We start from the raw sequence: 56,507 nt of genomic DNA on the forward strand, positions 1-56,507 counted from the left end.
GCCACCGGCGCCAGCTGCGCGGGGTCGCCGATGCGCACCAGCTCGTTGCGCAGGGAGTACATGGCGTAGTGTCCCAGCGCCTTGTGTCCGGCCGCGTAGAGGAGCTGGTCCGCATCCATCCGCTCCGGGCGCGGGAAGTCATAGTCCAGGCCTTCATAAAGCAGGCCCGAGACGATGCGTCCTGAGGAGATGCTCCCTCCCGGATGCCCGGACGTCGGCACGAAATTGAACAGGATGGCGCACAAGGTCCGGTAGCAGAGGTCCACATCTTCGAAGAAGGCCTTGTCGGCGACCGGCTGGGCCGGGGCTTCGAGGAAGACGCCGCGTCGGGGACGCAGCCGGAAGGCCTTGCTCATGGCGCCATTCTGGGGAATGCGCGACAGCAGGTGCGTATACCCGCCCGGGCAGCTAGCGCTGTCCGGGCGGGCGTCGCAAAGGATGTCTGGAGGGTGCCTACTCTACGTCGCAGACACGCTCGGTCTTGGCCCACTTGCCGTTGACGCGGGCGCGGACCGAGATCGTGTGGGTGCCGGTCGTTTCCGGGAACCAATCGAACCAGCAGAAGCCGGCGTCGCCGCGGCAGCTCTGCCAATCCGAGCCGTCCACGGCGGCCTGGCACTCCGCCTCTCCTGCGGAGATCCGGACGGCGTAGTGTCCGCGCTGGACCCGCTCGCCTTGCTGCGGATAGTCGATGCTGACCTTGGCTCGGGCGGCCGGCTTCTCTTCCACGGTCCTGCTCAGACCGGGAATCCTGACGGATAACAACCCTTTCTTTCTCACTCTTTGACCCCCATGCGGCTTGACAACGAGCATACTAGTAAACCAAATTCCGGATTGCGCTGTCTAGGCTTAGACTCGAGCCTCGGCCAGGGGATTGCGGCTCCGGCATCGGTGGCAGAGGCCGCTCGTGAGATTCGGGCAGTCCGGCCGGCACACAGGCAGCCGGAAGTGGAAACGGGAACCCTTTCCGGGCCGGCTTTCCACATCCAAAGAACTGCCATGGCTGGCCATGATCTGACGGCAGACCATCAGGCCCAGGCCGTAGCCTTTGGCCGCCTTCCTTCCCTCTCCGGTCCGGTAAAAACCCTGGAAGATCGCTTCTTGGTCCTCGGCCGCTATGCCGATGCCCGTGTCCTCGACCGAGACCTCCACTTCTTGCGGCGGGTCGCCGCCGGCGGGCCTGAGGCGCACGCTCACCCGGCCGTGGGCTGGGGTGTATTTGACCGCGTTGCCGATGAGGTTGCTCAGGACCAGGATCATCGCGTCCGGGTCCGCTGTGACCGGGAAGGTCGTTTCCGGGAACTCCAAGCGCAGATCGATGCCTTTCTGCTCGGCCAGGGGACGCATGAGCTCCAGGACTTCCCCGACCAGCCGGCGCAGCTCGATCTGCCTTATGTCGAGCTGGAAGCGGCCGGATTGCATGCGGGCCTGGTTGAGGAAGTTGCTGACCGTGGTCTTGAGGATCTGGTGGATGCGCTCCAAGGTCAGATAGGTCTTGTGGCGCTGATCCGGGACCTCGTCGTTCTCCCGCAGGAGGAACAAGGCCATGCCCATGGTGGTCAGGGAGTTGTTGAACTCGTGGCTGACCACCGAGAGCAGGTCGCTTTTCAGGCGCAGCATCTCCCGCTCGTGCTCCAAGGCGCGCTTGAGCTTGGCCAAGGCCACCGTGAAGGCGGTGAAGATGCCCAGGGCGATGGCCGCGTTCCAGATGGTGACATGGAACTGCGCCGGGCCCAGCCCCTGCAGCAGGCGCGGCAAGTAATCGGCCAAGGCCCAGCACAGAGAGGCCAGGCAGGAGATGAGCAGGCCGGGCCTCTGCCCGACATGCCAAGTCACCAGGACGACGGGGAAGAGATAGAAGAGGCCGAAACCGTATTCGATGCCCGTGGCGTAGTCAAAAGACCCGATGGCCGCCAGCAGGAGGAGGCTCACGAGCCAGGCGTTGCGTCTGTCACGGGCCAAGAAGCCGTTGAGTTTTTTCCACATAGCCTGACAATCTATTATCGCAAATTTGAGATAATGGATTCCTGAAGCATGAATCCTTTCCGGTGCTTGCGCATCCAAAGGCTGAAGGAGCGATCACATGACTCGCGCGGCGATATCCATCATGATGGGGCTGGCATTCTCTGCAGTGGTCCCGGCGCGGGCCCAGACCTACACTTTGGGCGCCGCGGTGGATGCGGTGCTGCAGCGGAACCCCGGCGTGGCGAGCGCGGGCTATCGGTTCCAGGAGGCGGACGCGGCCCTGCGCGAGACTCGGATGAGGCGCCTGCCCAGCCTGGGGGTCAACAGCTCTTTCACCCGGGGCGACAACCCGGTCTATGTCTTCGGGACCTTGATGAACCAGAGGTCCTTCACGCAAGCCGATTTCGCCATAGACCAGCTCAACAACCCCGGCCTGACCAGCAATTTTAGGAATTCCATCGAGGTGGGGGTGCCGCTCTTCACAGGCTTCGAGCTGCAGAGCTCCGAGCGGCTCGGCGGCCTGGGCCGGGATGCGGCGGCCAGCTCGCGGGACTCCGCGGCGCAGAACGCCCGCTACGCGGTCGTGGAGTCCTTCTTGGGGGTGCTCCTCGAGCAGGAACTGGCCAAGGCCTTGAGCGAGCGGATCGAGGCTTCGTCCGCCGAGATCGAGAACGCGCGCAAGCTCAAGGAGAAGGGGCTGGTCCTCGGCTCGGATTACTTCGCGGCGCAGGCCACCTTGGGAGGCCTGCGGGCCTGGCACAGCCGCGTCGGCGCGGGCCTGGACTCGGCCCGGTCCAAGCTCTCGACTTTGATGGGAGTCGCTCCTCAGGGCTTGGGCGTCGCGGGCTCCTTGGCCTACGGGGGCTGCTCCCTGCAGCCCGAGGGCGAACTGGTGGACCGGGCCCTGCGCCAGAGGCCCGAGCTGAGGCAGGCGGCGCTCCAGGAGGAGGCGGCGGGGGTGCTGCGGCGCCAGTCCGGCTTGAGCCTCCTGCCCAAGGTCGAGGCTTTCGGAGCCCTGGAGACCGACACCCGGGACTTCAACGGCAACCCCTGGAACAAGATCTTCGGAGTCCGCGCCAACCTCCCGCTGGGCGATCCGGCCTATCCATCCCGCAGGTCCAAGGCGCAGGCCGCCCTGGAAGTCAGCCGGGCCGAGGCCCGGCGCATGCAGGAGGGGGTGCGCATCGAGGTCGCACAGCTCTATGGGGGATACCGCGGCGCCTGCGAAAGCCTGCCCATCGCCCGGGATACCGTGGACAAAGCCAAGCAGTCTCTTGAGCTGTTCCGTCCCCTCTACCGGGAGGGCCGCCAGAGCATCCTGGAGGTCCTGCGTGCCGAGGAGGCGATGGCCAGGGCCCAGGCCGCGTATCTGGATAACCTCTACGGCCTGCACGCGGGGCGGGCGCGGCTCCTCCTGGCGGCGGGAGAGCTGGACGGCCCGGCCGTGGGCGAGCTCGAGCGGGGCTTGGGGGCGGGACGATGAGCCAGGGCACGCAGGGCGGGCGTCATCTCGGCGCGGCCGGGGTCCTGGCCCAGGCCTTCATCCGGTCCAAGCTGACGGTCCTCATCGCCTTGGGCGCGGTGCTGCTGGGGCTGTTCGGAGTCTGGAAGCTGCCGCGGGAAGAGGAGCCCCAGATCAACGTCCCCATGTTCGACATCTTCGTGGCCCTGCCGGGCGCGAGGTCGAGCAGCGCATCGTCAACCTGGGCGAGCGCAAGCTCTGGGAGATCCCGGGCGTCGAGTACATCTACTCGACTTCGGAGCCGGGTTCCGCGCTCTTCATCGTGCGCTTCAAGGTGGGCACCAGCCCCGACGAGGCGATGACCAGGATCTACACCAAGACCTTCGCCAACCTGGATTTCATGCCGGCGGGCGCCGGCCAGCCGCTCATCAAGCCGCGCTCCATCGATGACGTCCCCATCCTCGCGCTGACCCTCTCCGGGCAGGGGCTCGACGGCCTGGCCCTGCGCCGGGCCGCGGCCAGCCTGCGCCAGGAGATCAGCGCGGTCCCGGACGTCTCGGACACCGAGCTCATCGGCGGCCATAAGCGCCAATTCCTGGTGCATTTCGACCCGGCGGCATTGACGCGGCATCGGCTGACCCCGCTCGAGGTCGCGGCCATCATACAGTCCTCCAATCAGAAGCTCCCGGCCGGGCATTACAACAAGCCCGGGACTTCGGTCCAGGTCGAGACCGACGCTTTCATCCGGTCCATCGCCGACCTCAAGAACGTGGTGGTGGGCGTTTCCGGCGGCAGGCCCGTGCTCTTGAGCGATGTGGCCAAGGTGTCTGACGGCAGAGACGAGGATGAGCATGAGGTCTCCACCCAGGGGCAGGCCGCGGTGACCATCGCGGTCTCCAAACGGAAAGGCGCCAACGCCACCCATGTGGCCGAAGCCATCCTGTCCCGGATGGAGGAGGTCAAGAAGGGGCTGTTGCCGCCGGCTCTGGACATCGCCGTGACCCGCAACTACGGGGAGACGGCCAAGGAGAAGTCCGACGAACTCCTCTACCATATGTTGCTGGCCACGGTCTCCGTCACCATCCTCATCGCGCTGGCCTTGGGCTGGAGGGAAGCCATCGTCGTGGCGATCGCCATCCCGGTGACTTTGGCCCTGACCTTGCTCATCTATTACCTGGCGGGCTACACGCTCAACCGCATCACGCTCTTCGCGCTCATCTTCTCCATCGGCATCCTGGTCGACGACGCCATCGTGGTCGTGGAGAACATCCATCGCCACTTCATGATGAAGGACGGGCGGCCGCTCTGGCAGCTCTCCGTAGACGCCGTGGCGGAGGTGGGCAACCCCACGCTGCTGGCCACCTGGGCCGTCATCGCGGCCATACTCCCCATGGCTTTCGTGAGCGGCTTGATGGGCCCCTACATGCGGCCTATACCGGTGGGGGCCTCGGTGGCCATGCTCTTCTCCGTGGCCATCGCCTTCGTCATCTCGCCCTGGGCCTTCGCCCACATCCTGGAGCGGTTCCCTCCTCGGGAGATCAAGGGGCATGAGGAGTCGGGCCTCGACCGCATGTACCGGCGCTTCATGACCACGGTGCTGGAGAACGGGCGGGTGCGCTTCTGGTATTTCACGGTCATGCTCGCGCTCCTGGCCGGGGCCCTGAGCTTGGTGCTCTTCAGGGCCGTGACGGTCAAGATGCTGCCTTTCGACAACAAGAACGAGTTCCAGGTCGTCTTGAACATGCCCGAGGGGACCGCCCTGGACCGGACCCGGGAGGCTGCCGGGGGCATGGCCGACTATCTGCGCTCCGTGCCCGAGGTTAAGCGGGTCACGGTCTACGCCGGCACCGCCTCGCCCTATAACTTCAACGGGCTCGTGCGGCACTACTTCCTCAGGCAGCGGCCGGACCAAGCCGACATCCTGGTGAGCCTCTCGCGCCGGCAGGAGCGCAAGCGGCAGAGCCACGACATCGCTAAGGAGGTCCGGGCGCCCATCAAGGACATCGCCCGTCGGTTCGGCGCCCGGGTGCAGGTGGCCGAGATCCCGCCCGGACCTCCGGTCCTCTCCACCTTGGTCTTCGAGCTCTACGGCCCGGACGCGGCCAAACGCACCAAGTTGGCCCGCAAGCTCCGGGAGCTCCTGGAACGCACCGACGGCATAGTCGACGTGGACACCTATGTGCCCGACCCGCAGCCTTTGGAGCGCCTGGTCGTGGACCGCCAGAAAGCGACCCTCAACGCCATCCCGGCCTCCGCCGTGGCCCAGACCGTGAGCCTGGCCCTGGACGGCCGGACCGTGGACTTGGCGCATGTCGAAGATGAGAAAGAGCCGGTGTGCATCCGCATGCGCCTGCCCTCGGAGCGGCGGCGGGACCTCGGCGCGCTGAAGTCCGTCACGCTGATGTCGCGCAACGGCACGCCCATCCCGGTGGGGGGGCTCACCGCCGCGCAGTCCCGTGAGCAGGACCAGCCGATATACCACAAGAACCTCCAGCCCGTGACCTACGTGATCGCCGACGTCTCGGGCCGGCAGGAGAGCCCGGTCTACGCCATCATCAAGCTGCGCGGCCCCGTGCGGGACCTGGCCCGCTCCATGGGCCTGGACCTCAAGGAGTACTTCACACGCCAGCCGGACAGCTCACAGGAGTGGGCGCTCAAGTGGGACGGGGAATGGCACATCACCTACGAGGTCTTCCGGGACCTGGGCCTGGCTTTCGCCGTGGTCCTGCTGCTCATCTACATCCTGGTGGTGGGCTGGTTCAAGTCCTTCACCGTGCCCTTGGTCATCATGGCGCCCATCCCGCTGACCTTGGTGGGGATACTCCCCGCGCATTGGGCCTTGGGCGCCTTCTTCACCGCCACCTCCATGATCGGCTTCATCGCCGGGGCCGGCATCGTGGTGCGCAACTCCATCATCCTGGTGGACTTCATCCAGCTGCGCCTCAAGGAGGGGATGCCGCTGGAGCAGGCCGTAGTCGACGCGGGCGCGGTGCGGTTCCGGCCCATGCTGCTGACGGCCGCGGCCGTGGTGGTGGGCGCGGCGGTCATCCTCTTCGACCCGATCTTCCAGGGCTTGGCCGTCTCGCTCATGGCCGGGGAGGTGGCGTCGACGTTCTTGTCGCGCACCGCCGTGCCGGTCCTGTACTTCCTGCTGGCGCGGCGCCAGCGCCCGGAGGAGCCGTCTCATGGCGATTAGCTGGGTGGATGGCGCGGCCTTGGCCGCGGCCGCGGTGATCCTGGGGGCGCTGGCCTGCTCGCGCCTGGGGGGTGTCAAGCCGGCCCAGGCCGCGGAGATCGCCAAGCAGCCGGGGACTTTCGTCCTGGACGTGCGTACTCAAGCGGAATACGAGCAAGGGCATCTGGAGCGGGCCGTGCTGATCCCGGTCCAACTGCTGGCGGGAAGGCTCTCGCAGCTGCCGGCGGACAAGAAGAGTCCCATCCTGGTGTATTGCGCGGTGGGCGGCAGGTCCGCCGTGGCCGCGACCCTGCTCAGGGCCAAGGGCTACGGGCAGGTCCATGACCTGGCCGGGGGCATCTCGGCCTGGCAAGGCGCGGGATTTCCAGTCGTGAAATAGGAGGCGTCCATGACCATCGAGCAAAAGATCCGTCTCATCGCGGGGACCTTCATCCTCGTCAGCCTGGCCCTGGCGGTCTGGGTGAACCGGAACTTCCTGTGGTTCACCGCTTTCGTGGGCGCCAACCTCTTCCAGTCGGCGCTGACCAAGTGGTGCCTGATGGAGGACATACTCAGGAAGTTCGACAAGAAGGAGGCCGGGAGCTGCTGCTGCGGGGGGGAGCCGAAAGCCTGAACGGCAGGCCACCCCAACGGAACCAGCGCCCCCTCATAGGGGGCGCTGGTGGCGCGGCACCCTTCGGGTGCCGCGCCATTCTACGGCTCGTCACCAGTCCCAAGTCTCCACTTCTCCGGTCAGCTCGCCCAGCCGTTTCTTGACGATCTGGTCCTTGACCGAGCGCCGCTTGTCGATGCGGGTCTTGAGCTCGCCGATCTCCTCCTGCATGCGCTTGAGCTTGAACTCCATGCGCGCCAGGTTGGTGTCGAACTGCTCGGAGAGGGCCTTCTCCAGGTCCTTCTTGAGCTTCTCCTTATCGTCGCCTTTGGCTTGGCGCACGGCCTGGACCAGACGGCGCACCTCGAAGTCGGACTTGATGCCTTTGATGAATTCGTCCCGCAGCTTCGGGTCGCGGTAGGCGAACATGTACTGGCGGAACCTCTGGTGGAAGACCTCGGGCTTGTCCCTTTGCATCCGCTCGAGCTCCTCGTCGATCTCGGGGATCTGCTTCTTGAGGTATTCCATGGCCTCTTTCTCCACGGCCGGGTTGCGCTCCTCCAGCCCCGGCTTGCCGTGCTCCTCCCCGGCTCCGGGCTCCGGTCCCGGTCTTTGCGGCGGCTTCTGCGCGAAGGCTTGGCCGGCCAAGACCAGGCTTGCGAGCAACGACGCCAGCAGCATCCTCTTCTTCATGTTGTCCTCCCTGCGCCTTAGAGCGCCTGCCTCTTGAGTCCCTTCGCCATGTCCTCGATGCGGCCAATATCCGCGTCGAGTTCGATGGCGTCCGATGTCGAAGCGATGTCCTGAGAGATGTCCGCCAGCTCGGAGTCGAGGCGCGTGATATCCCGTTCGATCCCGTTGGTCCAATGCAGGTTGTTGGAACTTCTGCCGACCGGGAGGAACAAAAGGGCCAAGCCCGCTGCGATCGCGGCCAAGCCCAGGCTGATCCTGCGCCAGCGAGGGCGCACAACCAGCGGCGGGGCGGCTCGGCTGATGACTTCGGCGTCGAGCCAGGCTGGAGGGGTCAAGGCGGCGCGCTGAGCCGAGTCCGAGGCCGCATTCATCGCGGCCAAGAAGGCGCGGCACTCGGAGCACCCCTCGGCGCCGGAGTCCTCGAGCAGGCAGCGCTCTTCATGAGCGGCGTCATGCATGGAACTCCTCCAATCCCTTGCGGAGCTTCAAGACGGCGTAGCGCATGCGGGCCAGCGCCGTGCCCAAAGGGCAGCCCAAAGCCTTGGCTATCTCCGTGAAAGAAAGGCCCGAGTATTCCCGCATGAGGAAGACCTCGCGCTGCTCCTCGGGCAGTCCGGCCAGGGCCTTCTCGAAGCTCTCGCCGACCTCCCGGCTCTCCGCCTGCCGGTCCGGGCCGGCCTCGGGCGAGACGGCCCGGCTCTCCAACTCCTCGGTCAGGCCGACGGGCGCTTTCTTGCGCAGGCGGTCCAGGGCGGTCCGGTGCGCGATGGTGAAGAGCCAGGCCTTGAAGCGGCCGCTCTCTTCGTACCTTCCTGCGTTCTGCCAGATCTTGATCATGACTTCCGCGTAGGCGTCGTCGGCTTCGGTCCGGTCCCCCAGCCGGTACACGAGGAAGCTGTATAGGCCCGGGCCGTGGGCCGCCACCAGTTCCCGGAACGCCTCGCCGTCCTTGGCTCGGATGCCGGCCGCTATCTGCTGGTCGTCCACCGATGCGCCCTCAAGGGATATAACGGCCGGGGCCGGATCTTATTGTATGGGAGGCTAGTCGTATCGGGGCTCAAGGCGGGCCAGCTCGGTCTCGAAGCGCGTCTGGAACTTCTGGCTCAGGACATCCGCGCATACGGCGTAGCGGACCAGCGGTTCGGGACCGTCGTCCGCGCCGAACCCGGCGAAGTGCACGCCCACGATGCCGGTCTCCGATATGGCCAGCCGGTTGTAAGCCTCGTGCACGCTCAGGCCCTGCCGGCGCGCCAGAGCGGCCAAGTCCTGTCCGAGAGCCTTGCGGGGGACCTTCCAAAGGGTGAAGAAGCCCGCGTTGGTGGGGCAGGCTTGGCGCAGTCCCGCCTTCTTCAGCGCCGGGATGACATAGTCGAGGCGGCTGCGATAGAGACGATACAGGGATTCCAGGGATCTCCTCGCGGTCTCGCGGTCCTGGAAGAAGCGGCCGTAGGCCGCCATGAGCGCGGGGACGGGGCCGGAATCGGTGTTGCCCTTGATGGTGATGTAGTCCTCCACGAAGTCCTTGGAGCCGACCACGGCTCCGAGGCGGGCGCCGGGGTCCGAGAAGGACTTGCTGACGGAGTAGAGCTCGAGCCATTCGAGGTCGGGGTAGTCCTTGGCCACCGCGGCGAGGGGGACGTGGGTCTCGTCCGAGAGGCCGGAGTAGGCGGCGTCGTTGACGAGCCTGGTCTCGTGCGCGAGGCAGAACTGGATGAGGGCCTGCCATTCGCTCGCCGAGGCCCCGACCGACGCCGGGTTGCCGGGCCGGATGACGAAGATGAGGTCGGGCCGCTTGACCTTGGCTCTGCGCAGCGCGGTCTCCAGATGCGCCATGCACAGGTGCATGTCCTCGGCCGAGTAGAGGGGCCAGACCACGCGCTTGGCCCCGAGGTATGAGCCGCACCAAGTGCCGGACACGTCGTAGGCCGGGAGGTTGGAGGCCATGGCGAAGCCGGCCCGGCGGCGCCGGTCGGGCAGGTGGAGGCCGCAGGCCAGGGGGATGAGCGCGGTCGCGGTCTTGATGCCGGCGATGGGCGTGGCTCTGAGATGGGCATGCTCCTTGAACCTGATGCGGCCATGGAGCTCGACCATACCGTCGCAGAAATCCAAGAGGTCTTTGTCCTCGGCGTAGGTGTGGAAATCGTAGCCGGGGTCCGTGCAGAACCGGGCTTGGAGGTCGCGGATCTCCTGGGGGGGGATCCCGTCGGGGTTCCCCAGGGACAGGTTGAGGGCCGGCAGGCCGGAGCGGCGCTCGTACTCGGCGAGGAGGACGTAGATGAACTGGAAGAGGTTGATTCCGGCCGATGGGATCGCTCTGGCCATGGGGGTATCGTAGCATGGTATGATAGCGCGTGGCCACGGCACGCCCCGGCGAGGATCGCATCTGGTGGGCGGTGGCGCTCGTCAGCGCCGCGCCCGCCTTCTTCTTCCCGCTCTTCAACCCCGACCTCTTCTGGCATCTCAGCGCCGGGCGCTGGATCCTGGAGCATCGCTCCCTGCCGCGCGCGGATTTCCTCTCCTTCACCAAGGCCGGCCAGCCCTGGGTGGATTTCGAATGGCTCGCGCAGCTCATCTATCAGGCCGTCTACGCCTGCGGCGGGATGCTGGGGCTCTGGTACCTCAAGCTCTCCTTGCTGGCGGTCTCCTGGCTGTCGCTGCTGCGCCTGCTCCGGGCCCGCGGGATCGCGGCAGGACTGCTGCCCGCGGCTCTGGCCTTGTGGGCCGCCAACCTGCTGGCCTATTCCGACATCAGGTCGGACCTTTTCTCTTTGGCCCTGTTCTCTTGGCTCGTGTTCAAGTTGGAGACCGAGGTCCTGAGGCCCCCGGCCCCGCTGCCCCGGCGCCTGCTGGGCAGCTTCGCCTTGTTCGCCCTGTGGGCCGACCTGCACGCGGGTTTCGCGCTGGGCCTGGCTCTGCTGCTGACCTATGCCGCCGGCGCGGCCTTGCGGGGGGCCTGGCCCGAAGCCCGCAGGCATGCCGCGGCGTCGGCGGCCGGAGCCCTGGGGAGCCTCTGCAACCCCTACGGCTGGGGACCGCACCGCGTGCTCTGGGAGCACTGGAGCATGATCGAGCATCTGGAACGCAGCATCGTCGAATGGCAGCCCATGAACGTGCTGCAGACGGCATACTGGCCCTTCTGGCCGACGGCCGCGGCCCTGGCCGTCGCGACCGCGGCCGCGCTGTGGCGCAAGCGCGGCGGGGGCCGCGGCTGGCCTTTGGCCTTGCCGGTCTTCGCGTGCCTCTTGGGCCTGGCCGCGCTGAGGCATCAGCGCTGCTCGCTGCTGTTCTGCCCGGCCGCCGTGGCCGCCATATTCCTGACCGCGCGCGAGGCGGGCTGGGACGGCAGCGTGTGGCTGCGCCGGGCCGCGGCCTGCGGCCTGGTCCTGGGAGCGGTCTTCGCGGTCTGGCTGCTGCCGAGGATATTCTGGGGACGCGGGGTCTTCAACTACCTCTACGTGCCGTATTCGGCGGCGGAGTTCATGGCGCCGCAGAGGCAGGTCTTCGAGGGACTGCGGCTCTACAATGTCTGGGCCTGGGGGGGCTACCTGGATTGGCGGCTGCGGCCCTGGTACCGCTGCTTCTGCGACGGCCGCTACATCTTCCACGACCAACTGCCTCGGGTCCAGGAGGCCTTCGCCAGCCCCGAGCTCTGGAGCGGGTTCTTGGACCGGGAGCGTTTCGACGGGGCCCTCATGCTCAACTACAACATGATGCTCGCGACGGGCCGACCCTGGTACGCCTCCTACATGCCGCGGGAGCGCTGGGCCGTGGTGTATTGGGACGACACGACGATCCTGTTCGTCGCCCGGCGGGCCGTGCCGGCAGCCTGGCTGGCGGCGCATGAGTATCGTTTCCTGCTGCCCTGGGACGACGCCCGTCTGGGAGAGGCGCTCCGCCGCAAGCGGGTCCCGGTCGCGGCCGCGGCCGAGGAGCTGCGGCGCCATCAGGCGGAGATGCGCTGACAGGCGGGGATGGGTTTCGGTGGGCGCGGCGCTTGATATACAATTTGGCATGCTGAGCTTAGGGTGATATGGACCTCTTCTTCCGCGACGAAGGCCCGCGCAGCGGCCTTTCCATCGTCCTCATCCACGGCTTCCCCTTCGACCACACCATGTGGCGGCCTCAAGTCCAAGCCCTGAAGAACCATTTCCGGGTCGTCACCTACGACGTCCGCGGCCTCGGCCGCAGCCCCCTCGCCGGCGCCTCCGCCACCATGGAGAGTTACGTAGACGACCTCTTCGGACTCCTCGACCTCCTGGGCCTGCCCGCCGTCGCCCTCTGCGGCCTCTCCATGGGCGGCTACATAGCCCTGCGCGCCGCAGAGCGCGCGCCCCAACGGCTCCAGGCCCTGATCCTCGCCGATACCCGCAGCGGAGCCGACACCGAACAAGCCAGGGATAACCGCATCGCCTCCATCCGAGGCATAGAGAAGGACGGCCTTAAGCCCTTCGCCGATGAATTCATAAAGAAAGCCTTCGCTCCCCGGACCCTTGCCGAGAACAGACCCTGCGTGACCTTCATCCGCGACACCATCCTGCGCAGCGACCCCCAAGGCGTCTGCGCCTCGGCCGCCGCCATCATGAGCCGCACCGACACCACCCCGGCCCTGGCCAGGATCAGGGTCCCGACCCTCGTCGTGGGCGGCGAAGATGACGCCCTCACTCCCCCGGCATCCTGCCAAGCCCTGGCCTCAGCCATCCCCGGAGCCAGGTTCGCCCGGATACCCGATGCCGGCCACTTGAGCAGCATCGAGAACCCCCGAGCCTTCAACCGGCAGATGCTGGAATTCCTGCGCAGCCTCCCGGACTGAATTGCACATCGTCCTCTACCAGCCCGAGATCCCCTGGAACACCGGCAACATCGGCCGCACCTGCGTGGCCGCGGGCGCGGCCCTGCATCTCATCAAGCCCCTGGGCTTCCGGATCAGCGGCCGCGAGATCAGGCGCGCCGGCCTCGACTACTGGCCCAAGCTCGAACTCACGGTCCACGAGGATCTCGCGGCGTTCTTGGCTTCCCTGCCGGCCCGGGCCTCGGTGCTGGTCTTCACCACCAAGGCTCGCGCCAGTTTCAGGGATGCCCCGTTCCGCAAGGACAGCTATCTCCTCTTCGGCCGGGAGTCGAGCGGCCTGCCCGAGGAGGTCATGAGGCGCTTCTCCGGCAGCCTCTACCGCATCCCGGTCAGCCGGGACGCGCGCTCGCTCAACCTCTCCACCGCGGCGGCCTTGGCCCTCTATGAAGGCCTGCGCGCGACCGGCCGGGACCCGTAATAAATCCGACCCAGCGACCTGTTACAGTCCAAGCAGGATGAAGAGGCTTCTTCTGGCGGCGATGCTGATGCTCCCCGGCTTGGCGCGGGCGCATGAGTACAGTGTGCGCGACGCCGGTGAGTTCCAGCCCTTGGGCCAGCTCGTGGAGTTCTACGACCGCTTCGGCTGGAGGGCGTACGAGGTTGATTTCGAGTTCGACCTGGAAGGCGGCGGTCTCGGCAAGAGTTCCCGCCTATCCGTTAAGATCGTGAAGAAGGACGGCAGCAGATGGGACTACTCCTGCAAGGCGTCCCGCACCCTCTCAGCCAACGTCAACACGCTTTTTGACGGCCGCGTCTCCGTCGTGGCCGAATGCCGCATCGACGCCAAGAGCTTCGCCGAGGCCGTGGACCTCCACCCGGACGACGTGGGCGCTCCAAACCTGGTCTTCCAGGCCATCGTCCAGGGCGGCCAGGCCGCCCCAGGGGCCCAATGCGGCATCGTCCTGCCTCGGGCCCAGCAAAGCGCCGGCACGGAGCTGAGCCCCTATCTCGCCGCGGGCGACGATCCCGGCGGGCTGGCCGTGGTGTTCCAACGCGGCTCCTCCCTCCAGTAGGACCAACCTTCCCAGCCTCCTTAGGTCCATCGTTCTAGGCCTCCGTGGGCCATTTAACATCCCGCAAAAGCCCAATCGGCCCATCAAAACCTGGGAGCATTCCCCTATAATTATCAGAGCATGGGATTCCAACCGAGCCGTGCCATGACCAAGGAGCCTATTATGAAATCCTCGACCACCGTCGCCACCCGAGCCCTCGCGGTCGTCCTCGCCCTGGCCCTCTGGCTGCCCGGTACCGCCTCCGCGGCCGGCACAGTGGTGCGTGCTCAGACCGGCGGCTCGGCCATCACCGGCAACCTCGCCGGAGCCGCAGGCGTGGTCTCCGTCCCTCTCAACATGAACCTCGGCTCCATGAGCCTGACTCCCCAGCTCGGCTCGGCCGTCCTCAAGGACATGTCCGCCCCGTCCGTGACGGTCGCGCCGGCCGCCTCCATCGGCGGCTCGCCCATGGTCATGCCCCAGGCCGTGGCCGCGCACCCCGTGGTGGACCTCATCAACAAGATCCAGGCCGCGGGCGTCGCCCTCCCCGAGACCGCCAACACCCCGGCTGACGCGGCCAAGATCATGGCCGCGGCCCAGGCCATGCCCGCCGGCGCGGTGCGCGACAACCTCACCGCCCTGGCCGCCGCCATCACCGCCCCCAAGGGAGCCTCGACTGAAGGCATCGCCAAGGTCTACGAGAACGGCGCCAAGGCGACGGACGGCGCTGACGCGGTCGAGGCCAAGGCCACCATCTGGCAGAAGCTCGCCGGCATGCCGGTGCTGCGCAAGTCCAAGTACATCCAGGCCCGCGCCGAGGCGGACCGGCCCAAGGCCCAGGCCGCGGACCCCAAGGGCTATGAGGTCGCCATACAGAACCTGCGCTGGGTGCCCGCCCCTGAGCAGCTGCCGGCCAGCACCAAGGAAGTGGCCCTGGGCGAGCAGAAGATCGTGGGCCAGGACGCCGCGGTCAAGGCCATCCGCTTCGGCCTCAAGATGCCCGGCGCCAACTACAACCTTTACGTCTCCGGCCCCACAGGCGTCGGCCGCGAGACCGCGCTCAAGTCCGTGCTCGCCGAGGTCGCCCCGGCCATGCCCACCCCCGGCGACATGGTCGCGGTGACGAATTTCGCCAACCCCGAGCTGCCCATCATCATGCAGCTGCCCGCGGGCAAGGGCCGCGCCTTCACCGGCGCCGTCTCCGAGTTCGTGGCCGGCCTCTCCGAGAACCTGCCCAAGGTCCTCCAAGGCGCCGAGGTCTCCAAGGCCAAGAACCAGATGCTCGGCGAGTTCAAGAAAGGCATGGCCGAGCGGCAGAAGGAGTTCGACGCCGAGATTGCCAAGATCAAGGTCGGCAAGTTCGGCGTGGCCGTCCAGGTCGAGGAGACCGAGGGCGGCGTGCGCATCCTGGTCGCCCCCACCTTCGACGGCCAGCCCCTCACCGAGGAGACCGTCGCCGCCGCTATCAAGGACGGCAAGTTCACGGCCGAGGAGTTCGCGGCCGCCAAGGCCGGCATCTCCGAGAACACCGGGCAGATCATGGAGATGTTCAAGGCCATGTTGGAGAAGAACCAGGAGGAGATGGCCGCCGTCCAGGAGGCCGTGGGCTCCTTGGCCCAGCAGGCCGTGGTCTCCGTCATCAACCAGCTCGGCCAAGGCCTCGTGGCCGCGGTCAAGGGCGACTCCGAGGATTCCGCCGCCGTCCAGGCCGTGATGGCCAAGGTCCAGGCGCGCCAGGCCGCGTTCCAAGAGGAAGTGGCCAAGGTCTCCATCGCCAAGTTCGGCGTGTTCTTCAAGCCCGTGCAGCAGGGCAACGGCATCCAGCTCATGGTGGCCCTGACCTTCGAAGGCCAGCCCTTGTCCGCCGAGGCCGTCGAGACGCTGGTCAAGGCCGGCGCCTTCACCCAGGCCGAGTTCGACGAGGCCCAGGGCAAGCTCGAGTCGGCCGTGGCGCCTCTGGCCGAGAAGTTCAAGGCCATGATGAAGGCCAACCAGGCCGACATCGCCATCCTGAAGAAGGCCGAGGCGGCCAAGCCCGTCTCCCCGGAGCAGAAGAGGCTCCTGGCCTACGTCAAGATGCTCATGACCAACGCGGCCAAGAACTTCCAGGTCTTCATGCCGCACGAGTACGACGCCAACTCCCCGCACCCCCTCAACGGCATCGACCCGGCCAAGCTCTACCAGGCCAACCTGCTGGTGGACAACTCCGAGACCCAGGGCGCGCCCGTCATCTGGGAGTCCCACCCCAGCTACGAGCGGCTCTTCGGAGAGGCCGACGACAACGCCCAGCCGATCATCGTCCCCGGCGCCGGCATGATGAAGTCCAAGAACCCCGGCGGCCCGACGCTGAAGTCCGGCTCCTTCCTGCGCGCCAACGGCGGCTTCCTGGTGCTCGACGCCATGTCGGTCCTGCGCGAGCCCGGAGCCTGGCAGGCGCTCATGGCCGCGGTGCGCTCCGGCAAGGCCGAGATCACCACGGACGGGCTCAAGGGCCTGGCCACGCTGGAGGGCAACAAGTACTACGCCCCGGCCAAGGTCAAGGTCGTGCTGCTGGGCTCGCCCATGATCAAGATGATGCTGCGCGAGCATGACGACTCCTTCGCATCCGCCTTCAACGCCTCCTCCGAGTTCGAGTCCCGGCTGCCTATCAACGCCGAGACCGTGGCCGGCTTCGTCGAGGTCCTCAAGGTCATGGTGGCCAAGAGCGCGGGCGCGGTCATGGACCTGACCCGCGAAGCCATCTCCGGCGTGCTGGAGTACAGCGCCCGGCTGGTGGACAGCAACCAGAGGGTCACGGCCCAGTTCGGGGCCCTCAACGGCCTGCTGCGCGAGGCCACCTTCTGGGCCAAGGAATCGGGCCGCAAAGAGGTCACCGGGGCCGACATCGCCCAGGCGCTGGCCGCCCGCAAGGACCGGGATGAGGGCTACGTCAAGCGCGTGATGGAGACCTACCTCAACGACATCTTCCACGTGGCCACCTCCGGAGCCGAGGTCGGGCAGATCAACGGCCTGGCGGTCATGGGGACCTTCGGGGTCCCGGCCCGCATCACGGTCACGGCCAGCGCCGGCGCCCCCGGCGTGGTCTCCATAGACCGGGAAGCGGGGACCACGGGCTCGAGCTTCAACAAGGCCCTGGGCGTGGTGGAAGGCTTCCTGCGCAACACCTTCGCGCAGAAGAAGGCCATCTCCGCGCAGATCCGCATCTCCTTCGAGCAGAACTACGGCGGCATCGACGGCGACTCCGCCACCTCGACCGAGATCTACGCCACGCTCTCGCGCCTCTCGGGAGTGCCCATCAAGCAGAACTTCGCGGTGACGGGCTCGGCCGACCAGTTCGGAAACGTGCAGGCCATCGGCGGCGTCAACGAGAAGATCGAGGGCTACTTCGCCCTGGCCAAGGCCCGGGGCCTCACCGGCGAGCACGGCATCATCATCCCGGCCACGAACGTGGCCGACCTGCAGATCTCGCCCGAGGTGGTGCAGGCGGTCAAGGACGGGAAGTTCCATATCTACGCGGTCAGCCAAGTCAGCCAGGGCATCGAGATCCTGACCGGCACGGCCTATTCGGAGATCCTCCAGAAGGCCGCGTTGCGGCTCGACCAGCTGCGCGGCGCGGCGAAATAGCCGGCCTGGTGGGGACAGCCCCCGCGCCGAGACATCGGCGCGGGGGCTTTTTTTTAGTAGACTTAGCGCGCTGGAGGAACGCCGAGTTTGCTCGATTTCCCAGACCTCGATCGCCTAGCCGGGACCCTATGGGATGGCCTGCGCGATCCTTTAGGGCGCGTCGTGCTGGTCGCCACGGCGACCGGCGCTTCCCTCATCATATGCTGCGTCGGCTGGGTGGCCCAGCCTGATCGCTTCGCACGGGGCTTCGCCCCGGCTCAACCCATCCCTTTTTCGCACCGGCTGCATGCCGGCTCCTTGGCCATACCCTGCCTGCATTGCCACCCGGGCGCGGAGAAATCCCGGGCCGCGGGCATACCGTCGGTCGAAGCCTGCATGGGCTGCCATAAGGTGACCAAGACCGACAGCCCGGCGATCAGGCGGCTGGCCGCGGCCTTCGCTTCGGGTCAGCTCCTGGCCTGGAAGCGCGTCTACTCTTTGCCCAGCCACGTCTTCTTCGACCATCGTCCGCATGTCCTGGCGGGCGTGGCCTGCCAGACCTGCCACGGCCCGGTGCAGGAGATGGCGGTGATGACCCAGCACATGTCCATGCGCATGGCCAACTGCCTGGCCTGCCACCGCGACCCCCGACCGGCCCTGCCGGCGGGCTCGACCATCACGCGCGCCCCGGAGAACTGCAATGCCTGCCATCGTTGACCGCAAGGATTTCTTGAAGGGCTGTCTGTGGGCTCTGGGCGGCCTGCTGGCGGGGCTAGGGCGTCTGGCCGGCAGCGCGCCGGTGAGCGCGAAGACGCCATTGCAGCCGGAGCCGCCGAAGCATTCGGTGAAAAGGCATGGCTGAACCGAAAATATCTCGTCGGGAGTTCCTGGGCCTCATCGGCGCTTCTGCGGCGCTGGCCACCGGCTGTTCGGATCCGGACCGGGGCGAGATAGTGCCTTTCACCAGACGCCCCTCTGGCGCACGGCCGGGGGTGGCGGACCTCTACGCCAGCACTTTCCAGGAAGGGCTCCGTGCCTACGCCGTCCTGGTCAAGACCCGCGAGGGCCGACCTATCCATGTCGAGGGCAATGACCGGCATCCCGGTTCCAACGCCAAGACCTCGCTGCGCGCCATCGCGGACCTCATGGGCCTCTACGATTCGGACCGGCTCCAGCGGCCGCTCATCAGCGGCCGGCCCGTGGCTTGGTCCGAGGCCGAGGGCAAGCTGCGGTCCGTCCTGCACGACGCCCGGTCCGGCCGCAAGCCGGTCCTGCTCATGACCGGCGCTCTCCTGTCGCCGACGCGCAAAGCCCTCATCAAGGGCTTGCAGCGGGTCCTGCCCGGGCTCAGGCATGTCGCTTGGGAGCCGGGGCTGGGAGGAGGGTCCGAGGCCGCGGCGCTCAAGGACTGCTACGGCGATGCCCGGCGGCCCAGGCTCCGTCTAGACCGCGCCCAGGTCATCCTGACGCTGGAGGCGGACATCCTTTCGGGAGGATGCCCGGAGGAGATCGCGGGCTTCGCCGCTAACCGCACTGAGCGTTCCATGAACCGGCTCTACGCCTGCGAGGCGGGCATGAGCCTCACGGGAGCCAACGCGGACCAGCGCATCCCCTGGCAGCCATCCCGCGCCGCGGCCTTGGGCTTCGCCTTGGCGCGCTCCCTGCATGAGAAGGGGCGTCCCCTGCCGTCGGGTGTGGAAGCCGCGGCCCTCTCAGGCTTCGACCTTGCCGCCCTGGCGCGCGAGCAGGGCATCGACCCCGCGCTCTTTCTGGCGTTGGCGCAGGACCTCAAGAGGGCCGGAAGCTCTGGTTTGGTCGTGGCCGGCCCGGCCTTGCCGCCGCAGGCGCACGCCGCGGCCTTCCTGCTCAACACCATGCTCGGGGCCGAGGGCCAGACCGTGGACGCCTCCGTGGCCGCGGCCCCGGAGGCCCTGGCCAGGCCCGACGAAGTCTCGGCTGCGCTCCGCGAGGCCGGCGAGGGGAAGCTCGCCGCGGCCTTGTTCTGGGGAGTGAATCCCGCCTACGCTTTCCCGGAGGCGGTCTTGTGGAAGGCCGCGCTCGCGGGGATCCCCTTCAAGGTGCGCATCGGTCTGCACGAAGATGAGACCGCCCAGGCCTGCGACATGGTCCTGCCCGAGCATCATTGGCTCGAGTCCTGGAACGACTTCGAGCCGGCCTGGGACCTGCTGTGCCTGCAGCAGCCCGCGGTCGGGCCCTTGTACGACACCAGGCAGGGCGAGGACGTCCTGCTGGGCCTGGTGCGCGGGCTGGGCGGGGCCGCCGCCGCGGACTATCGCCGGTACCTCATGGCGCGCTGGGGCAAGGAAGTCCAGCCGCAGGGGTCCTTGGTCGCGTTCGACAGGTTCTGGGACGCGGCGCTCCATGAGGGCGTCCTCCGGCGGGACGCCAAGCCGCGTCCGCCGCGCCGCCTCGACGGCGCGGTGGTGACCCGGCTCGCCCGCTTGGCCGCGGACCGCGGGCCCTCAGATTTTGAGCTCATCCTGGCTCCGGGCGCCAACGTGTTCGACGGCCGCTATGCCAACAACGGCTGGCTCCAGGAGCTGCCGGACCCCATGACCAAGCTCTCCTGGGGCAACGCGGTCTGCGTGAGCCCGGCGGACGCGGGACGCCTGGGCCTCCAGGACGGGGACTCGGTCAGCCTGTCCGCCGGCGGCCGGTCGGCCGAGCTGCCGGCCGTCATCCAGCCGGGCCAGGCGCCGGGTGTGCTCAGCGCCGCTTTGGGCTACGGCCGCAGGACCGGGTCCATCGCCAAGGGGGTCGGCACGGATCTTTACCCGCTTCTGGGCGCCGGCGCGGACGCCGCGGTGACTCTGCGCAAGACCGGCCGGCGCGAGGCCTTGGCCTTCATGCAGAGGCACCACAGGATGGAAGGCCGTGACGTGGTCCGCAGTATGACCCTGGCCGAGTCCCGCAAGGGCCGCCTGACGCACCGAAAAGACCTCGCCACGCTCTATCCGCCGCGCAAGTTCCCGAAGCATAAGTGGGCCATGGCCGTGGACCTGAGCCTCTGCGTGGGCTGCCAGTCCTGCGTCATCGCCTGCCAGTCCGAGAACAACATCCCGACCGTGGGCGCCGAGCGCGTTCTGCGCGGCCGCGAGATGCATTGGATGAGGATCGACCGCTACTACGAGGGCCCGGAGGAGAACCTCAAGGTCCTCCTGCAGCCCATGCTGTGCCAGCAGTGCGACGACGCGCCCTGCGAGACCGTCTGCCCGGTGGCCGCGACCAACCACAGCGACGAGGGCCTCAACCAGATGGCCTACAACCGCTGCGTGGGCACGCGCTACTGCATGAACAACTGCCCCTACAAGGTGCGGCGCTTCAATTTCTTCGAGTTCAACGCCCAGACGCCGGAGTCCATGCGCCTGGCCTTCAATCCCGAGGTCACGGTGCGGCCGCGCGGGGTCATGGAGAAGTGCACCTTCTGCGTCCAGCGCATCCAGGAGGCCAAGCAGGCCGCCAAGCTGGCGGGCCGGACTTTGCGCGACGGGGACATCGAGCCGGCCTGCGCCGCGGCCTGCCCGGCGCGCGCGATCGTGTTCGGCGATCTGAAGGACCCGGACAGCCGCGTCTCCAAGCTCGCGGTCAGCGATCGGGCCTACCGGGTGCTCGAAGAGCTGGGGGTCAAGCCCGCGGTGACTTATCTCGCGGACCTGACCAACCCGAACGGAGGCTTCGGTGGTTCCTGAAGCCTTCAGGACGGAGCCCTTGGTCGCGGGTCCGCTGACCGCGGCCGCCCTGGACGAGCAGGTGCTTCAGTACCCGGAGCGCAAGCCGCCCAGAGCCTGGTTCATCGCTTTCGCGCTCGCGGCCTCGGTGATGTCTTTGGGTTTCGCCCTGATCGGCTACACGGTCTACATGGGCATCGGCGTGTGGGGCAACAACCGGCCCGTGGGCTGGGCCTTCGACATCATCAATTTCGTGTTCTGGATCGGCATCGGGCATGCGGGCACGCTGATCTCCGCCATCCTGCTCATGTTCCGCGCGCGCTGGCGCAACGCCATCGCGCGCTTCGCCGAGGCCATGACCATCTTCGCGGTCATGACCGCGGGCATCTTCCCGGCCATCCACGTGGGCCGGCCCTGGCTGGCGTTCTGGCTCTTCCCGTACCCCAACCAGCGCGGCATCTGGCCCAATTTCCGCTCGCCGCTGATGTGGGACGTGTTCGCGGTCTCGACTTACTTCTCCGTCTCCTTGCTGTTCTGGTACATCGGCTTGCTTCCGGACCTGGCCTCTCTGCGCGGCCGCGCCACGGGCAAGGTGCGCAAGATCGCCTACACTGTGCTGAGCCTGGGCTGGCGCGGGACTCCCCAGCAGTGGCGCCATTACGAGAAGGCTTATATCATCCTCGCCGGTCTGGCCACGGGACTGGTGCTCTCCGTGCACAGCGTGGTGTCGTTCGATTTCGCCACTTCGGTGGTCCCGGGCTGGCACATGACCATATTCCCGCCCTACTTCGTGGTGGGCGCGATCTTCGCGGGCTTTGCCATGGTGGTGCTGGTGCTCTCAGTGGTGCGCCGGCTCATGGCCATCGAGAACCTCATCACGATGCGCCACCTGGAGCTGTGCAACAAGGTCATCCTTGGCTGCTCGTGCCTGATGGGCTACTCCTACATCTGCGAGGCTTTCACGGCCTGGTACAGCATGAACCCTTACATCCACCATACCTTCATGCAGTACATCTCCGGGACCTATGGCTGGGCCGGCTGGCTGGCCATCGCCTGCAACACCGTAATCCCTCAGATATTCTGGTGGCCGCGCATGCGGCGCAGCGGCCTAGCCATGACGATCGTGGCTCTGGCCGTGACCGCGGGCATGTGGTTCGAGCGCTTCGTCATCATCGTGATCTCGCTCTACAACGATTTCCTGCCGTCGGCCTGGCATATCTACAAACCCACGCTCGTGGACTACGGCATACTGCTGGGCTCCTTCGGCTTCTTCTTCACCATGGTCCTGCTCTTCGCGCGCGTCCTTCCCGTGGTGGCCACCACCGAGGTGAAGGCGACCTTGCCCGGCGGCCAGCCCGAGGAGGCCTCCCATGCTTGAGCGGGCCTTCGGCGTGCTGGGAATATTCGAGAGCCCGACGGTCCTGCTTGCGGCGGTGCCCAAGCTCAAGGCCAAAGCCTTGGGCCGGCTGGAAGCTTACACCCCTTATCCTGTCCACGGGCTGGAAGAAGCGCTGGGCTTGCGGCGCTCGCCTTTGGGCGGCATGGTGCTGGTCATGGGAGTTTTGGGGACCATCACCGCCTTCCTGTTCCAGTGGTGGATGAGCTCCGTGGATTATCCCTTGGTCACGGGCGGCAAGGACCCGTCTTCCTGGCAGGCTTTCATCCCCATCATGTTCGAGGTTACGGTGCTCTTCGCGACCTTCACGGCCGGGCTGGGCATGCTGCTCTTGCTCAACAAGCTTCCCAAGTTCTGGCACCCCTTCCTGAGCTCGGAGGCGTCCGGGGCCGTGACCCGCGACCGCTTCGCTTTGTCCATCGAGGCTGAGGCTGGAATGCTGGATGTCGCCGCGGCACAGGCCGCGCTCAAGGAAGCGGGCGCGGTCTCTGTCGAGGTCCTCGCCGAGCTTGCGCCGCCCAAGAGGATCTCGATCAACGCTTTGCTGGGCCTGGCCGGAGGCGGGGCATTGGTCTGCGTCATCGCGGGTGCGGCCATGTATTGGGGCATCAAGCTCTTCCCGGTCCTGCCGCCCATGTCGCATATGCTCGTACAGCCTCGGCTCGACGCGCAGCTGCCGAGCCGGTTCTTCAAGGACGGCCGCGGCATGCAGGCGCCGCCCGCGGGCACGGTGGCGCGGGGCGGGCTGCCTTATCCTTTCGAGAAGCTGGAGCAGGCCAAGGGCCTGGCTGATCCGCTGCCGCGGACAGCCGAGGTGCTGCAGCTGGGCAGGAAGGTGTTCTCCAATAACTGCCTCATCTGCCACGGTCCCTTGGCTGACGGTAACCCGATCTTGACCGCGGCTTACGGGGGCAAGCCCGCGAACCTGCAAGCCAAGAAGTTCCTGGCGTACACGGACGGCGAGATCTACCACACCATCATGAAGGGCAAGGACGCGATGCCGTCGTTGGGCAACGGCTTCACCGAGGATGAGCGCTGGGCCGTGGTTCATTATGTCCGGGCTTTGCAGAGGGCTCAGCACGCCAAGGACACCGACCTATGATAGGCATGATGACGGTCCTGGGAGCCTTGGCCGCTTTGGGCACTTTCTTCGGCATCGGGCCGGAGCGTTTCTGGGCGAACTGGCTGGTGTGGATGCTGATGCTCTTGAGCGCGGGCTTGGGCGCGCTCTTCCTGGTCGCTCTGGAGCATCTGACGGACGCGCGCTGGAGCGTGCCTCTGCGGCGGACGGCCGAGCGGGTCGCGGGCCTGGTCGTGCCGGCTTCCGCCGCGGCGGTGCTGGCGCTGTTCTCTCTGCGAGTCCTCTACCCTTGGGCTCAGCCTGAGGCGGCTCACATCCCGGCCGTGGCCGCCAAGGCGGTCTGGCTCAATATCCCGTTCTTCGGATTGCGGGTCATGGGCTGCGCGGTCCTATGGCTGCTGTCTTGGAGGGTTCTGGCCGGGGGGTCTTTGGCGCAGGACCTGACCAAGGATGCGTCTCTGAGCGTCCGGGCGCGGCGCTTCGCTCCGTTCTTCATGGTGGTGATGGGGTTGACCACGCTGTTGGTGGCCTTCGATTGGATCTCCAGCCTGTCGCCGGAGTGGTACAGCGATGTGCTCGGGGTCTATCTCTTCGCCGGGATGTTCTTGGCGGGCTTGGCCGCGGTGACCGTGGCGGTCTGCTATCTAAAGGAACGGGGACGGTTGGCCGAGGTCCGCTTCGACCATGTCTACAATCTCGGCGGCTGGCTCTTCGCCTTCACGGTGTTCTGGTCCTACATCGCTTTCGCGCAGTACCTTCTGATGTGGTACGCGGACCTGCCTGAGGAGGTGTTCTGGTACGCTCAGCGCGGGCACGGGCCCTGGAAAGGGGTGACTTTGGCTCTGGCTGTGCTGCATTTCGTGATCCCGTTCTTCGCCTTGATCCCCCGGGATGCGAAGGGGGACCTGAAGCGTCTGCGCTGGGTGGCGGTGCTGGTGCTGGGAGCTCACTACCTCGACCTTTACTGGCTGATCTTCCCAGTGCTGGGAGAGCGGCCCTTGTTCTCCTGGCCTGAGCTGGGGTTCGTGTTCCTTTTTGTGGGCGTGGCCTTGCTTTGGATCAGGCGGGCGATGAAGCAGGGCGCTGACATGCCGGTGGGTGATCCGTTCCTGGCGGAGGGGTTGGCATTCAAATTGTGATGGTGTCAGGCTTTCACGAAGTTCACGGAGTTATCCACCGACTTGCCCCGGGGCAAGTTGGAGCCGCACGGAGTTGTCCACAGACTCGGTGCGCACCGAGTTCCGAATCATGAAGATCGAAGACTACGCGAGCCCTGAAGAGCTCAAGCGCCTGGGCACGGTTTTTTTGACCGTGCTGTTGGGGCTTGCGGTCGTGGCTCTCTTCGAGTTCATCGTGGTGCCGAGCCTGCGCATCGCGAACCGTCCGCCGATGGGCGCTGATATCCCTCCTCAGGGGGCGACGGGTTGGCTGGACCCGACGGAGTATCCGGCGACGAAGAGCTACGTGATTCCGCCGGTGGACCCGAAGACGGTGATGAGTCCGACGCCCGAGCTGCTGGCGAGGGGCCAGTCGCTTTTCACGAAGAACTGCGTGCAGTGCCATGGGGAAGCGGGACGGGGGGACGGGCCAGCGGCCAAGACCACGATACCGGCGCCGCGGGATTTCGCGCAGGCTAAGGGCTGGAAGAACGGCTATGGGCTGGCCGGGATATTCAAGACGGTCTCGAACGGGGTGGCGGGCAGCGCCATGGCGGCGTTCGATTACGTGCAGGCGAAGGACCGGATGGCTTTGGCGCACTATGTGCAGTCGCTGGGGGCTTTCCCGCATGCTGAGGCGCCGGCGGCGCTGGCGGCTTTGGCGAAGTCGTTCGCGACGGCGGGCGAGGTCGTGCCGAACAGAATCCCGGTGAGCTTGGCCATGAAGAAGCTGGTGGATGAATACTCGGAGCCGAGAGCTCTGGTCTTGTCGGGCCTGGCGGCGAAGGTCGTGAGCGACCCGCAGCGCGCGGCTGTGTGGCTCAAGAACTCGACCGCGTGGCGGGGGGGACCTAAGGCTTTGGCTGAGGCGGTCGCGGCGCAGGCGCCGGGCAACGGCTTCGCGGTGGGGGCGGCGGGATTGAGCGCCGCCGAGTGGGGCTCACTCAATAGGGATCTCCAGAGGGCGCGATGACGCGCAGAGCGATCGTCTGCGGGATTATGGCTGTGTCTGCCTGTGCCGCCGCGGCGCCGGCCGGGAAGCCGGTTCCTTGTCCCGCGCTCACGCTGCGCTTCATCATCGACAAGGATTACGACACGAAGACATTGTTCAGCATGCTCCATCATGATGATCCTGCGGGGTTGGCCTCGCGATCGGCGGCGATGGGGTTGGACAAGGACTTCGCTCGGCGGATCCACGATGCCCCCGACCATGCCAGCGTGTCGGCAGAGCTGACCCGGACCGTGGACGCGCGCTACGCGCAGGTCGGTGAGGCGCTGGAGACAGCCCGGGAGGAGTACGAGAAACTGTGGGGTCCGCTCGTGGGCCTATTCTCCAACGTCATCACGTCCACGACCCAGCATTGCTGGTTCCACTCCGCTCCCGCCACGCTGTATACCGACGTGGTCTCGGCCTTCCATCCCGGTCTGAGCGACTGGTACGGCAACACCGTCGCCACCAAATACGACCTCCCGGAGGCATCGAAGCGGCGGATCCTGGCGCACGAGATCGTGCTGTCGCAAGTGTTCCATATCGTGCGCAAGTATCATCCCAGGAGCGAGATATCCGACTGGAAGGTCTGGGTGCTCTCAGAACTCACGGCCGTGTGGATCTTGAGCGATCCTCGCCTGATGACCTATTGGCCCGGCTTCCCCACGCGGGATTATTTCGCCCGCTCCAATTATCCGCAGTTGGCCGGAGTGGAGGAAGAACTGCGGCCGGTCTTCGAACGCAGGGCCGGCTTCCGGGCCTATGTGGACGAGGCGGTCGCCAGGCTCCAAAAGATCGACGAGGGCAAGCTCACCAAGAGGCCATCTTGAGGCATACCATGACACCGACAGTCCTTTTTCTGGCCATGGCCCTTCTGCCCGCGGCGCACGCGCAGCAGTCGGCCGCGCCCCAGCCCGAAGTCGGCGTGGAGGAGCATCTCGGCGCCACGCTCCCTTTGGACGCCCGCTTCTCCGACGAGGACGGCAAGCCCATCACCTTGGGCAAGCTCATCGACAAGCCCACCATCCTCACCCTCAACTACTTCCGCTGCGCCGGCATCTGCACGCCCCTGCTCAACGGCCTGCTCGACAGCCTCAACGAACTCAAGCTGGAGCCGGCCAAGGACTTCCAGGTCGTCACGGTCAGTTTCGACGAACGCGACCTCCCCGAGATGGCCAAGATGAAGCGCGCCAACTACCTCAAACAGTTCCGCCGCCCCTTCCCGCCCGCGGCCTGGCGCTTCCTGACCGGCAAAAGCCCTTCCATACACCTCCTCACCGACGCCGTCGGCTTCAAGTTCAAAGCCTACGGCAGCGAATTCATCCATGCCGGCGTCATCTTTATCCTCTCGCCCCAAGGCCAGGTCACCCGCTACATGTACGGCACGGATTTCCCGCCTATCGACCTCCAGACCGCCTTGGGCGAGGCCCTGCGCGGCCAGACCCGCCCATCCGTCATCAAGTCCCTCGCGTTCTGCTACACTTATGACCCGGCCGGCCGCCGCTACATCGTCAGCGTCACGAGGCTGGTCGGCGCGTTCAGCGTGCTGATGGTCCTGCTCACGGTCTTCTTGGCCGTGTTCTGGGAACGCAAGAAATCATGAGCTATCTCGATCCCCAAGGCGGCGGCCTAGGCTCCTGGCTCACCGCCACCGACCACAAGCGCATCGGCCTGCTCTACCTGACCTTGATGACCGTCTTCTTCTTCGTGGCGGTCGGCATCGGCGTGACCATGCGCCTCAAGCACTTGAGCGGCGGCGACTACCTCATCTCCGCCCAGACCTACAACGCCCTCTTCACCGTGCACGGCGTCATCATGATCTTCTTGTTCGTCATCCCCGGCCTGCCCGCCGTGTTCGGCAACTTCTTCATGCCCATCCTCATCGGCGCGCGCGACGTCGCCTTCCCCAGGCTCAACCTCCTCTCCTGGTACTTCTTCGCCACCGGCGCCACCCTCGCTGTCCTCTCTTTGTTCACCGGCAACGGACCGCCGGACACAGGCTGGACCTTCTACGTCCCCTTCAGCATAAAGACCGGGACCAATGTCTCCCTGGCCGTGTTCGCCGCCTTCGTTCTGGGGCTCTCCTCCATCCTGACCGGCCTCAACTTCATCACCACCATCCACCGCATGCGCGCACCCGGCATGACCTGGCACCGCATGCCGCTCTTCGTCTGGTCCCTCTACGCCACCGGCTGGATCCAGGTCTTGGTCACGCCCATCATCGGCATCACCTTGGTCTTGGTCATCCTGGAGCGCTTCTTCAACATCGGAGTCTTCGACCCGGCCAAGGGCGGAGACCCGGTGCTCTACCAGCACATGTTTTGGACCTACTCGCACCCCGCGGTCTACATCATGATCGTCCCGGCCATGGGCGTCATCACCGAGATCATCCCCACCTTCTCGCGCAAGAGCATCTTCGGCTACAAGGCCATCGCCTACTCATCCATAGCCATCGCGGGCTTCGGTTCCATGGTCTGGGCGCACCACATGTTCACCAGCGGCATGGCCGACACCGCGGACTTCGTCTTCTCTTTGCTGACCTTCATCGTGGCCGTGCCCAGCGCCATCAAGGTTTTCAACTGGACCGCCACCCTCTACAAAGGCTCCATCGAGATGGCTCCGGCCATGCTCTACGCTTTGAGCTTCGTCTTCCTCTTCGCCATCGGCGGCCTGACCGGCGTGATGCAGGGCGCCTTGGGCGTCAACGTGCATTTGCACGACACCTACTTCATCGTGGGACACTTTCACTACGTGATGTTCGGCGGCACGGGCTTCGCCTTCTTCGCGGCTTTGCTCTATTGGTTCCCAAAGATGTTCGGCAAAATGTACGACACCAAGCCCGCCTACGCCGCCTGGGGCCTGATGTTCGTCGGCTTCAACATGCTCTACTTCACCATGCTGGTCCTGGGGACCATGGGCATGCCGCGGCGCTACTACGCGCATTTGCCCCAGTTCCACAACGCGCATCTGGTGGCCACGGCCGGCTCCTGGCTCTTGGCCGCGGGTCTGCTGGTCCTTTTCGGCAACTTCTTGTACGCGCTCTTCAGGGGCCGCAAGGCCGAGGCCAACCCCTGGGGCGGCATCACCTTGGAGTGGACCATCCCCTCGCCGCCGCCGCAGGAGAATTTCGCCGAGATCCCGACCATCACCGCCGGTCCCTACGCCTACAATCCCGGGAGGCCTGGATGAGTGAAGCCGCCCACCAGGATTACCAGGGCTCCAAGATCGGCATGTGGCTCTTCCTCTTCACCGAGTTCATGCTCTTCGGCGGACTCTTCATCCTCTACGCAGGCTCCCGGGCTTTGAACCCAGAGGCCTTCCATGAAGCGAGCCGCGAACTGAGCGTCCCCTTGGGCGTGGCCAACACCGTCATCCTGCTGACCAGCAGCCTCTTCGTGGCCGCCGCCATCACCGCGATACAGAAGGGGAACAAGAAGCTCTCCGTACTGTTGACCGGCCTGACCGCCTCCTGCGGCGCGCTCTTCCTGGTCAACAAGGGTGTGGAATGGGGTCTTAAGTTCCACCACGGCATCTATCCCAACGGCCCGGCCTTGGCGGCGCGGCCGCAGGGAGAGGCGCTCTTCTTCGGGCTCTACTTCATCATGACCGGCCTGCACGGCCTGCACGTCCTGGCCGGCACCGTGCTCCTGACCATCATGGCGGTGCTGCTCGCGCGCGAGCGCGTGCGCCAGGATGACTATGTGCTTCTGGAGAACTCCGGGCTGTATTGGCATCTGGTCGACGTGATCTGGATATTCCTGCTGCCTCTCTTCTATCTCGCGGCATGAGCGAACAAGAACAGGGCCACACCATCGAGTACCCGACCTTGCTCAAGGTCTGGGCGGCTTTGGTGGTCTTGACCGCGGCCTTGGTCGCGGCCAGCCGCGTGTCCTCGACCGCGGCGGTCTGGGCCATGCTCGTCATCACCCCGCTCAAGGCCGCCTTGGTCCTCTACTTCTTCATGCATCTCAAGTACGAGAAGGTCCTGCTCAAGGGCATGGTCTTCACGGCCTTGGCCACACTCATCACCTTTATAGGGCTGCTCTTCTTGGACATCTCCTTCCGCTAGAGACACCATGCCATTCCTAGCCCAAGCCTCCAGCTTCAGCGGTTCGGTGGACCGGGTGTTCCTGGGCTCCATGGCCGTCTGCGCGGCCTTCCTCCTGCTGGTGACCTTCTTCATCGTCTACTTCTCCATCCGCTACAGCCGCATGCGCAATCCGGAGCCGGTGGACATCCACGAGAACACGCCCCTGGAGATCGTATGGACCGTCGTGCCCTTGGTCCTCTTCCTCGTGATGTTCTACTACGGCTGGACGGATTTCCGCACCATGCGCCACCCGCCGCCGGACGCCATGGTCGTCGAGGTCACGGCGCGGCAATGGGCCTGGAGTTTCAAGTACCCCAACGGCAAGCAGACCGACCAGCTCTACATCCCTTTGGCCAGGCCCGTGAAGCTCATCACCCATACCTTGGACGTCATCCACGGCTTCTTCGTGCCCGCCTTCCGCGTCAAGGTGGACGTGGTGCCGGGCAAGAGCAACTTCGTGTGGTTCACGCCCTGGCTGCTGGGGGATTTCGACATCCAATGCACGGTCATCTGCGGGGTCAACCACTCGGCCATGCTCTCCAAGGTCCGCGTCATGCCCGAGGCGGAGTTCAAGAGCTGGTACTTCTCGGCTGAGGCCGCGCCCAAGCTGGCGGCCTCGGCCGCGGCTCCGGGAGAGGCCCCGGCCGTGGCCTTGCTGCGCTCCAAGGCCTGCCTGGCCTGCCACTCCTTGGACGGCACGCCCATGGTGGGTCCGACCTTCAAGGGGCTCTTCGGCGCCAAACAGAGCGTGCTCTTCAAGGCCGAGCCGCGCGAGGTCATCGTCGACGAAGACTTCCTAAGACGGGTGATCCACGAGCCCGATTCCGCGGTGGTGGCGGGATATCCGCCGGTCATGCCGCCAGCATATCTCTCCGCGGCCGAGCTCAATGCGATCGTCTCTTACCTCAAGTCGCTGAGGGCCGAGTGAAGGCCGGGCTGGACTTGGTCAAGCCGCGCATCGCCCTCGCCGCTGCCGCTTCGGCCGTCGCCGTTTTCATTCTGGCTTCCCACGGCCTGGGCTGGCGCGTCCTGCCTTTGGGCTTGGGCGTTTTCCTGCTCGCCTGCGGCTCGGCCGCGCTCAACCAGCTGCTGGAGCGGCGTCTCGACAGCCTCATGGAGCGTACCCGGAGCCGGCCGGTGCCGTCCGGGCGCCTGAGCCCGGGCCGGGCGCTGGCGGCGGCCTTGCTGCTGCTGGCCGCGGGCCTGCCGCTCATTGGTCTGGCCGCGGGGCCCGCCGGCTTCTTCCTGTCCGCCTTCGCGGTGGCCTGGTATGACGGCGTATACACGCCTCTGAAGAGAGTCACGGCTTTCGCCGTGGTGCCGGGCGCGCTGGTGGGCGCCGTGCCGCCGGTCCTGGGCTGGCTCGCGGCCGGCCGCCCCTGGCAGGACCCCAGGCTCCTGGCCTTGTGCTTCTTCTTCTATCTCTGGCAGGTGCCCCATTTCTGGCTGCTGGTCCCCAGGCAGGCCGCGGACTTGAAGCGCGCTGGCCTGCCGAACCTCGGTGAAATCTTAGGCGAGGCCCGACTGGCGCGGCTGGCCGCGGTCTGGATGTGCACGGCCGCGGCTTCGGCCCTGCTCCTGCCCCTCTTCGGCGCGGTCGGCTCGGCCGCGGCCTCGGCGCTCCTGTCCCTCGCGGCCGGGTGGCTCACCTGGAAGGCCGCAGCCCTGCTCCGGTCCGAGGGGGATGTCCGTTGGCGCGCGGCCTTCGGCCAGCTCAACGCCTTCGTCCTCATCGTCATGGCGCTCATCGCCGCGGACTCCTACCTATGAGGACCTGGGCCTGCGCCGCGGTCTGCTTCTGCGCCTGCGTTGGCAGCGCCTTCGGCTGGGGGGACTACGGGCACGAGCAGGTCAACGGCGCCGCGGTGCAGCTCCTGCTGGGGCGCAACCGCGGCCTGGCGCAGTTCCTGGCCCCCAACTCCGCCTTGCTCCGGCGCCTGTCCATCACGCCCGACGCGGACTGGAAGTCATCTCTCCAGCAGGAGCCGCCCCTGCATTTCTTCGAGGTGGACGCCTTCGTCGCGGCGGAGCAGGACCCGGGCGCCATCATGCTCCTGCCGACCGGGGATTATCTCGACGTCTACCCGCAGTACCGCCAGCTCCTCTCCGCCAACGCCGATTACGTGAGCCGGATGTCTCCGGGCAAGCCCATGGACCCGGCTGCCCACGGCACCGCGCCCTGGCGGGTGCTGCAGCTCTATGACCTTGCGGTCTCGGCCATGCGCCGCCACGATCCGGCCCAGGCCTTGTTCTTCTTGGGAGTGATGGGGCACTACGTGGCAGACCTGTCCCAGCCGCTGCACACCACCGTGGATTTCGACGCCGCGCACAGCGCGCAGCCGGCCGCGGGCATCCACTCCGCGTTCGAGGCTCAGATGCTGGAGAGAGAGGCCCTGCGCAAGGCCGGGGTCCTGGACAAGGCGGTCTTGGCCGCGGCCGCCGCCGCGCTCGGCGGCAAGCGTCTCGCCGCTGTGCCGCGGGGCAAGGTGGTCTACGAGCTCTTCGCTTTGGTGCGCGGCGGCTATCCCCTGATCCCGCCCTTGCTGCAGGCCTTCGCGCGGCAATGCGCGGCAGCGGGCGAGTTGGCTCCCCCCGAAGAGTCCGCGGCCTATTGTGCGGCCCGGTCCGATGCGGCGGGACGGCCCCAGCCGCCTTTGGTCCCGGACCTGGTGGTCTCCGCTTTCTCGACCTCGGCCATGTCCGTGCGCACTGGGCGGACCGCCTATGAGACCACGGTGCTCAAGGCCGCGGAAGACAGGCTGGGCAAGGCCGCGGCCTTGCTGGCGAGGCTCTGGGTCTCGGCCTACGAGGCCGGCGGCAGCCCGAATTTCGGCCCTATCGTGGTGAGGTTCGAAGACCTGCGCGTCAACGACTCCTACCCGGTCCCCGATTATCTGCCGGCCTCGGCCCCGGAGGCGCGTTCGGCCCGGAGCGCGGGGGCCGTCGAGACCATCACCCCGGTGGCCGTCCTCCTGGGCGACAAGCGGCGCTACGACAACAAACTGCTTTGCGCCAAGGGCGTGACTTCGGTCCTGTTCCGCAAGACTTCCCGCAAGGGCAACGACTATTTCACCTTTTGGATCAGCGAGGGCGGCGCGAAGGTCAAGGTCCACTCCTTCGGACATCCGGACTTCAGCGAGGGCGAGGAGGTCGAGGCCTGCGGCCGGTTCACCATCGAGAAGCACCTCAGCGGCCGCGTCTTCTACGACGAGCTCTCCGCCCAGAGCATCCTCAAGGGCCCGGCCATCCAGGCCGGCTACGTGGAGCTCACACCCGCCGGCGTGCTGCGCGTCAAGCACTAGGCCGGAGCAGCCTGGTGGGCCTATGTGCTAGAATCCGGACGTTCCCATGGGACGCAGCCTGTCCGCCCAACTGAAGTCCGCCCGCGCCCAGCTCTACCGGGAGCGCCTGGAGAACCGGCGCCGCAACGAGCTCTTTTCCGCCGCCATCAGGACCAACGACCTGCGCGAGGTCGGGGCGCAGCTCTACCGGTATTTCTTCGAGTACTTCGACGTCAACCGCGGGGACATCACGATCCTCACGGATTACGACGAGCGCGAGTTCTACGACCGGGTAGGCTGGATGCCCAGACGCCGGCTGCCGTCCATCTCCTGGTACCGCGGCCAAGCGGAGAAGCATTCCGCCTATCTCAGAGGCCTGGTCGAGGAGCAGGTCTTCGTCGGCTACACGGCCGAGAACGAGAGGATCATCCGCGAGTCGCTGTTCATCGAGGCCAGCATGCTGGAGTGCATGGTCACCAAGCGGCCCCGCATCGTCAATAACGTGGTGCGCGAGCTCTCCATGGAGGAGATCGCGCAGGCCCGCCATCAGGACACGAGCTCCTGGATGAATTGGGTCATCCTGCATCCGGACAGCGGCAAGGTCCTGGCCAAGATGCATATGTCCTTCGTCAGGCCTCGCCAACCCGCCTTGAAGGAGCTCACCAGGCGCCTGCTGCCCTTCTCGGACCTGTTGCGCTACCGGATCCTGCATACTCGGGATTACCGGAGGGCCAAGTACCTCTCGGAGCGCGATGTGCTCACCGGCTTCTACCTGCGGCCCATACTGGCCGAGCGCTGGGAGCGTTTTCTGGAAGGCTCCGGACGGGGGAGGGGCAATGCCGTGATCAGCATCGCGATGCTCGACCTCGACCATTTCAAGCGCTTCAACGACCACTACGGCCACGACGTGGGCGACGCGGTCTTGAAGCGCTTCGCCCAGGCGGTTCAGGCCACTGTCCGCGGTTCGGATGTGGTCGGGCGCTACGGCGGCGAGGAGTTCGTGGCGCTGTTCCCGGGCGCGAACTCGGAGGCGGTGCGCTCGATCCTGCGTCGCGTCAACGGCCGCCTCAAGGACGAGGACTTCATCCCGGTCTCGGCGCGCTTGCGCGGCGCGGCGGCCGAGCGCTTGCGCTTCAGCGCCGGCATCTTCACCGTCAGGCCGGGACGGAGCGGCCTGCCTCCCACCTTCGACGCGGCCATCAAGTCCGCCGATGACCTGCTCCTGGTTTGCAAGGCCTCGGGACGCAATTGCTGCGCCAACCGCGGCCGGTCCGGGGCCTTGCGCAAGTACCGTTTCGACTGAGCTCCCTGAATCGGCACTTTGGATTCCGGATTATGGTTGAAATATCAGTAAATCTCGCTTAGTCTCCATTGACAACAATATAGGGGGGGGCTACACTCTACGCGTATGCGCGCTCGACTGGTCGTGCTGGCGGCTGTCGCCTTCCTTTCGGTCTGGGCGAGCGCCGCAGGCAAAGTCACCAAGGAGCAGGTGGACCAGGCGGTGCTGTCCGTGAACGCTGCCAAGCAGCAGCTCACCGATGCTCTCAAGACCGGGAACACGGATGAGGTCAAGAAGGCTTGGAAGAATTTCCAGGATGTCCAAGACAGCATCCCTTCTCAGGGTCTCGATACGGAGATGTTGAGGCGCATCGGCGACTTGAACCACGAGGTGGATGTGTTCCGCGGGGCTCAATACTATCGGGTCCAGGCGATATTGAACGGGACTAGCGCTGCGGGCCCCCACCCCGGCGGCGAGCCGAGCGGCGCCAAGGACACGGGCAGCGTCCCCCCTGACCACAACGGCAAAGTCCCGGCGACCCTACCGAGCCCCACGGGCACGCCCCAGGAGCGCGCCGCAGTCGAGACCGGCAATACGGCTTTCCAGTCCGGCCAGTGGCAAGGCGCGGAGAAGAGCTATCGCGAGGCTGCCGCTTCGGACCCGAACAACAAGGCGGCCCTGCAGGGGCTGGCGCAATCCCTCCACCAGCAGGGACGCACGGCCGAGGCTGCGCAGGTGGCAAAGAAGCTGCTCTCTTTGGACCCGGAGAACGAGGCCGCCCGCTTCATGATCCCGAGCGAAGGGCTCTCGGCTGGCGTCGCGGACCGGTTCAAGGGGCAGGCCGCCGGGCTGATGGCCGCTCCTTCCGAAGAGGACGGCATGGGCGGGCCGGTCGGGATGGGGCGAATGACGGGGATGACCGAGCGGCGGCCGTCCGGCCAGCAAGCCGGCGGGCAGGCCGACGCCCAGCAGCCGGCTTATACGGCCGCGGCCCTGGGCTCCGGCCAATCCCAGGCCGTGTCCGATGGCTGGACCCGGTTCCGCCTGGGGGATTTCCAGGCTGCCCGCGACGCGGCCTCCCTCGCCTTGGCCAAGAACCCGGCAGACGCGGCGGCCCTGACCTTGCGCGCCGCGGCCCATAACCGGGCCGGCCAGCCCGAGGCGGCCTTGGCCGACGCGGACGCCGCGCTCAAGCTCGCCCCGCGCAGCGTGGTCGCCCTGCTCGAGCGCGGCTATGCCAAGTATCAACTTCGGCGCTACCGCGAGGCGCTCGACGACGTGGAGGCCGCTTTGGGCATAGACCCGCTCAACGCCATGGGGCACCTCTACCGGGGCATGATCTTGGAGAAGCTGGACCGGGTCAAGGACGCCGTTGCCGCCTACTTCAAAGCGGGAGAGCTCGACCCGAGCCTCAAGCCCCTGACCGACGAGGCCGCGGCGCGCCTGGGCGGCAAGCCGGTCCCGGCCGCGTCGGGAGCCCGCCGCTGGAACGCCAAGCGGCTCGGCCTGTGGGGCGGCGGCGTGCTCATCGCCCTGGCTTTCCTCGCCCTGGGCCTGCGTCGCTTGCGCCATCCCGATTGGGCCACGCCTATGGCCCCGACAAAATGAGCTGGGCAGATCGACGCTTCTTGCGGATCGCGGTCGCTAGCCTGGGGTTCCTGCTGCCGGCCAGCCCCTCGAGGGCGACTGTTTGCGCAGATTTTGAACATTGCCAAGCGGAAGTGGAGCGGATCAGCGCGATTCCCAATCCGACCCAAGCCGACATAGATAGAATGCTGCAGGTCCAGCAGGATCTTAGCGCCATTTGGAAGGCTGCAAAGAGTACCTTTGAGAATGATGAGCACACTAAGAATCAAGAAGTCCATGTCCAAAAGGTCAAGTCAGCCATGGACCAGGCCACTGATTACGCCATGAAGCAGGCTGCCCTTCAAAAGATTTCGGCGACCGGAATCGAGAGAAACAGAGATGTGGCGGTATCTGCGAAGGCGATCCAAGAGGTGGCGCTGCAAATCACAAGCCAGCAGCACGCAGCCGGGTCCGGAGCCCAGGATAGAGGCGATAAACCCCCTGTCCCAGTGTCGCCTGCAGCCCAGCAGTTCATCAAGCAGATGGACACCGATCCCCGCGCGGCCAGCCAAATCCTTTCTTCAGCGATCGAGAAGAATCCCAAGGACGCACGCCTGCGTTCGGTCCTGGCCGCGACGCAGCTCTTGCAGGGCGACCAGACCGCGGCCCAGGACACAGCGCGCCAGGCCCTGGCCCTGGATCCGAACGACACATTGGCCCGAATGATCCTCGGCCATCCCGACGAATTCGCCCGGGCGCAAAACAAGCTCTCCGGCATCAAGTGGCCCATGGACGGCAAGGCTCTGCCAGACCTCGCCGGCGGCGACGGAGCCGTGCGCGCCGGCCCCATCGATCCGGCCGCGCGCGCCGCGGCCGAGAAGGCGCTTGCCGCGCTGGCCGCGGGCGTGGGGCCGGGCGCGGACCTGCGGACTCAGGCCCAGCTCCTGCTCAAATCCGCCGTGGACAAGCTTTCCATGGGCGACCTCAACGGCGCCCTCTTCGACGTCTCCCGCGCTTTGCTCGACGACCCCGGCAGCGTCAACGCCCTCATCCTGCGCTCCCACATCTCGAACCTGCCCAAGAACCACAACTACGAGGCCGCCGTCCTGGACGCGGACAAGGCCCTCAAGCTCGACCCCAAGTCCGCGGCCGCGCTCTTCGAGAAAGGCTACGCCTTGCTCCAGCTCGGCAAGGTATCCGAGTCCCTGCGCCTTATCGAGGACGGCCTGGCGCTGGCCCCCGACAACGCCATGGGCCGCTTCTACCACGCCCTGGCCCTGGAGAAAGCCGGCCTCATCGCCAAAGCCGTGGAGGAGTACCGCCGGGCCGCGGCGCTGGACCCTGCGCTGCGGCCATTGGTCGATGAGGCTCTGGCCCGCATCGCCGACCTGCAGACCTCCATGCCTCGCAGCCGCCTGCCCCGCGCCATCCCGACCAAGTACATCCTGTGGATCATCCTCGGAGTCACGGCTCTGGCCCTTTTGTTGGAGGGCGGCAAGCGGGTCTTCTACAAGGATTGGAAGACCACGGTCCTGGCCAAACCCGAGGCCGAGCTGCCCAAGACCGCGACGGGGACGCTCGCTCCGGGCACGGTGCTGGGCGGCAACTTCCGCATCGAGCGCGAGATCGCGCGCGGCGGCATCGGCATCGTCTACCAGGCCACGGACCTCACGCTCAAGCGCACCGTGGCCATCAAACATCTCAATCGCGAGGCCTACGAGTCGGGAGAGGTGCGCGAGCGCTTCCTCAAGGAGGCCCAGCTGGCAGCCAAGCTCAAGCATCCCAACCTGGCCCAGATCTATTCCGTGGTGGGAGACGGCGAGCTCTACCTGGTCTTCGAATACGTGGAAGGCGAGACTTTGCACGCGCGCCTGGCGCGCCAGCGGCGGCTGGCTATCGATGAGGTCCGGGCCGTGGTCAAGGACGTGGCCGCGGCCGTGGACTACGCCCACTCGCAGAAGATCATCCACCGCGACCTCAAGCCCGCCAACCTCATGGTGGGGCCTGATGGGCGCTGCAAAGTCCTGGACTTCGGCATCGCCCATGAGGCCCGCTCCGTGGAGGCCACCCGCACCCAGGCCTGGGGCACGCCGCCCTACATGGCCCCGGAGCAGGAACTGGGCAGCGTGAGCAAGGAATCCGACCTCTACGCGCTGGGCGTCATCGTCTACGAGCTGCTGGCCGGAGAGCGGCCCTTTCAGGGCGGCTCCATGCTCGAGCTCAAGCTCAACATGCGTTTCCGCCCCATCATTCAGGCGAACCCGGATGTCCCCGAGGGCCTGCACGCCTTCTTCCAGAAAGCGCTCGACTCGGAACCGGCCAAACGCTTTCATTCCGCCCAGGAGCTCGTGCGAGCCCTGGACGCCGCGGCCCGCTCGGGTTAGAGGACGGTCCCGGCCCGGATGACGGAGTTCTTGGGGATGACCACCACGCCGTCGCGGATGCAGTAGGCCTCGGAGTCGTACTCGGAGGGCTTGTTCTCGGGCGTGATGACCGAGCCTTCCCCGATGCGGGCGTTCTTGTCGATGATGGCGCGGCGGATGCGGCAGTTGCGGCCGATGCCCATGGGCGGGATGCCCTCGCGCGCGGCGCGTTCGATGCTCTCCCGGCTCTCGTAGAAGTCCGCGCCCAATAAGACGGTGTCGCGGATGTCGCAGCCCGGGGCGATGATGCTGCGCAGGCCCACCACGCAGCGCTCCAAATGGGAGTCGTCGACGATGCAGCCGTCGGAGAGCACGGTCTGCTTGAACGAGCCGCCGTTGACCTTGGAGGCGGGCAGGGCGCGCGCATGGGTGTAGATGGGGGATTGGCCGTCGAAGAAGTTGAAGCGGGGCAGGACGTCGGCCAGGCCCAGGTTGGCTTCGAAAAAGCTGCCGATGGTCCCGATGTCCTCCCAGTAGCCCTGGTAGGGGAAGGCCAGCACCTTGCACCGGTCGATCGCGCGCGGGATGATGTGGTGGCCGAAGTCCGTGAAGTCATTGTCGAGGGCCTCGGCCAGCCGGTCCCGGTTGAACACGTAGATGCCCATGGAACCGAGGTAGGCGGGCTCGGAGCCCTGGAGGCCCAGCAAGGAGCGGACCGGCGCCTCGATGCGCAGGCCCTCCAGCTCGGCCTCGGTCTTCGGCTTCTCGGCGAACTTCACGATCCTCTTCTCGCGGTCCACCTGCAGGATGCCCAGGCGGCCGGTCTCCTGGCGGCCCACCGGCATGGCGGCGACGGTGATGTCCGCGCCGCTGTCCGCGTGCTGGCGCAGCATGGCGCTGAAGTCGATGCGGTAGAGCTGGTCGCCGGAGAGGATGAGGATGTGGGAGAAGTTCTCGTTCATGAGATACCGGAGGTTCTGGCGCACGGCGTCGGCGGTGCCCTGGTACCATTGCTCGTTGCCGGGGGTCTGCTGGGCGGCGAGAAGCTCGACGAAGCCGTTGGAGAAGCGGTCGAAGCGGTAGGTGAGCTGGATGTGCTTGTGCAAAGAGACGGAATTGAACTGGGTGAGGACGTAGATGTACTTGATGCCGGAGTTGATGCAGTTGGATATCGGGATGTCGACCAGGCGGTATTTGCCGCCGAAAGGGACGGCCGGCTTGGAGCGAAGCTTGGTCAACGGATAAAGGCGTTTGCCCGCCCCGCCGCCCATGATGACGGCCAAAGTGGATCTCTCAAGGTCCAGGGGTTTCTCAGCCATGCCCTAAAGGTAGCAAAAAATGGCGGCATCGGATTTTGTAAAATCTCCTTGGACGACATCCTAGGAGGCCTACCGAATATGGCTTGGGTCAAACGCATCTTCCTGTTCATGGCCGTCAACCTGCTCATTTTGGTGACGCTGTCCATCACCCTCAATCTCCTGGGCGTCCAGCCCTACCTCACTCATAACGGCATCGACTTCCACGCGCTGCTGATGTTCTGCCTGGTCTGGGGCATGGGCGGAGCCTTCATCTCCTTGGCCCTGTCCCGTGTCATGGCCAAGTGGATGATGGGCGTCAAGGTCATCGATCCCGCCCAGGCGCGGGGCGACGCGGCCGAGCTCGTGGCGCTGGTGCACCGCCTGGCCGGCGCGGCCGGCCTGCCCGCCATGCCCGAGGTCGGCGTCTACGACAGCCCCGAAGTCAACGCCTTCGCCACCGGCCCCACCAAGAGCCGGGCTTTGGTCGCGGTCTCCACCGGCATCCTGCATGCCATGAACCATGCGGAGCTCGAGGGCGTCCTGGCCCACGAGATATCCCATGTCGCCAACGGCGACATGGTGACCATGACCCTCATCCAGGGCATCGTCAACGCTTTCGTGATGTTCCTGGCCCGGGTCATCGGCTTCTTCGTCAGCCAGCAGGTCAAGGAGGAGAACCGCCGCTGGGTCAACATGATCGTGGTGATCGCTCTTGAGATCCTGCTCAGCATCCTCGGCATGATAGTCGTCGCCTTCTTCTCCCGGTCTCGCGAGTTCCGGGCCGACGCAGGCAGCGCCCGCCTGGCCGGCCGCGAGAAGATGATCGCGGCCCTGGAGAACCTGCAGCGGACCTACGAGCCTCGCGATTCCCAGGACCGGGCCCTGGCCACCCTCAAGATCTCGGGCCGGTCCGGAGGCTTCCTGGCCCTCGTGGCCACCCATCCGCCTCTGGCGGCCCGCATCGCGGCGCTCAAAGGGAGCTGAGCCGGGCCTGGCCGGGCCGCCATAATTCCTTAACGGCTTACGGCTACAATCTCGCCGTACGCCATGGCAACCGCGACCTCAGTCAGCTCTCGGATGCAGCAGGTCCAGCATCGGGTCGCGGAGTGCAAGCGGCGGCTTGATGGCCAGAACCGGTCCGTGGCCGACGCCTGCCGCGGAGCGCTGGAGCTCCAGGCGCGGGCCGCAGCCCTCAAGAAGAACCTCGAAGACATGGCGCAAAGGCTCCAGGCTTTGGAGGCCAGCGCCGCATCCGCCGCGCCGGATACCATCGCATCGGCACCCGAGACCGCCGCACCGAGCCGCGAGAGTCCGGGTCCGGGCGGGGCGGGGGGGATCTGGCGGTGCTTCCCGTATCTCCTCGTCGTGGCGGCGGGCATCGGCTATGGATTGACGGACCGTAACGTGGCGGCGGCCGCCCCGGCGGCAGCGCCGGTTTCCGAGGCCTGGCGGCCCGCGGCGGTCGCCTGGCCCGCCGCGGCGGCGCCCGCGCCGGGCGAGCCGGCGAACGAGGCCCTGAGGCTGGTCTATGAGTACCGGCTGCCCGGCATGGATGCGGCCATGCTCGATCTGGTGGGAGCCCGCGAGGACGCGCTGGGCCCGTCTCCTTGGGGGATCGAGTGCGATGAGAGCGATCGTTGCGAGGTGACCTTCATCTCCCGCGCCGGCGGGGATGAGGAGCCTCTCTACGAATTCGCGGTAGACCTGGGCGCCAAGGCCGTGACCCCCTCGCCGAGCACCGTCGAGAGACTGCTCTCCGAGGCCGTGGCTCAGCACGCCGCCTAGAAAGTCTAGAAAGCCCTTGACAGGGAATGGGCCGGGAGCTATACTGCAAATTAGGAAGCCCTGAGGGGCGACCTGCAGAAGACTCCGGGCGGCGCCGCCGCCGGATTGAGCCAAATCCCCGAAAAGGGGATTTGGCTTTCTCATGCGCTAAGCGCGCTCCGGGTCGTCCGGCTGGCGTAGGAACATCCACCAGATGGCGAGATTGAAGAGGTGGGTGCCGAAGGCCGCGGACCATAGGAACCAGTGGAGCTTCCTGACGACGGTCAGGACGACGATGAGGTAGACGTAGTCGCGGCTGGCCACGCGCTCGAAGAAGATCTGGGTCGGTCCGAGCTTTCTCCGGGGCCGGCGCAGGATGAGCCACCAGATCGTGAACATGCTGGCGGCCATCCCCGAGACCATCAGGATCCCGGGCAGCAGGACTCGGGCCTGGGGGTCGGTACTGCGCACGGCGAAGGGGATGGCGAGGAAGATGGCCAGATGCGCGATGTGGTCCGCGCCGAGGTCGTAGTCGGCGCCCGACTGGCTGCACAGCAGTTTGAGCCGCGCGATCTCCCCGTCGCAGCCGTCGAGGATGCAGCAGAACCAGAGCAGGAAAACCCCCAGGACCTGGAGAGGATAGGAGCCGAAGGCGAGCCAAGCCGCGCCCAGCAGGCCCAGCAGCAGGCTCGCGGTGGTGACGGCGTTGGGGGTGGCGGGGGTGCGCAGCAGCAGCCGGGAGAGGCCCACGGACATGCGGCGGTCGAAGCGGGCCACGAAGCCGTCCGTGTCCTTCACCAGGCCGTCGAACAGCGCCCGCTCCGCGCGCGGGATCGCATCCGCGTCCTGCAAAGAGATCCAGTCTCCCTCGCCGGCCTCGAAATCGCGGCCGCCGGCGCAGGAGCCCGCGGCGTAGGAGTCGGGAGATGGGTGATAGCTGGCCAAGACCTCGCCTCGCCGCACCCAGCGCGCGGGGCGGCCCTCGGCCCGGGCTTGGCTCAGGAAGCGCCCCAAAGAGCCGTCGAGCGGGAGCCCGTCGGCGGCGACCGCCAGCAGGGGGACTCCGGCGGCGAGCCGGGCCGCGACCTCGCCCGAGGGAGCGCACTCCACGCGCGCGGCGCCCAGCCCCGCTATCTGCCGGCCCCAGCGCCGCGCGAAGTCCGGGTCCGCGTCCAGCAGGATGATGTTCTCGGGGGAGAGGTACTCGGCGATGCGCTGGGCGGAGCGCAGCACGGCGGGGATGGATGCAATGCAGGGGAGGTCCCGGGCGGGGCCGAGCACGACTTGGATACGGTCTGGCATGGGCGGAGCAGGAATTATATCAAGTTTCGACCGGCGGGCTGGGAATCCGTCCGGCCTTGAAGTGATATAATCGGAATCAACGTATCCGGGATGGATGGAGGCCCCATGAGCATCTGGCCGGTCGTGGCCGTCCTCGTCAGCGCGCTGGCGGCCGCTCCCGTTCCTTCCCCTGCGGCTGTTCCTGCGGTCTGGCACGGGCACAGCGACGATGTGACCTTCGTGTCCTTCTCTCCCGACGGCAGCAAAGTCCTTTCCGGCAGCCGGGACCGGACCGTGCGCCTCTGGGATTCGCAGACGGGAGAGACGCTGGCCGTCTTCGCGGGCCAGGAGACCCCGATCGCGGCCGTCGCTTTCTCCACCGACGGCCGGACGGCGCTTTCCGCCAGCGACCAGGCGGCTATACGCACCTGGGACATCGCCACGGGCGAGCCGGGGTTGTCCTGGCCGGGGCGCGGGGGGTTCGTCTATGCCGCGGAGTTCTCTCCGGACGGCGCCAAGCTGATCACCGGCGGCAGCGACCGCAGGCTGCGGGTCTGGGAGGTGTCCACCGGCCAGGAGAAGGGGGACTGGCGGGGGAATTTCGACTATGTCCAGGCCGTCGCCTTCTCGCCGGACGGGACCAGCGCTCTGGTGGGCGGCTCCGACTGCGAGATCCTGGACCTGACCACGGGCAAGCGCCGTACCGTCCTGGCCGGCTCCGCCGGGATCGTCCTGGACGTGGACCTGTCCCACGACGGGACCATGGCCTTGAGCGGGGGGATGGACGGGAGCCTCCGGCTCTATGACGTCCGGACCGGGGCGCTGAAGGCCGTCTGGAAAGGCCATCGCAAGGCCGTGGCCTGGGCGGACTTCTCCCCGGACGGGTCTCTGGCGCTCTCGGGAAGCTACGATCATACGGTGCGGCTTTGGGACGTGGCCACGGGCCGGGAGATCAAGGTCTGGACGGGGCACACGAACCGCGTCCGGGCCGTGGCCTTCTCGCCGGACGGCCGGCGGGCGCTCTCGGCCGGCGACGACGGCACCCTGCGCCTCTGGGACGTGGACGCGGCTTTGGCCGAGGACCGCGCCGGGAAGCGCTGAAGAGCGCCGCCAACACCGTCAGGGCTTCTTGACCGCCTGGGCGTAGTTGGCCGCGGCGAAATCCCAGTTGACGAGATCGTCGATCACGGCGTCGACGTATTTGGCCCGGGCGTTGCGGTAGTCGATGTAATAGGCATGCTCCCAGACGTCCAGGACCAGCAGGGCGGTCTGGCCGTGGCGCAGGGGGTTGTCCGCGTTGGAGGTCTGGACGACCTTGAGCTGGCCGTGGTCCAGCACCAGCCAAGCCCAGCCGGAACCGAACAGGGACGTCGCGGCCTGGGCGAACTGCGTCCGGAACTCCGCGAAGGAGCCGAAGTCCCGCTTGATGGCCGCGGCCAAGTCGCCGGCAGGCTGGCCCCCGCCCTTGGGCTTGAGGCTGTTCCAATAGAAGGTGTGGTTCCAGACCTGGGCCGAGGCGTTGAAGAGCGGGCCGGTGGGGGCGGTCTTGACGAGCTCTTCGAGAGTGCGGCCGGCCTCGGGCTTGCCAGCTACCAGCTTGTTGAGGATGTCTACATAGCCCTTCTGGTGCTTGCCGTAGTGGTACTGCATGGTCTCGGCGCTGATGAAGGGGGCCAGCGCGCCTTGGTCATAGGGGAGGGGCGGCTGAGTGAATGCGCCGGCAACGGGCGGGGCGGTTTCCGTCGCCAGGCTGGGGCCGGCGATGAGGGCGGACAGCGCAGTGACGAGTAGGGCTAATTTAGGGTGGGACATGGATTCCTCCGGGATCAGCCGTCGAGGGCTTCGGCCAGGTGGCCCGCCAGGGCCGAGTTGAGCAGCATGGTGATGACGCCAGAGGCGCCGAGTTCCGCGGACGCGATCTGGATGTCCGCGCGCACCGCTTGGCCGTCCTCGCGCAGCAGCAGCTTGCCGAAGGCCGTCTCGTCGAGCATGCTCAGGTCTCCCTGCCAGACCTCGGGAGAGGAAAGGAAGATGATCATGAGCGCGGCATCGCCCAGGGAATTGATCACCGGGTTGACCACCATGTTCGAGATCTCGGCGACGGCGTCGGGCTCCTTGCCCTTCCAGGAGTCGGGCTTCTTGCTGAAGCCCTTGAAGAAGGCCCGGGCCACGGCTTCGGCGCTGGCGTCCGGGAAGGCCACCAAGAACACCCCGCCGGGCAGAGTGAAGAGGGCCCCGCAATGCTGCGGCCCCGCGGCCTGAGGCCGGCGCAGCCCCTCGGCCGGCCCTTGCCGCAGGGAGGACTCGCTGACCTGCCAGGGAGCCCCGGAGATCTGGGTCAGCCGGGCCAGGGCGGAGTCCATGCCCGTGCGCAGCAGGCGCCGCAGGTGCTGCTGGACCGTTTCGGAAAGGATCATGCTGGGGAGAAGCGGCTCAAAGCCCGGCCCAGGTCTTCGAGAGTGAAGGGCTTGCTCAGGAAACCCGCGGCCCCGGCCTGGCGGACTTCGTCGTGCACCACCTGCTGGACGTTGCCGGAGACCACCAGGACCCGCGCCTTGGGGTCCAGCTCGCGCAGGGCCTTGAGCACGGCGAGCCCGTCGCCGTCGGCCAACGAAAGGTCGAGGGTCACGAGGTCGGGCTTGTGGGACTGGTAGGCGGCGACCGCCTCCGGGAGCGCGGCGGCTTCGGCTACGATCTGATGCCCGAAGCACTCCGCGAACTCCTGGATGAGGCTCCGGGTCACGACGCTGTCGTCCACGACCAGGATGCGCAGCGGCATAACGGCTCAATCATATCATAAAATATGACTTCAAACGCCTGGCCGGGACGAGGAGAGATTCTATGCGCTGGACCGCGATATTCGGTGCCGCTCTGCTCTGGGGCGGGGGCCTCCAGGCCGCCGACCCCGGGCGGGCGACCTTGCGCCGCTTGACCGGCGAGGCGACCCGGTGGCGGGGCATCTACGGCGCGGTGCTCGCCGCAGGCCTCAAGGAGGACGCGTCCGCCATCACTCCCCCGGAGCGCGAGATCATGGGCCGCGTGGCGCGTTCGCCCGGGGTCGCAGCCGTGGTCTACCTCAACCGCTACGGGCAGGTGCGCTGGTCCGAGGACCCGGAGCTCATCTCGCTGCCCCTGGAGGAGTACCAGAAGAGGACGGGGGCGGTACTCCAGGCGGCCGCCGAGGTCATGACCTCCACCGCCGCCCGCGTCAGGCAGGCCCCGGACGCGCCGGTCTACGAGGCCGCCATACCCATCGTCGCGGAGGGAGCCACGCAAGGCGTGCTCGACCTCTGGGTCAGGCGCGACGGACTCTTCGGGCTGCTTTCCGAGCGCCCGCAGCCTGCCGCGGACGCACCGCCGAGACCCGCTGCCGCCCCGTCTCCCGAGGCCGGCAGGCGCCAGGCCCAGCAATCCTACCTATCGGGCATGGTCTACTTCGAGAAAGGTGACTACGAAAAGGCCCTCAAGGAATGGGAGACAGCCCGCAAGTTCGACCCCGAGGACCAGGATGTGGCGGCGGGCCTGGCGCGGGTCCGCCGGCTCTTGGGCCGGACCTCGGCGTCGGGAGGACCGATCCCGCTGCAGGCAGCCCCGACCTTCGATAGGAGCGAGACTCGTTCGGATGACCAGCGCCGCTCGCAGCAGCACTATCTTGCCGGCATCATCTACTACGACAAGGCCGACTACGCCAAGGCCCGCGAAGAGTGGATGCTGGCTTCGCGCATCGATCCGGACAACGCAGACGCCGCGGCCGGCTTGCGGCGGGTCGACCGTTTGTTGACGCCGGACGACTCCAAGAATTGCGTGAACCTGTACCAGGAGCGCCGCTACGATGACGCGGCCGCGGCTTGCGCGGCTTGCCTGGAGCGCGACCCCGACAGCGCGGCCTGCGGCGCGACCAGAAGGCTCATGGAAGGGCGGGTCCCCTAGGACCTATGCCCGGCAGAAGGCGCGGCCGCAAGGGTTCCGGCATCCTTTTCAAGCTGCTGGGCGCCGCCGTCCTCATGAGCGCCCTCTACGTCCTGTGGCTCCCCGACGTGGCCCCCCTCAAGCGCAGCAACCCCAGGACGACCTCTTACATCGAACTGCGCCGGGAGGCCGCGCGGCGGGCGGGAAAGAAGTTCACGCCCCGCCTGACCTGGCTCCCCTGGGACCGCATCTCCGAGCACTTGAAGCACGCGGTCTTCATCGCCGAGGACGACACCTTCTACAGGCACAAAGGGGTGGACTGGGACAGCGTCCAACTGGCCCTGAAGAAGGACTGGGAGATGAAGCGCTTGGCCTACGGCGGCAGCACCATCACCCAGCAGGTGGCGCGCAACCTCTACCTGTCTCCCTCCAAGAACCCTCTGCGCAAGCTCAAGGAACTGCTCATCGCCAGACGGCTGGAGGCCGAACTGAGCAAGCGGCGCATCTTCGAGCTCTACCTCAACATCGCGGAATGGGGCAAGGGCATCTATGGGGCCGAAGCCGCGGCCCAGGCTTATTTCGGCAAGTCCGCCGCGGACCTGACTCCGGACGAGGCTGTGGCCATGGCCGTGGTCCTGCCCAACCCCCGGCGCTGGAATCCGGCGGAGAAGGGCCGCTATGTCCAGCGCAATATGCACCGGATCATGGGCCGCATGCGGGCCTCGGGATTCCTGTCGGAGGAGGCTGCCGACATCTCCGCCGATGACATCCGGATCGACACCGCCACTGTGATGCCGGTCCCGGCCGTGGTCCCGGCCGCGGTGCCCGGAGAGCCGGAGGTCGCCAAGCCGTGATCCCTTGGCTGCGCGGCCTCATCGTCCGGCACCGGCCCCAGTTTGGCGCCCTGGACATCCTCAAGTACATCGGACCGGGATTCCTCGTGACCGTGGGGTTCATAGACCCGGGCAATTGGGCGACCGGCCTGGCCGCAGGCGCGGGCCATGGCTATCAACTGCTCTGGGTCGTCACCGCCGGGACGCTTCTGCTCATCCTGCTGCAGCACAACGCCGCGCATCTGGGCATCGTGACCGGCCTTTGCCTCTCCGAGAGCATGAGCCAGCACATGTCGCGGCGCTGGGCCCCCATCCTGCTGGCCACCGGGGTCCTGGCCGCCGCGGCCACGGCCCTGGCCGAACTCGTCGGCGCGGCCATCGGGCTTAACATGCTGGTGGGGCTTCCCTTGAGGCCGGGGGCGGCCCTGACCGCGGCCGGCGTGGTCGTCCTGCTCTATACCAACTCTTACCGCCGAGTGGAGCGCTGGATCATCGGCTGCGTGGGCTTGGTGGGCCTCGCTTTCATCTACGAGCTGGCCTTGGTGCGGGTGGATTGGGGTGCGGCGGCGCGCGGCGCCTTCCTGCCCGCGGCACCGCTGGGGTCGGGCGTCTTGATCCTCGCCTTGCTCGGGGCCGTGGTCATGCCGCACAACCTGTATCTGCATTCGGAGATCATTCAGAGCCGGCAGTGCAATCTTGAGGATGACGCCGCGGTGCGCCAACGCTTGAGCCTCGAATTCGTGGACACCTTGGCCGCCATGGGGCTGGGCTGGGCCATCAACTGCGCCATGATCATCCTTGCGGCCACGGTATTCTTCGCGCACGGAGTCGCGGTCACGGAACTCCCCCAGGCCCAAGCCACGCTCGCCCCCTTGCTCGGGCGCGCCGCGGGCTTGGTTTTCGCGCTGGGTCTGCTCTTCTCCGGGGTCGCCTCCACTTTGACCGCGGCCATGGCCGGGGGCAGCATATTCGCGGGAATCTTCGGCGAGCCTTACCATGTCTCGGACCATCATTCGCGCGTCGGCATCGCCCTGACCTTGGGCGGAGGCCTGGCCGCGGCTTGCCTGCCGAGCGATCCCTTCAAAGCGCTCATCTGGAGCCAAGTGGCGCTGAGCCTCCAGCTCCCTTTCACCGTCATCCCGCTCGTGGTGCTGACCTCCTCGCGCCGGGTCATGGGGAATCACTCCAACCCGGGCGTGGAGAAAGCCCTGCTCTGGACTGCCGCCCTGGTGGTCTCGCTCATCAATCTGCTCCTCGTCCGGGACGCCCTGCGTTGAGCTGCGGCGGGCCCAAACCCTCTAGGTCCGCTGCCCAGGCCGTCTTAGGACTTTCGGCTGTACCGTCTGCAGGCAGACTCGTGATAGACTGTGCTCATGCTGGCGCAACTGTGGGCCCTGTCGTTAGTCCTGTCTCCCGCTTGGGCCGGGATGGTGCGCGTGGCGCCGGTGAGTCTGCAGCCGGCCGGCCTGTCGGTCCTGGCCGCTCCAGCTCTCTCCCTGACGCCGGGACTCTCGTCTCCTCTTTCCGGCTTGGCCCTGCAGGCGCCTTCTCTGACCCCTGCCGCGTTGGCCGTTCCAGTCCCCGTCATCCAAGCCGCCCCGGAGGTCGCACCCGTCCCGGAGACCGCCTTGGGAAGGCTCTCCGCTCCAGTGCCTTTCGCGGCTCCTCAGGCCGCGGACCTCAACGGGCAGAAGGACTTCGCGGACCGGGCTTTCGAGTTCAAGCTGGGAGCGGAGGCCGCCCCGGCCTCGGTCCCGACCGACGCGCCGCAGGCCGCATTCTCGGATGACGGCGGCGGCCCGGCTTATCCGCGGCGGGCCATCCCCTTCAACGGGGAGACCCTGCCGTCCGTGGCTTTGCGGCCCAACATCCCGGTCGAGGCCGAGCTCATCAAGGCCATCGACGCCACGAAAGACAACATCATCATCGCGGTCTATGAGTTCAAGTCCGCGGGACTTCTCGACGCCGTGCGCCGCGCCCGCGCCCGGGGCGTGGACATCAAGATCGTGCTGGATTTCCGCAACGTCTTCCCTTCTCCCGCCAAGCCCGGGCAGTACCAAGCCAAGCGCAGCCCCGAGATCACCGCTTTGCTGCGCGAGAAGTTCGACCTGACCGTGCTGCGGGGCCTGGGCGAGTACGGCATCAACCATAACAAGTTCGCGGTGTTCGACGGGAAGCTCGCCGAGTTCGGCTCCTACAACTGGTCGCGCTTCTCGGAGAACAACCACTATGAGAACCTGGTGTTCACGGACGAGGCGGACCGCATCGCGGACCTCACCGCCTACTGGAAGTATCTGCGCGGCCTGAGCCAGCCGGTCAGCCTCGCCTCCAAGGCCGAGGACTTCTCCTGGCCCGGCTCCGTTCGTGGCCGGCATCGGCGCCGCGCGCGCGAGCGTGGATATGGCGGCATTCGCGGTGCGCTCCACGCGTATCGCCGAAGCCCTGGCCGAGGCGGGGCGCCGGGGCCTGCGCGTGCGGGTCATCTTCGATGAGAGCCAGTCCAAGTCCGAGGCCTTCAAGCCCTACGCCGATTGGCTGGCGCTGCAGCCGGGCGTGGAGCTGCGCATCCTCTCCGGGCCCAACCACCCCAGCGACTTCCCGCCGGCCGAGAAGGCGCATAACAAGTTCTTCATCCTGGACGGCAAGCTGGTGATGACCGGCTCGTCCAACCAGACCAAGTACGCCTCGGAAGGGAACTTCGAGAATTTCAACCTCCTCGACGACCCCGTGGATGTCTCGGCTTACGTGCTCTTCTACGACCACATGTTCGGCGTGGCCAAGACCAAGACTCCAGGCGCGATCCCCGTCCTGCCCACGGACGCGGAGCTCAAGGCCGAGGTCACGGGCAAGGGCGCGGCGGCCCAGCCCTAAGAGACTAGCGCTCCCGCTGCGGGACCTTCTTGACCAGGATGTAGAGCTTGCCCTCGTTCCACTGGTTGCGCGCCGTGGTCGTGGCCTGCTTGCCGTGCCCCGCGTAGATGTCCACGCGGCCCGGCCCCTTGATGGCGCCCCCCGTGTCCATGCATAGGGCGAAGCGGCTGTTGGGGAACTGGCCCAGCAGCCGCCCGTCCTGGTCCGCCTGGGGGGAGACCGTGGAGAACCAGGCCAAAGCCCCCAGCGGGATGACGGCGGGGTCTACGGCGATGGAGCGCGCCGGCGCCAAGGACTCCATGACCGTGCCCAGGGGCTCGCCGTCCGGCGGCATGGCCACCAGCTCGAAGAAGGTGTAGCGCGGGTTCTGGGAGATGACCCAGTCTTCGGCTTCGGGGTGCGCCTTGAAGTAGTCGCGGATCTTGTCGTAGCTCAGCCCTTCCCGTGGCAAGGCTCCGGCTTTGACGAGGGTCAGGCCCACGGAGTTGTATTGCTGCGCGTTGGTGGCGGCGTAGCGGGCCAGCATCTCCTTGCCCGATGGGTACTTGAGGATGCCCGAGCCCTGGATGTGCAGGTCGAGGACGTCCCACTTGTTCTGCAGCCAGGCCAACTCCAGCTTCTTGCCGCGCAGGGCCTTGCGCACGTCGATCTCTTCCCGAGTGAAATAGGGGACCACGCGCCGGTCCTTGCCCACCCGCCCGACCAAGGAGTCGCCGCCGTTCTTGACGCCGAAGGCGGAGAGATCAACCTCCACCATATCCGAAGGCCGGCGGTAGATGGGGATCGGATACTTGGCCGACTTCTTGACCGCGGCCGGCAGCAGCGGCTGGTAATAGGAGGAGAACACGACCTTGCCCTGGCCGTCCGAGCCCGCGGATTGGAAAACGTCGAAGCGCTCGCGGACCAGGGAGTCGAGCTCCTCCGGGGTCTTGGCCTCGTCGAGGATGCTGAGCAGCTCCTGGATGGAATCGGCGAGTATGGCGGGGCCGTAGTCGCGGCCGCCGATGCGCACGTACTTGGGTCCCGTGCTCTTGCCGAGGTAGCTCAGGGTCTTCTTGGCCGCCTTGATGAGTCCGGCCTTGGATTTGAACGTGTCCGCGAAGGCCGGCAGCTCGTCCGGGGTGAGCAGCCTCAGCGGTGGCAGCGCCGGCGCGGGAGCCGCCGCCGGGGCGGCGGCCGTGCCGGTCGACGCGGCGGGGGCGGGCGCCGCGGCCAGGGCTCCGGCCAAGGACAGGGAGAGCAGGGGGAGGATGGTCATATGCGCAGTATAGGATTTCCAGCCGGGACGAGCAAACCGGCGGCGTGGAGGACATATGTTAGAATACCGCGGCTCATCCGTAGGCGCCATGCGCTTCTATTTCCTTGTCGGGTCGGCCGTGCGCGGCCCATTGACCGTCGAGCTCATACGGTCTTGGCCGGGGATCTCTCCGGAGACCCCGGTCTGTCCGGAGGACCGCGACCACCGGAAAGCCGACAACTGGAGGGCGGCCGCCTCCTATCCGCAACTGCTCGCACGGCCTGCGGCCGCGCCCGCGGAGCCGGACGGCGGGGCTTCCCCCTTCTGGCGCTCCGCCGCCGCCAAGGGGCTCGCGGCCCGGGCCCTCGCCGCGGCCCAAGCGCAGGAAACCGGCCGAGGCGAAGGGGGCGTAGGCTGGGCCAGACCGTCGGCGCTGCTCCTCCCAGCGCTGGCCCTCGCTCTGCTGGCCTTCGCTCTGCGGCACCGCGGGCGGCCGGAGTCCCGGCCCGCGCCGCCGCGCTCCAGCGGTCCCTCCACGCTCATGGACCAGGCCGCGCCCCTTTTCCTGCCGGCCGGACTGCTGCCCCGGGATGAGGCGCAGAGCCTGCGCCGTTGCGCCTGGTCCATCGTGATCGACGGCCGGCCGCAGATCATCGTGCCCGCTGACGGGAGGAACCTGAAGGTGGATGCGCGGTTCTCATACGATCCGAAGCGCCGGGAACTGCGGCCGGCCAACGAGGCGGCCCGCGGCTTGTTGGACATCCGCCGCGGTCACCTTAACCCATGAGGAGCGCGGCCGCCGGCGGCATCCGACGGCGGCCAGGGGCGGCCTTGGTGGAGATCGTCATCAGCCTGCTGTTGGCGGGCATCGCGGTTTCCGCCATCATGAGCGCCATGCTTTCGACGTCCCTCCAGTCCGGCCGGAGCCAGGGCCGGGAGCAGGCCGCTCTGTGCCTCACCCAGCTTCTCCAGGAGCTCAAGAACTACGTGACCGCGGACACCGCCGACAGTCCGGATGCGCCGGGCGGCGCGGGCCCCGCCGGATGGGCGCTCCCGGGAGACGCCTGCGGCTGTTGGGCTCTTGACGAGACCCGGACGCACGACGTGACCGCGCGGCTGCCCGCGCAGCTTGCGCAATACGGGGCCAAGATGACCTACGCCGTGAAGGTGGTGACCGTCAACGGCCTCGACACCCGGCAGGTGACCGCCACGCTCACCTGGACTCCCCGATGAGGTCCCGCTTCAGCCGGTCCGGCTTCACACTCACGGAGCTCCTCGTGGCCGTCGCCCTCTTCACCGTGATGGTGGGCGGGTTGGCCGCCTTCTACGGCATGGTCTTCAGCAATCAATACCGCAGATTCGCGGACTTGACGGTGGCCAACGGCGCGACCATGGTGCGGCGGGCCTTCGACTCGGCCATGGGCTCCGCCACGTTCATCCAGGACCCGTCCGCCGGAGCCGCGACCGACTACCTGACGGTCTGGTCCAACCTGGACGGCGATGGCCGCACGCCTCTGGTGGCCGGGGCGCCGGTCCAGTTCAGCCATCTCTGCTTGGACGACGCCGCCCAGCGGATCTATATCTATAAAGGGTCGTTCCCGAAACCCGCTTTCTCTTGCGGGGATTCTCCCGCCGCCGTGGCGCGCATGCCGCTGGCGGGCGGGCCGGGGTTCCGGAGCGCCGGCCTCGCGTTCTACCGGCCGGAACCCGACTTGGTCCAGATGACGTGCGGCATCAATTTGACCGATCGGCAGGGCCTGGAGCATCCGGCCGAAGTGCAGATGCAGGCCGTAGCGACCGCCAATGACCAGAACTGAATCCCGGCGCCGCGGCATCTTCCTCCTGCAGACCATGGTCCTGGTCATGATCATGGGCATCGTCGCCAGCGGCATGCTGTGGCTGAGTTTCGGCCGGCATGTCCTGCTCAGCCGGGCCAATGAGTCGGAGTCCTCCCAGCATCTGGCGTCGGGCGTCCAAAGCCTGGTCCAGGCCTGCTTGGAGGGGACGACGTACGGCATAACGGACTGCCGCGTGCCGCATGCCGCGGCCGCTTGCTTCCCTTCGTCCATCGCGGGCAAGAGCGTGCAGGTCTCGTCCTTGGGAGCCCCGCCGAACTGCCAGTTGAGCGTGACCGTCAACGATAAATAATAACGAGGAGGACCAATCATGAACAACCGCGATATCCATATCCACGTGAGGATCTCACGGCGGGCCCTGATCTGGGCCGCGGCGGTCGTCCTTCTGTGCTGCAGCGCCAACGAGGTGGTCTCCGAGAGCATGACCATGACGACCTACTACCCCGCGCCGGCGGGCACCTACCAACGCCTTTCTGTCACTCGCAGCGTGCGGTTCAGTCCCGTGAACAAGAACGACCTGCCCGCGCCTCCTCCCAAGGATGGCGAACTGATCTATGACGGCTCGGCCGGACAGTTCTATTACTACAAGCAGTCGGCTTGGGCGGACCTGGGGGGATCGGGCGGGCTCTACGGCTATTGCGGCCTCCTCATCGAAGGCGTTTCTTTGGTGTGCCATACCGCCACGGCGCCGGCCACCTGCGAGCACAAGGCCTGCGGCTGCGTGACCGGGTACGACAGCGTCAATTTCGGCGGCGCCTATGCCTGCTTGAAGCAATAGGGCGCCTGCGGCCGACCGGACTTTTCCTTGCTTTCCTCGATGGAATCTGGTATACTGTCTAGCCTTATTTAGCTAATTAACAACAAAAGATGATAGAAGATGGATTAAGCCGCCATTTTTTATCTGAGGTGCTATGTATCTCAAATCCATAGACGTCGTCGGCTACAAATCTTTCGCGATCAAGACCCATCTCGATTTCGCCCCCGGCATCACCGGCATCGTGGGGCCCAACGGCTGCGGGAAATCCAACATCATGGAATCCGTGCGCTGGTGCCTCGGGGAGATGTCCTACAAGTCGCTGCGCGCCGACGCCATGATCGAGGTCATCTTCAGCGGCACCGAGCGGCGGCCGCCGCTGTCCATGACCGAGGTGACCCTGACCTTCGACAACACCTCCAGCCAGCTGGCCACGCAGTACTCCGAGGTCACGGTCACCCGCCGCATCTACCGCTCCGGCGAGTCCGCCTATTTCCTCAACCGCACCCAGTGCCGCCTGCGCGACATCCGCGAGATGTTCCTCGACACCGGCGTGGGCGGGGAAGGCTACGCCATCATCGACCAGGGCGGCGTGGAATTCATCCTGCGGGCCAAGCCCGAGGAGCGCCGCGCCCTCTTCGAGGAGGCCGCCGGCGTCTCCAAGTACAAAGCCAAGCGCGAGGAGGCTCTGCGCAAGCTCGAGCGCGTCGAGGTGGACATGTCGCGCCTGCAGGACTCGCTCTCGCTGATCGACGAGCAGGTCAAGAACCTCGACGCCGCGGCCCGCAAGGCCAAGCTCTACAAGAAGTACGAGGAGGAACTCGTCGGCCTCGAGGCCGCCAAGACCCTCGCCGACCTCGCGGGCATCGAGGCGGGGCTTTCGGACTGCGCGGCCAAGGCCGGCCCGGCCCAGGAGAAGCTCGACGGCAGGAAGGCCGCGGTGTCTGGCGAAGAGGCCGAGGTGGCGCGCTTGGAGCTCGAGAAGGCCGCGCACCAGGGCCAGCTTTCCGATATCGGGGCCAAGATCGCCGCCGTGCGCGCCGAAATGGGCAGGCTCGAGGAGCGCTGCCGGGCCTCGGACGAGACCATCGCAGGCGTGGAATCCCGCCGCGTGGATTGCGCGCGCGAGATGGAGTCGGCCCGGCAGCGCCTCTCCGGCATGGACCCGCAGATTGCTAAGGCCGGCGCAGAGGTGGACCGCGTGCGCGCAGCTCTCGAGACGGCGCAGAAGGAGCTCGACGGCTGGCAGACGCAGGTGGACGCCTGCGCCGTGGCCCTGGCCGAGGCCGAGGCCGCCGCGGGCGAGCGCCGCCGGCAGGCCATGGCCGGGGCCGACGCGGCCGTTGATGCCGCGCGCGCAGTCTCCGTCCGTGAGGCGGATGGGGGCCGGCAGGTCTCCGATTTTTCGAGCTTCATGCGCTCCTTGCAGCGCGACCTTGAGATCGAATCCCGGGCCGCGGGCGAGTTCGAGGCCCTGCGGGTCGAGGCGCAGGAGCAGGCCGGCCGGGCGGCCGCAGCCCGCGGAGCGGCGACCGCCGCCCAGGCGGCCCTCGCCGCTTTGCGTCAGCGCCAGGCCGAGCTCTCGACCGACGTCCTGCGCCTGCATTCCGACCTCTCCGGGACCAGGGCCCGGGCCGAGGCCCTGGAGGCCCAGGGCGGGCAGAACCCCTACTGGATGGGCGCCCAGACTGTCCTCAACGCGGGCATCGACGGCGTGGTGGGCTCCGTGCGCAGCCTCATCAAGGTGGACGAGGCCTGGCGGCCCTACGTCGAGGATCTGCTCGGAGAACGGCTCTTCGCGGTGGTCTGTGAGAATTCCCAAGCGGCCCGCGCCGGCATCGGGCTCCTGCAGGCCTCCGGTTCGGGCCGGGCGCGTTTCCTGGTGTTGAGCACTTTGAGCGGGGGTCCCGGTGAGCGGGCCTATCCGGAACAAGCCCAGCCGCTTTTGCGCCACATCCAATACGACCCGCGCCACGAGGCCGCGGTGCGGTTCCTCTTCGCGGAGAGTTACGCCTTGGACAAGGCCCTCTTCGGCGATCATTGGGTCTGCGGCGGCGCGGCGCCGGGTCCGGGCGCGCAGTTGAGCCTGTCCGACATCGAGGATTTACGGGCGGGCGTGGCCGCGCTGGAGGCGCAGTCCTCCGAACGTCGCTCTGAATCCGCGCGCTGCGGGGAAGAGGCCGCCGAGGCTGAGACCCGCCTGCACGTGGCCCTCTCCGCCGTGAGCGTGGAGACGGAGCGCGAGGCTTCGCTGGGCCGGCGCCTCAAGGAGAAGGAGGAGTCCCTGGGCTTGGACCAACAGAACGTCTTGTTGGGCATGGACCAGGCGACCGGCTGCCTGCGCGGCATCTCCCTCATCAAAGAGGAACTCATCGGGCTGCGCATCCGGCAGACCGATGCCGAGGCCCTGGCGAAGTCCTGCCGGGAGGCCGAGGCCGAGGCCGCGGCCAAGGCCCAGT

Annotated in this window: 53 protein-coding genes and 1 pseudogene (1 of these 54 running past the window's edge); 41 read left to right on the forward strand and 13 right to left on the reverse strand. The window is 67.0% G+C overall.

The window, feature by feature from the left end; all coding sequences use genetic code 11:
* The 3 genes from NTY77_06630 to NTY77_06640 all read right to left on the reverse strand — a co-directional run.
* A partial coding sequence (locus NTY77_06630; GenBank protein ID MCX5795148.1) for a hypothetical protein occupies window positions 1-356 on the reverse strand: 356 nt, incomplete at its 3' end.
* A 97-nt stretch (window positions 357-453) separates the two neighbouring features.
* Window positions 454-729 carry a hypothetical protein gene (locus NTY77_06635; protein MCX5795149.1) on the reverse strand — a complete coding sequence of 92 codons (276 nt, stop codon included), beginning with the start codon at window positions 727-729 and terminating at the stop codon, window positions 454-456.
* A gap of 120 nt (window positions 730-849) precedes the next feature.
* Window positions 850-1,986 carry a HAMP domain-containing sensor histidine kinase gene (locus NTY77_06640; GenBank protein MCX5795150.1) on the reverse strand — a complete coding sequence of 379 codons (1,137 nt, stop codon included), beginning with the start codon at window positions 1,984-1,986 and terminating at the stop codon, window positions 850-852.
* Between the two features lie 97 nt (window positions 1,987-2,083).
* Here NTY77_06640 and NTY77_06645 point away from each other — a divergent pair, with 97 nt between their 5' ends.
* The 4 genes and pseudogenes from NTY77_06645 (at window position 2,084) to NTY77_06660 (ending at window position 7,236) form a co-directional block, all read left to right on the forward strand.
* Window positions 2,084-3,448: a TolC family protein gene (locus NTY77_06645; GenBank protein ID MCX5795151.1), complete on the forward strand. Its 1,365-nt coding sequence runs from the start codon at window positions 2,084-2,086 to the stop codon at window positions 3,446-3,448.
* Window positions 3,445-6,623: pseudogene (locus tag NTY77_06650) on the forward strand (efflux RND transporter permease subunit). The gene NTY77_06645 and the pseudogene NTY77_06650 overlap by 4 nt, the downstream one beginning before the upstream one ends.
* A complete protein-coding gene (locus NTY77_06655) occupies window positions 6,613-7,002 on the forward strand; it encodes a rhodanese-like domain-containing protein (GenBank protein MCX5795152.1) in 390 nt (129 codons plus the stop codon). The pseudogene NTY77_06650 and the gene NTY77_06655 overlap by 11 nt, the downstream one beginning before the upstream one ends.
* 9 nt (window positions 7,003-7,011) lie before the next feature.
* Complete coding sequence (locus NTY77_06660; GenBank protein MCX5795153.1) at window positions 7,012-7,236, forward strand: DUF2892 domain-containing protein; 225 nt, start codon at window positions 7,012-7,014, stop codon at window positions 7,234-7,236.
* 90 nt (window positions 7,237-7,326) lie between these two features.
* Here the strand turns inward: NTY77_06660 and NTY77_06665 are convergent, their stop codons facing one another.
* The 4 genes from NTY77_06665 to NTY77_06680 are packed head-to-tail and all read right to left on the reverse strand — an operon-like array spanning window position 7,327 to window position 10,230.
* A complete protein-coding gene (locus NTY77_06665) occupies window positions 7,327-7,908 on the reverse strand; it encodes a hypothetical protein (protein MCX5795154.1) in 582 nt (193 codons plus the stop codon).
* Window positions 7,909-7,925: 17 nt separating this feature from the next.
* Window positions 7,926-8,366, reverse strand: coding sequence for a hypothetical protein (locus tag NTY77_06670; GenBank protein MCX5795155.1), 441 nt, complete (start codon window positions 8,364-8,366; stop codon window positions 7,926-7,928).
* A complete protein-coding gene (locus NTY77_06675) occupies window positions 8,359-8,895 on the reverse strand; it encodes a sigma-70 family RNA polymerase sigma factor (GenBank protein MCX5795156.1) in 537 nt (178 codons plus the stop codon). The genes NTY77_06670 and NTY77_06675 overlap by 8 nt, the downstream gene beginning before the upstream one ends.
* Window positions 8,896-8,949: 54 nt before the next feature.
* A complete protein-coding gene (locus tag NTY77_06680) occupies window positions 8,950-10,230 on the reverse strand; it encodes a pyridoxal phosphate-dependent aminotransferase (protein ID MCX5795157.1) in 1,281 nt (426 codons plus the stop codon).
* A 29-nt stretch (window positions 10,231-10,259) separates the two neighbouring features.
* On the opposite strand from NTY77_06680, the gene NTY77_06685 reads away from it, so the two are divergent.
* The 23 genes from NTY77_06685 to NTY77_06795 all read left to right on the forward strand — a co-directional run bounded on the left by NTY77_06685 (window position 10,260) and on the right by NTY77_06795 (window position 38,266).
* Entirely contained in the window at window positions 10,260-11,870 is a 1,611-nt protein-coding gene (locus NTY77_06685; protein MCX5795158.1) for a hypothetical protein, read from the forward strand.
* A gap of 68 nt (window positions 11,871-11,938) precedes the next feature.
* Window positions 11,939-12,718 (forward strand): alpha/beta fold hydrolase, encoded by a 780-nt coding sequence (locus NTY77_06690; protein MCX5795159.1) that lies wholly within the window; start codon window positions 11,939-11,941, stop codon window positions 12,716-12,718.
* Between the two features lies 1 nt (window position 12,719).
* The gene (locus tag NTY77_06695; protein MCX5795160.1) at window positions 12,720-13,175 is read left to right on the forward strand and encodes a tRNA (cytidine(34)-2'-O)-methyltransferase; all 456 of its coding nucleotides are present in this window, start codon (window positions 12,720-12,722) and stop codon (window positions 13,173-13,175) included.
* A gap of 37 nt (window positions 13,176-13,212) precedes the next feature.
* Entirely contained in the window at window positions 13,213-13,770 is a 558-nt protein-coding gene (locus NTY77_06700; GenBank protein MCX5795161.1) for a hypothetical protein, read from the forward strand.
* Window positions 13,771-13,932: 162 nt separating this feature from the next.
* The gene (locus NTY77_06705; GenBank protein MCX5795162.1) at window positions 13,933-17,373 is read left to right on the forward strand and encodes an AAA family ATPase; all 3,441 of its coding nucleotides are present in this window, start codon (window positions 13,933-13,935) and stop codon (window positions 17,371-17,373) included.
* Between the two features lie 87 nt (window positions 17,374-17,460).
* On the forward strand, window positions 17,461-18,069 hold the full coding sequence (locus NTY77_06710) for a cytochrome c3 family protein (protein MCX5795163.1): 609 nt from the start codon (window positions 17,461-17,463) through the stop codon (window positions 18,067-18,069).
* Window positions 18,053-18,214 (forward strand): hypothetical protein, encoded by a 162-nt coding sequence (locus NTY77_06715; GenBank protein ID MCX5795164.1) that lies wholly within the window; start codon window positions 18,053-18,055, stop codon window positions 18,212-18,214. The genes NTY77_06710 and NTY77_06715 overlap by 17 nt, the downstream gene beginning before the upstream one ends.
* Complete coding sequence (locus NTY77_06720) at window positions 18,207-21,062, forward strand: 4Fe-4S dicluster domain-containing protein (protein MCX5795165.1); 2,856 nt, start codon at window positions 18,207-18,209, stop codon at window positions 21,060-21,062. Before NTY77_06715 ends, NTY77_06720 begins: the two co-directional genes overlap by 8 nt.
* The gene (gene nrfD, locus NTY77_06725) at window positions 21,052-22,419 is read left to right on the forward strand and encodes a polysulfide reductase NrfD (protein MCX5795166.1); all 1,368 of its coding nucleotides are present in this window, start codon (window positions 21,052-21,054) and stop codon (window positions 22,417-22,419) included. The genes NTY77_06720 and nrfD overlap by 11 nt, the downstream gene beginning before the upstream one ends.
* Complete coding sequence (locus NTY77_06730) at window positions 22,412-23,539, forward strand: DUF3341 domain-containing protein (GenBank protein ID MCX5795167.1); 1,128 nt, start codon at window positions 22,412-22,414, stop codon at window positions 23,537-23,539. Before nrfD ends, NTY77_06730 begins: the two co-directional genes overlap by 8 nt.
* A gap of 5 nt (window positions 23,540-23,544) precedes the next feature.
* Entirely contained in the window at window positions 23,545-24,657 is a 1,113-nt protein-coding gene (locus NTY77_06735) for a quinol:cytochrome C oxidoreductase (protein MCX5795168.1), read from the forward strand.
* A 109-nt stretch (window positions 24,658-24,766) separates the two neighbouring features.
* Window positions 24,767-25,648: a cytochrome c gene (locus tag NTY77_06740; protein MCX5795169.1), complete on the forward strand. Its 882-nt coding sequence runs from the start codon at window positions 24,767-24,769 to the stop codon at window positions 25,646-25,648.
* A gap of 32 nt (window positions 25,649-25,680) precedes the next feature.
* Window positions 25,681-26,493: a hypothetical protein gene (locus tag NTY77_06745; GenBank protein MCX5795170.1), complete on the forward strand. Its 813-nt coding sequence runs from the start codon at window positions 25,681-25,683 to the stop codon at window positions 26,491-26,493.
* A gap of 8 nt (window positions 26,494-26,501) precedes the next feature.
* Window positions 26,502-27,266, forward strand: a complete 765-nt coding sequence (locus NTY77_06750; protein ID MCX5795171.1) for an SCO family protein — start codon at window positions 26,502-26,504, stop codon at window positions 27,264-27,266.
* Entirely contained in the window at window positions 27,263-28,852 is a 1,590-nt protein-coding gene (locus NTY77_06755) for a cbb3-type cytochrome c oxidase subunit I (GenBank protein ID MCX5795172.1), read from the forward strand. The genes NTY77_06750 and NTY77_06755 overlap by 4 nt, the downstream gene beginning before the upstream one ends.
* Window positions 28,849-29,451, forward strand: coding sequence for a cytochrome c oxidase subunit 3 family protein (locus NTY77_06760; protein MCX5795173.1), 603 nt, complete (start codon window positions 28,849-28,851; stop codon window positions 29,449-29,451). The genes NTY77_06755 and NTY77_06760 overlap by 4 nt, the downstream gene beginning before the upstream one ends.
* Window positions 29,448-29,732, forward strand: a complete 285-nt coding sequence (locus NTY77_06765) for a cytochrome C oxidase subunit IV family protein (GenBank protein MCX5795174.1) — start codon at window positions 29,448-29,450, stop codon at window positions 29,730-29,732. The genes NTY77_06760 and NTY77_06765 overlap by 4 nt, the downstream gene beginning before the upstream one ends.
* A gap of 7 nt (window positions 29,733-29,739) precedes the next feature.
* Window positions 29,740-30,681, forward strand: a complete 942-nt coding sequence (coxB, locus tag NTY77_06770) for a cytochrome c oxidase subunit II (protein MCX5795175.1) — start codon at window positions 29,740-29,742, stop codon at window positions 30,679-30,681.
* Window positions 30,678-31,523 carry a UbiA family prenyltransferase gene (locus NTY77_06775; GenBank protein MCX5795176.1) on the forward strand — a complete coding sequence of 282 codons (846 nt, stop codon included), beginning with the start codon at window positions 30,678-30,680 and terminating at the stop codon, window positions 31,521-31,523. Before coxB ends, NTY77_06775 begins: the two co-directional genes overlap by 4 nt.
* The gene (locus NTY77_06780; protein ID MCX5795177.1) at window positions 31,520-33,055 is read left to right on the forward strand and encodes a hypothetical protein; all 1,536 of its coding nucleotides are present in this window, start codon (window positions 31,520-31,522) and stop codon (window positions 33,053-33,055) included. The genes NTY77_06775 and NTY77_06780 overlap by 4 nt, the downstream gene beginning before the upstream one ends.
* Before the next feature lie 46 nt (window positions 33,056-33,101).
* The gene (locus tag NTY77_06785) at window positions 33,102-34,337 is read left to right on the forward strand and encodes a GGDEF domain-containing protein (GenBank protein ID MCX5795178.1); all 1,236 of its coding nucleotides are present in this window, start codon (window positions 33,102-33,104) and stop codon (window positions 34,335-34,337) included.
* A 105-nt stretch (window positions 34,338-34,442) separates the two neighbouring features.
* Complete coding sequence (locus NTY77_06790) at window positions 34,443-35,924, forward strand: tetratricopeptide repeat protein (GenBank protein ID MCX5795179.1); 1,482 nt, start codon at window positions 34,443-34,445, stop codon at window positions 35,922-35,924.
* A gap of 467 nt (window positions 35,925-36,391) precedes the next feature.
* Window positions 36,392-38,266, forward strand: coding sequence for a protein kinase (locus tag NTY77_06795; GenBank protein ID MCX5795180.1), 1,875 nt, complete (start codon window positions 36,392-36,394; stop codon window positions 38,264-38,266).
* Here the strand turns inward: NTY77_06795 and NTY77_06800 are convergent.
* Window positions 38,263-39,564 carry a glucose-1-phosphate adenylyltransferase gene (locus tag NTY77_06800; GenBank protein ID MCX5795181.1) on the reverse strand — a complete coding sequence of 434 codons (1,302 nt, stop codon included), beginning with the start codon at window positions 39,562-39,564 and terminating at the stop codon, window positions 38,263-38,265. The two genes, NTY77_06795 and NTY77_06800, sit on opposite strands and share 4 nt — an antisense overlap.
* Window positions 39,565-39,642: 78 nt before the next feature.
* Here NTY77_06800 and htpX point away from each other — a divergent pair, with 78 nt between their 5' ends.
* Both htpX and NTY77_06810 read left to right on the forward strand, forming a co-directional pair.
* Window positions 39,643-40,527 (forward strand): protease HtpX, encoded by an 885-nt coding sequence (htpX, locus tag NTY77_06805; GenBank protein ID MCX5795182.1) that lies wholly within the window; start codon window positions 39,643-39,645, stop codon window positions 40,525-40,527.
* Between the two features lie 63 nt (window positions 40,528-40,590).
* Window positions 40,591-41,328 (forward strand): hypothetical protein, encoded by a 738-nt coding sequence (locus NTY77_06810; GenBank protein MCX5795183.1) that lies wholly within the window; start codon window positions 40,591-40,593, stop codon window positions 41,326-41,328.
* Between the two features lie 147 nt (window positions 41,329-41,475).
* On the opposite strand, the gene NTY77_06815 is transcribed toward NTY77_06810, so the two are convergent.
* Entirely contained in the window at window positions 41,476-42,609 is a 1,134-nt protein-coding gene (locus NTY77_06815; protein ID MCX5795184.1) for a CDP-alcohol phosphatidyltransferase family protein, read from the reverse strand.
* Between the two features lie 105 nt (window positions 42,610-42,714).
* Between NTY77_06815 and NTY77_06820 the strand changes: the two genes are divergently transcribed.
* Window positions 42,715-43,689 (forward strand): WD40 repeat domain-containing protein, encoded by a 975-nt coding sequence (locus NTY77_06820; GenBank protein MCX5795185.1) that lies wholly within the window; start codon window positions 42,715-42,717, stop codon window positions 43,687-43,689.
* 18 nt (window positions 43,690-43,707) lie between these two features.
* On the opposite strand, the gene NTY77_06825 is transcribed toward NTY77_06820, so the two are convergent.
* Genes NTY77_06825 through NTY77_06835 form a run of 3 tightly spaced genes read right to left on the reverse strand, consistent with a single transcriptional unit; the run spans window position 43,708 to window position 45,367 of the window.
* Entirely contained in the window at window positions 43,708-44,400 is a 693-nt protein-coding gene (locus NTY77_06825) for a superoxide dismutase (protein MCX5795186.1), read from the reverse strand.
* 14 nt (window positions 44,401-44,414) lie between these two features.
* Entirely contained in the window at window positions 44,415-45,005 is a 591-nt protein-coding gene (locus NTY77_06830; GenBank protein MCX5795187.1) for a hypothetical protein, read from the reverse strand.
* Window positions 45,002-45,367, reverse strand: coding sequence for a response regulator (locus NTY77_06835; GenBank protein MCX5795188.1), 366 nt, complete (start codon window positions 45,365-45,367; stop codon window positions 45,002-45,004). Before NTY77_06835 ends, NTY77_06830 begins: the two co-directional genes overlap by 4 nt.
* Window positions 45,368-45,429: 62 nt before the next feature.
* On the opposite strand from NTY77_06835, the gene NTY77_06840 reads away from it, so the two are divergent.
* The 5 genes from NTY77_06840 (at window position 45,430) to NTY77_06860 (ending at window position 50,201) form a co-directional block, all read left to right on the forward strand.
* Complete coding sequence (locus NTY77_06840) at window positions 45,430-46,518, forward strand: tetratricopeptide repeat protein (GenBank protein ID MCX5795189.1); 1,089 nt, start codon at window positions 45,430-45,432, stop codon at window positions 46,516-46,518.
* A gap of 5 nt (window positions 46,519-46,523) precedes the next feature.
* The gene (gene mtgA, locus NTY77_06845; GenBank protein MCX5795190.1) at window positions 46,524-47,351 is read left to right on the forward strand and encodes a monofunctional biosynthetic peptidoglycan transglycosylase; all 828 of its coding nucleotides are present in this window, start codon (window positions 46,524-46,526) and stop codon (window positions 47,349-47,351) included.
* A complete protein-coding gene (locus tag NTY77_06850; GenBank protein ID MCX5795191.1) occupies window positions 47,351-48,607 on the forward strand; it encodes an Nramp family divalent metal transporter in 1,257 nt (418 codons plus the stop codon). Before mtgA ends, NTY77_06850 begins: the two co-directional genes overlap by 1 nt.
* A 96-nt stretch (window positions 48,608-48,703) precedes the next feature.
* Window positions 48,704-49,822 carry a phospholipase D-like domain-containing protein gene (locus NTY77_06855; GenBank protein MCX5795192.1) on the forward strand — a complete coding sequence of 373 codons (1,119 nt, stop codon included), beginning with the start codon at window positions 48,704-48,706 and terminating at the stop codon, window positions 49,820-49,822.
* Entirely contained in the window at window positions 49,731-50,201 is a 471-nt protein-coding gene (locus NTY77_06860) for a phospholipase D-like domain-containing protein (protein ID MCX5795193.1), read from the forward strand. Before NTY77_06855 ends, NTY77_06860 begins: the two co-directional genes overlap by 92 nt.
* A gap of 4 nt (window positions 50,202-50,205) precedes the next feature.
* On the opposite strand, the gene NTY77_06865 is transcribed toward NTY77_06860, so the two are convergent.
* Window positions 50,206-51,459 (reverse strand): MltA domain-containing protein, encoded by a 1,254-nt coding sequence (locus tag NTY77_06865; GenBank protein ID MCX5795194.1) that lies wholly within the window; start codon window positions 51,457-51,459, stop codon window positions 50,206-50,208.
* A gap of 55 nt (window positions 51,460-51,514) precedes the next feature.
* On the opposite strand from NTY77_06865, the gene NTY77_06870 reads away from it, so the two are divergent.
* The 6 genes from NTY77_06870 to smc all read left to right on the forward strand — a co-directional run.
* On the forward strand, window positions 51,515-52,225 hold the full coding sequence (locus NTY77_06870; protein ID MCX5795195.1) for a hypothetical protein: 711 nt from the start codon (window positions 51,515-51,517) through the stop codon (window positions 52,223-52,225).
* Window positions 52,222-52,671: a hypothetical protein gene (locus tag NTY77_06875; protein MCX5795196.1), complete on the forward strand. Its 450-nt coding sequence runs from the start codon at window positions 52,222-52,224 to the stop codon at window positions 52,669-52,671. Before NTY77_06870 ends, NTY77_06875 begins: the two co-directional genes overlap by 4 nt.
* On the forward strand, window positions 52,668-53,255 hold the full coding sequence (locus NTY77_06880; protein MCX5795197.1) for a prepilin-type N-terminal cleavage/methylation domain-containing protein: 588 nt from the start codon (window positions 52,668-52,670) through the stop codon (window positions 53,253-53,255). Before NTY77_06875 ends, NTY77_06880 begins: the two co-directional genes overlap by 4 nt.
* The gene (locus tag NTY77_06885; protein ID MCX5795198.1) at window positions 53,242-53,586 is read left to right on the forward strand and encodes a hypothetical protein; all 345 of its coding nucleotides are present in this window, start codon (window positions 53,242-53,244) and stop codon (window positions 53,584-53,586) included. The genes NTY77_06880 and NTY77_06885 overlap by 14 nt, the downstream gene beginning before the upstream one ends.
* Window positions 53,587-53,604: 18 nt before the next feature.
* The gene (locus tag NTY77_06890) at window positions 53,605-54,072 is read left to right on the forward strand and encodes a hypothetical protein (GenBank protein MCX5795199.1); all 468 of its coding nucleotides are present in this window, start codon (window positions 53,605-53,607) and stop codon (window positions 54,070-54,072) included.
* Window positions 54,073-54,205: 133 nt separating this feature from the next.
* Window positions 54,206-56,507, forward strand: the 5' portion of a protein-coding gene (gene smc, locus NTY77_06895; GenBank protein MCX5795200.1) for a chromosome segregation protein SMC. It continues 1,310 nt past the right edge of the window; 2,302 of the gene's 3,612 nt are visible here — the first part of the coding sequence; its start codon is at window positions 54,206-54,208; its stop codon lies beyond the right edge, outside the window.

It is taken from the genome of Elusimicrobiota bacterium (assembly GCA_026388095.1).
Lineage (GTDB): Bacteria > Elusimicrobiota > Elusimicrobia > UBA1565 > UBA9628 > UBA9628.

Coding starts and splice junctions, on each gene's coding strand:
- NTY77_06870 (MCX5795195.1), top strand. CDS start 51,515: ATGTTAGAATACCGCGGCTCATCCGTAGGCGCCATGCGCTTCTATTTC.
- NTY77_06865 (MCX5795194.1), bottom strand. CDS start 51,459: ATGACCATCCTCCCCCTGCTCTCCCTGTCCTTGGCCGGAGCCCTGGCC.
- NTY77_06700 (MCX5795161.1), top strand. CDS start 13,213: ATGAAGAGGCTTCTTCTGGCGGCGATGCTGATGCTCCCCGGCTTGGCG.
- NTY77_06680 (MCX5795157.1), bottom strand. CDS start 10,230: ATGGCCAGAGCGATCCCATCGGCCGGAATCAACCTCTTCCAGTTCATC.
- NTY77_06790 (MCX5795179.1), top strand. CDS start 34,443: ATGCGCGCTCGACTGGTCGTGCTGGCGGCTGTCGCCTTCCTTTCGGTC.
- NTY77_06760 (MCX5795173.1), top strand. CDS start 28,849: ATGAGTGAAGCCGCCCACCAGGATTACCAGGGCTCCAAGATCGGCATG.
- NTY77_06750 (MCX5795171.1), top strand. CDS start 26,502: ATGACACCGACAGTCCTTTTTCTGGCCATGGCCCTTCTGCCCGCGGCG.
- NTY77_06875 (MCX5795196.1), top strand. CDS start 52,222: ATGAGGAGCGCGGCCGCCGGCGGCATCCGACGGCGGCCAGGGGCGGCC.
- coxB (MCX5795175.1), top strand. CDS start 29,740: ATGCCATTCCTAGCCCAAGCCTCCAGCTTCAGCGGTTCGGTGGACCGG.
- NTY77_06640 (MCX5795150.1), bottom strand. CDS start 1,986: ATGTGGAAAAAACTCAACGGCTTCTTGGCCCGTGACAGACGCAACGCC.
- NTY77_06670 (MCX5795155.1), bottom strand. CDS start 8,366: ATGCATGACGCCGCTCATGAAGAGCGCTGCCTGCTCGAGGACTCCGGC.
- NTY77_06705 (MCX5795162.1), top strand. CDS start 13,933: ATGAAATCCTCGACCACCGTCGCCACCCGAGCCCTCGCGGTCGTCCTC.
- NTY77_06785 (MCX5795178.1), top strand. CDS start 33,102: ATGGGACGCAGCCTGTCCGCCCAACTGAAGTCCGCCCGCGCCCAGCTC.
- NTY77_06690 (MCX5795159.1), top strand. CDS start 11,939: ATGGACCTCTTCTTCCGCGACGAAGGCCCGCGCAGCGGCCTTTCCATC.
- NTY77_06890 (MCX5795199.1), top strand. CDS start 53,605: ATGAACAACCGCGATATCCATATCCACGTGAGGATCTCACGGCGGGCC.
- NTY77_06665 (MCX5795154.1), bottom strand. CDS start 7,908: ATGAAGAAGAGGATGCTGCTGGCGTCGTTGCTCGCAAGCCTGGTCTTG.
- NTY77_06840 (MCX5795189.1), top strand. CDS start 45,430: ATGCGCTGGACCGCGATATTCGGTGCCGCTCTGCTCTGGGGCGGGGGC.
- NTY77_06835 (MCX5795188.1), bottom strand. CDS start 45,367: ATGCCGCTGCGCATCCTGGTCGTGGACGACAGCGTCGTGACCCGGAGC.
- NTY77_06715 (MCX5795164.1), top strand. CDS start 18,053: ATGCCTGCCATCGTTGACCGCAAGGATTTCTTGAAGGGCTGTCTGTGG.
- NTY77_06655 (MCX5795152.1), top strand. CDS start 6,613: ATGGCGATTAGCTGGGTGGATGGCGCGGCCTTGGCCGCGGCCGCGGTG.
- NTY77_06780 (MCX5795177.1), top strand. CDS start 31,520: ATGAGGACCTGGGCCTGCGCCGCGGTCTGCTTCTGCGCCTGCGTTGGC.
- NTY77_06880 (MCX5795197.1), top strand. CDS start 52,668: ATGAGGTCCCGCTTCAGCCGGTCCGGCTTCACACTCACGGAGCTCCTC.
- NTY77_06755 (MCX5795172.1), top strand. CDS start 27,263: ATGAGCTATCTCGATCCCCAAGGCGGCGGCCTAGGCTCCTGGCTCACC.
- NTY77_06660 (MCX5795153.1), top strand. CDS start 7,012: ATGACCATCGAGCAAAAGATCCGTCTCATCGCGGGGACCTTCATCCTC.
- NTY77_06860 (MCX5795193.1), top strand. CDS start 49,731: ATGGCGGCATTCGCGGTGCGCTCCACGCGTATCGCCGAAGCCCTGGCC.
- NTY77_06765 (MCX5795174.1), top strand. CDS start 29,448: ATGAGCGAACAAGAACAGGGCCACACCATCGAGTACCCGACCTTGCTC.
- NTY77_06810 (MCX5795183.1), top strand. CDS start 40,591: ATGGCAACCGCGACCTCAGTCAGCTCTCGGATGCAGCAGGTCCAGCAT.
- NTY77_06885 (MCX5795198.1), top strand. CDS start 53,242: ATGACCAGAACTGAATCCCGGCGCCGCGGCATCTTCCTCCTGCAGACC.
- NTY77_06830 (MCX5795187.1), bottom strand. CDS start 45,005: ATGATCCTTTCCGAAACGGTCCAGCAGCACCTGCGGCGCCTGCTGCGC.
- NTY77_06740 (MCX5795169.1), top strand. CDS start 24,767: ATGAAGATCGAAGACTACGCGAGCCCTGAAGAGCTCAAGCGCCTGGGC.
- NTY77_06815 (MCX5795184.1), bottom strand. CDS start 42,609: ATGCCAGACCGTATCCAAGTCGTGCTCGGCCCCGCCCGGGACCTCCCC.
- NTY77_06735 (MCX5795168.1), top strand. CDS start 23,545: ATGATGACGGTCCTGGGAGCCTTGGCCGCTTTGGGCACTTTCTTCGGC.
- NTY77_06820 (MCX5795185.1), top strand. CDS start 42,715: ATGAGCATCTGGCCGGTCGTGGCCGTCCTCGTCAGCGCGCTGGCGGCC.
- NTY77_06855 (MCX5795192.1), top strand. CDS start 48,704: ATGCTGGCGCAACTGTGGGCCCTGTCGTTAGTCCTGTCTCCCGCTTGG.
- mtgA (MCX5795190.1), top strand. CDS start 46,524: ATGCCCGGCAGAAGGCGCGGCCGCAAGGGTTCCGGCATCCTTTTCAAG.
- htpX (MCX5795182.1), top strand. CDS start 39,643: ATGGCTTGGGTCAAACGCATCTTCCTGTTCATGGCCGTCAACCTGCTC.
- NTY77_06720 (MCX5795165.1), top strand. CDS start 18,207: ATGGCTGAACCGAAAATATCTCGTCGGGAGTTCCTGGGCCTCATCGGC.
- NTY77_06645 (MCX5795151.1), top strand. CDS start 2,084: ATGACTCGCGCGGCGATATCCATCATGATGGGGCTGGCATTCTCTGCA.
- NTY77_06730 (MCX5795167.1), top strand. CDS start 22,412: ATGCTTGAGCGGGCCTTCGGCGTGCTGGGAATATTCGAGAGCCCGACG.
- NTY77_06825 (MCX5795186.1), bottom strand. CDS start 44,400: ATGTCCCACCCTAAATTAGCCCTACTCGTCACTGCGCTGTCCGCCCTC.
- NTY77_06800 (MCX5795181.1), bottom strand. CDS start 39,564: ATGGCTGAGAAACCCCTGGACCTTGAGAGATCCACTTTGGCCGTCATC.